Source organism: Haliscomenobacter sp. (genome assembly GCF_033763495.1).
Taxonomy (GTDB): domain Bacteria; phylum Bacteroidota; class Bacteroidia; order Chitinophagales; family Saprospiraceae; genus Haliscomenobacter.
In genome coordinates, this window is record NZ_JANRKL010000097.1 from 1 (window position 1) to 57,671 (window position 57,671).

General features: G+C 47.2%; 51 protein-coding genes (1 of these 51 running past the window's edge). 19 read left to right on the plus strand and 32 right to left on the minus strand.

Annotation, left to right across the window (positions count from 1 at the left end; all coding sequences use genetic code 11):
• Positions 1–82: 82 nt before the first annotated feature.
• Positions 83–2,344 (minus strand): TonB-dependent receptor, encoded by a 2,262-nt coding sequence (locus tag SFV55_RS10260; RefSeq protein ID WP_320029405.1) that lies wholly within the window; start codon positions 2,342–2,344, stop codon positions 83–85.
• Positions 2,345–2,354: 10 nt separating this feature from the next.
• Positions 2,355–5,108, minus strand: coding sequence for an alkaline phosphatase family protein (locus tag SFV55_RS10265; protein ID WP_320029406.1), 2,754 nt, complete (start codon positions 5,106–5,108; stop codon positions 2,355–2,357).
• A 146-nt stretch (positions 5,109–5,254) separates the two neighbouring features.
• Between SFV55_RS10265 and SFV55_RS10270 the strand changes: the two genes are divergently transcribed.
• The gene (locus tag SFV55_RS10270; protein ID WP_320029407.1) at positions 5,255–6,094 is read left to right on the plus strand and encodes a metallophosphoesterase; all 840 of its coding nucleotides are present in this window, start codon (positions 5,255–5,257) and stop codon (positions 6,092–6,094) included.
• 76 nt (positions 6,095–6,170) lie between these two features.
• Here the strand turns inward: SFV55_RS10270 and SFV55_RS10275 are convergent, their stop codons facing one another.
• On the minus strand, positions 6,171–6,992 hold the full coding sequence (locus SFV55_RS10275; protein ID WP_320029408.1) for an SH3 domain-containing protein: 822 nt from the start codon (positions 6,990–6,992) through the stop codon (positions 6,171–6,173).
• Positions 6,993–7,058: 66 nt separating this feature from the next.
• On the opposite strand from SFV55_RS10275, the gene SFV55_RS10280 reads away from it, so the two are divergent.
• The 3 genes from SFV55_RS10280 (at position 7,059) to SFV55_RS10290 (ending at position 10,181) form a co-directional block, all read left to right on the plus strand.
• Positions 7,059–8,084, plus strand: a complete 1,026-nt coding sequence (locus tag SFV55_RS10280) for a cyanophycinase (protein ID WP_320029409.1) — start codon at positions 7,059–7,061, stop codon at positions 8,082–8,084.
• 30 nt (positions 8,085–8,114) lie between these two features.
• Positions 8,115–9,236, plus strand: coding sequence for a glycoside hydrolase family 26 protein (locus SFV55_RS10285; RefSeq protein ID WP_320029410.1), 1,122 nt, complete (start codon positions 8,115–8,117; stop codon positions 9,234–9,236).
• Between the two features lie 141 nt (positions 9,237–9,377).
• Entirely contained in the window at positions 9,378–10,181 is an 804-nt protein-coding gene (locus SFV55_RS10290) for a TerC family protein (protein ID WP_320029411.1), read from the plus strand.
• A gap of 132 nt (positions 10,182–10,313) precedes the next feature.
• Here the strand turns inward: SFV55_RS10290 and SFV55_RS10295 are convergent, their stop codons facing one another.
• Together SFV55_RS10295 and SFV55_RS10300 are read right to left on the minus strand one after the other, a co-directional pair.
• Positions 10,314–10,853, minus strand: a complete 540-nt coding sequence (locus SFV55_RS10295) for a hypothetical protein (protein ID WP_320029412.1) — start codon at positions 10,851–10,853, stop codon at positions 10,314–10,316.
• A gap of 19 nt (positions 10,854–10,872) precedes the next feature.
• Positions 10,873–13,203 carry a TonB-dependent receptor gene (locus SFV55_RS10300; protein ID WP_320029413.1) on the minus strand — a complete coding sequence of 777 codons (2,331 nt, stop codon included), beginning with the start codon at positions 13,201–13,203 and terminating at the stop codon, positions 10,873–10,875.
• A gap of 165 nt (positions 13,204–13,368) precedes the next feature.
• On the opposite strand from SFV55_RS10300, the gene SFV55_RS10305 reads away from it, so the two are divergent.
• Positions 13,369–14,139, plus strand: coding sequence for a Uma2 family endonuclease (locus SFV55_RS10305; RefSeq protein WP_320029414.1), 771 nt, complete (start codon positions 13,369–13,371; stop codon positions 14,137–14,139).
• Positions 14,140–14,258: 119 nt separating this feature from the next.
• Here the strand turns inward: SFV55_RS10305 and SFV55_RS10310 are convergent, their stop codons facing one another.
• A complete protein-coding gene (locus SFV55_RS10310) occupies positions 14,259–14,666 on the minus strand; it encodes a hypothetical protein (RefSeq protein WP_320029415.1) in 408 nt (135 codons plus the stop codon).
• Positions 14,667–14,839: 173 nt separating this feature from the next.
• Here SFV55_RS10310 and SFV55_RS10315 point away from each other — a divergent pair, with 173 nt between their 5' ends.
• Complete coding sequence (locus SFV55_RS10315; RefSeq protein WP_320029416.1) at positions 14,840–15,274, plus strand: Fur family transcriptional regulator; 435 nt, start codon at positions 14,840–14,842, stop codon at positions 15,272–15,274.
• Positions 15,275–15,364: 90 nt separating this feature from the next.
• Here the strand turns inward: SFV55_RS10315 and SFV55_RS10320 are convergent, their stop codons facing one another.
• Entirely contained in the window at positions 15,365–17,719 is a 2,355-nt protein-coding gene (locus SFV55_RS10320; protein WP_320029417.1) for a hypothetical protein, read from the minus strand.
• Positions 17,720–17,821: 102 nt separating this feature from the next.
• Entirely contained in the window at positions 17,822–18,964 is a 1,143-nt protein-coding gene (locus SFV55_RS10325; RefSeq protein ID WP_320029418.1) for a two-component regulator propeller domain-containing protein, read from the minus strand.
• A 168-nt stretch (positions 18,965–19,132) separates the two neighbouring features.
• Between SFV55_RS10325 and SFV55_RS10330 the strand changes: the two genes are divergently transcribed.
• Positions 19,133–20,023: a winged helix-turn-helix domain-containing protein gene (locus tag SFV55_RS10330; protein ID WP_320029419.1), complete on the plus strand. Its 891-nt coding sequence runs from the start codon at positions 19,133–19,135 to the stop codon at positions 20,021–20,023.
• Positions 20,024–20,083: 60 nt separating this feature from the next.
• Here the strand turns inward: SFV55_RS10330 and SFV55_RS10335 are convergent, their stop codons facing one another.
• From SFV55_RS10335 to SFV55_RS10350, 4 genes are all read right to left on the minus strand, one after another.
• Entirely contained in the window at positions 20,084–21,160 is a 1,077-nt protein-coding gene (locus SFV55_RS10335) for a hypothetical protein (RefSeq protein ID WP_320029420.1), read from the minus strand.
• Between the two features lie 25 nt (positions 21,161–21,185).
• Positions 21,186–22,292 (minus strand): hypothetical protein, encoded by a 1,107-nt coding sequence (locus SFV55_RS10340; protein WP_320029421.1) that lies wholly within the window; start codon positions 22,290–22,292, stop codon positions 21,186–21,188.
• A gap of 169 nt (positions 22,293–22,461) precedes the next feature.
• Positions 22,462–23,838, minus strand: a complete 1,377-nt coding sequence (locus SFV55_RS10345) for a glycoside hydrolase family 27 protein (protein ID WP_320029422.1) — start codon at positions 23,836–23,838, stop codon at positions 22,462–22,464.
• Positions 23,839–23,887: 49 nt separating this feature from the next.
• Positions 23,888–24,430, minus strand: a complete 543-nt coding sequence (locus tag SFV55_RS10350) for a DinB family protein (protein ID WP_320029423.1) — start codon at positions 24,428–24,430, stop codon at positions 23,888–23,890.
• A 290-nt stretch (positions 24,431–24,720) separates the two neighbouring features.
• Between SFV55_RS10350 and SFV55_RS10355 the strand changes: the two genes are divergently transcribed.
• Positions 24,721–25,251, plus strand: coding sequence for a DUF2975 domain-containing protein (locus tag SFV55_RS10355; protein WP_320029424.1), 531 nt, complete (start codon positions 24,721–24,723; stop codon positions 25,249–25,251).
• Between the two features lie 3 nt (positions 25,252–25,254).
• Entirely contained in the window at positions 25,255–25,485 is a 231-nt protein-coding gene (locus SFV55_RS10360; protein ID WP_320029425.1) for a helix-turn-helix transcriptional regulator, read from the plus strand.
• Positions 25,486–25,694: 209 nt separating this feature from the next.
• Here the strand turns inward: SFV55_RS10360 and SFV55_RS10365 are convergent, their stop codons facing one another.
• From SFV55_RS10365 to SFV55_RS10415, 11 genes are all read right to left on the minus strand, one after another.
• Positions 25,695–27,350: a serine hydrolase gene (locus SFV55_RS10365; protein ID WP_320029426.1), complete on the minus strand. Its 1,656-nt coding sequence runs from the start codon at positions 27,348–27,350 to the stop codon at positions 25,695–25,697.
• 70 nt (positions 27,351–27,420) lie between these two features.
• Positions 27,421–28,230, minus strand: a complete 810-nt coding sequence (locus tag SFV55_RS10370) for an AraC family transcriptional regulator (protein ID WP_320029427.1) — start codon at positions 28,228–28,230, stop codon at positions 27,421–27,423.
• Positions 28,231–28,259: 29 nt separating this feature from the next.
• Complete coding sequence (locus SFV55_RS10375; RefSeq protein ID WP_320029428.1) at positions 28,260–28,661, minus strand: DUF4345 domain-containing protein; 402 nt, start codon at positions 28,659–28,661, stop codon at positions 28,260–28,262.
• Positions 28,662–28,664: 3 nt separating this feature from the next.
• Positions 28,665–29,075 carry a DUF1801 domain-containing protein gene (locus SFV55_RS10380; protein WP_320029429.1) on the minus strand — a complete coding sequence of 137 codons (411 nt, stop codon included), beginning with the start codon at positions 29,073–29,075 and terminating at the stop codon, positions 28,665–28,667.
• A 387-nt stretch (positions 29,076–29,462) separates the two neighbouring features.
• Positions 29,463–31,895, minus strand: a complete 2,433-nt coding sequence (locus tag SFV55_RS10385) for an ABC transporter permease (RefSeq protein ID WP_320029430.1) — start codon at positions 31,893–31,895, stop codon at positions 29,463–29,465.
• Positions 31,896–32,035: 140 nt separating this feature from the next.
• Positions 32,036–32,755: a hypothetical protein gene (locus SFV55_RS10390; RefSeq protein WP_320029431.1), complete on the minus strand. Its 720-nt coding sequence runs from the start codon at positions 32,753–32,755 to the stop codon at positions 32,036–32,038.
• 11 nt (positions 32,756–32,766) lie between these two features.
• Positions 32,767–33,567, minus strand: a complete 801-nt coding sequence (locus SFV55_RS10395) for an Asp/Glu racemase (protein ID WP_320029432.1) — start codon at positions 33,565–33,567, stop codon at positions 32,767–32,769.
• Between the two features lie 97 nt (positions 33,568–33,664).
• A complete protein-coding gene (locus SFV55_RS10400) occupies positions 33,665–34,939 on the minus strand; it encodes an Hsp70 family protein (protein ID WP_320029433.1) in 1,275 nt (424 codons plus the stop codon).
• A gap of 36 nt (positions 34,940–34,975) precedes the next feature.
• Entirely contained in the window at positions 34,976–35,368 is a 393-nt protein-coding gene (locus tag SFV55_RS10405; protein WP_320029434.1) for a DoxX family protein, read from the minus strand.
• Positions 35,369–35,382: 14 nt separating this feature from the next.
• Positions 35,383–35,868 carry an SRPBCC domain-containing protein gene (locus SFV55_RS10410; RefSeq protein ID WP_320029435.1) on the minus strand — a complete coding sequence of 162 codons (486 nt, stop codon included), beginning with the start codon at positions 35,866–35,868 and terminating at the stop codon, positions 35,383–35,385.
• Positions 35,869–35,995: 127 nt separating this feature from the next.
• On the minus strand, positions 35,996–36,589 hold the full coding sequence (locus tag SFV55_RS10415; protein ID WP_320029436.1) for a dihydrofolate reductase family protein: 594 nt from the start codon (positions 36,587–36,589) through the stop codon (positions 35,996–35,998).
• A gap of 233 nt (positions 36,590–36,822) precedes the next feature.
• Between SFV55_RS10415 and SFV55_RS10420 the strand changes: the two genes are divergently transcribed.
• Both SFV55_RS10420 and SFV55_RS10425 read left to right on the plus strand, forming a co-directional pair.
• A complete protein-coding gene (locus SFV55_RS10420; protein WP_320029437.1) occupies positions 36,823–39,597 on the plus strand; it encodes an endo-1,4-beta-xylanase in 2,775 nt (924 codons plus the stop codon).
• Positions 39,598–39,874: 277 nt separating this feature from the next.
• Positions 39,875–40,375: a DUF4440 domain-containing protein gene (locus tag SFV55_RS10425; RefSeq protein ID WP_320029438.1), complete on the plus strand. Its 501-nt coding sequence runs from the start codon at positions 39,875–39,877 to the stop codon at positions 40,373–40,375.
• 77 nt (positions 40,376–40,452) lie between these two features.
• Here the strand turns inward: SFV55_RS10425 and SFV55_RS10430 are convergent, their stop codons facing one another.
• The 4 genes from SFV55_RS10430 to SFV55_RS10445 form a co-directional block, all read right to left on the minus strand.
• On the minus strand, positions 40,453–40,878 hold the full coding sequence (locus SFV55_RS10430; RefSeq protein WP_320029439.1) for a DUF1801 domain-containing protein: 426 nt from the start codon (positions 40,876–40,878) through the stop codon (positions 40,453–40,455).
• A 58-nt stretch (positions 40,879–40,936) separates the two neighbouring features.
• Positions 40,937–41,662 (minus strand): hypothetical protein, encoded by a 726-nt coding sequence (locus tag SFV55_RS10435; RefSeq protein WP_320029440.1) that lies wholly within the window; start codon positions 41,660–41,662, stop codon positions 40,937–40,939.
• 131 nt (positions 41,663–41,793) lie between these two features.
• Complete coding sequence (locus SFV55_RS10440) at positions 41,794–44,088, minus strand: DUF4838 domain-containing protein (RefSeq protein WP_320029441.1); 2,295 nt, start codon at positions 44,086–44,088, stop codon at positions 41,794–41,796.
• A gap of 255 nt (positions 44,089–44,343) precedes the next feature.
• A complete protein-coding gene (locus SFV55_RS10445) occupies positions 44,344–46,197 on the minus strand; it encodes a serine hydrolase domain-containing protein (RefSeq protein ID WP_320029442.1) in 1,854 nt (617 codons plus the stop codon).
• A 349-nt stretch (positions 46,198–46,546) separates the two neighbouring features.
• Here SFV55_RS10445 and SFV55_RS10450 point away from each other — a divergent pair, with 349 nt between their 5' ends.
• Together SFV55_RS10450 and SFV55_RS10455 are read left to right on the plus strand one after the other, a co-directional pair.
• Positions 46,547–47,593 carry a T9SS type A sorting domain-containing protein gene (locus SFV55_RS10450; protein WP_320029443.1) on the plus strand — a complete coding sequence of 349 codons (1,047 nt, stop codon included), beginning with the start codon at positions 46,547–46,549 and terminating at the stop codon, positions 47,591–47,593.
• A 372-nt stretch (positions 47,594–47,965) separates the two neighbouring features.
• Positions 47,966–48,175, plus strand: a complete 210-nt coding sequence (locus SFV55_RS10455) for a DUF2442 domain-containing protein (protein WP_320029462.1) — start codon at positions 47,966–47,968, stop codon at positions 48,173–48,175.
• 128 nt (positions 48,176–48,303) lie between these two features.
• Here the strand turns inward: SFV55_RS10455 and SFV55_RS10460 are convergent, their stop codons facing one another.
• The 3 genes from SFV55_RS10460 to SFV55_RS10470 are packed head-to-tail and all read right to left on the minus strand — an operon-like array spanning position 48,304 to position 48,839.
• Positions 48,304–48,447: a hypothetical protein gene (locus tag SFV55_RS10460; RefSeq protein WP_320029444.1), complete on the minus strand. Its 144-nt coding sequence runs from the start codon at positions 48,445–48,447 to the stop codon at positions 48,304–48,306.
• A 24-nt stretch (positions 48,448–48,471) separates the two neighbouring features.
• Positions 48,472–48,600, minus strand: coding sequence for a PIN domain-containing protein (locus SFV55_RS10465; RefSeq protein ID WP_320029445.1), 129 nt, complete (start codon positions 48,598–48,600; stop codon positions 48,472–48,474).
• Positions 48,597–48,839 (minus strand): hypothetical protein, encoded by a 243-nt coding sequence (locus SFV55_RS10470; protein WP_320029446.1) that lies wholly within the window; start codon positions 48,837–48,839, stop codon positions 48,597–48,599. The genes SFV55_RS10465 and SFV55_RS10470 overlap by 4 nt, the downstream gene beginning before the upstream one ends.
• 106 nt (positions 48,840–48,945) lie before the next feature.
• Here SFV55_RS10470 and SFV55_RS10475 point away from each other — a divergent pair, with 106 nt between their 5' ends.
• From SFV55_RS10475 to SFV55_RS10485, 3 genes are read left to right on the plus strand one after another with little or no spacing between them, the layout of a single operon-like run.
• Entirely contained in the window at positions 48,946–49,293 is a 348-nt protein-coding gene (locus SFV55_RS10475) for a DUF2442 domain-containing protein (protein WP_320029447.1), read from the plus strand.
• Between the two features lie 15 nt (positions 49,294–49,308).
• Positions 49,309–49,542: a DUF4160 domain-containing protein gene (locus tag SFV55_RS10480; RefSeq protein WP_013766498.1), complete on the plus strand. Its 234-nt coding sequence runs from the start codon at positions 49,309–49,311 to the stop codon at positions 49,540–49,542.
• Positions 49,526–49,798: a DUF2442 domain-containing protein gene (locus SFV55_RS10485; RefSeq protein ID WP_320029448.1), complete on the plus strand. Its 273-nt coding sequence runs from the start codon at positions 49,526–49,528 to the stop codon at positions 49,796–49,798. Before SFV55_RS10480 ends, SFV55_RS10485 begins: the two co-directional genes overlap by 17 nt.
• Here the strand turns inward: SFV55_RS10485 and SFV55_RS10490 are convergent.
• Positions 49,790–50,755 (minus strand): hypothetical protein, encoded by a 966-nt coding sequence (locus SFV55_RS10490; protein WP_320029449.1) that lies wholly within the window; start codon positions 50,753–50,755, stop codon positions 49,790–49,792. The genes SFV55_RS10485 and SFV55_RS10490 overlap by 9 nt on opposite strands.
• A 74-nt stretch (positions 50,756–50,829) precedes the next feature.
• Positions 50,830–51,450, minus strand: a complete 621-nt coding sequence (locus SFV55_RS10495; protein WP_320029450.1) for a hypothetical protein — start codon at positions 51,448–51,450, stop codon at positions 50,830–50,832.
• Positions 51,451–51,792: 342 nt separating this feature from the next.
• On the opposite strand from SFV55_RS10495, the gene SFV55_RS10500 reads away from it, so the two are divergent.
• From SFV55_RS10500 to SFV55_RS10510, 3 genes are all read left to right on the plus strand, one after another.
• A complete protein-coding gene (locus SFV55_RS10500) occupies positions 51,793–54,906 on the plus strand; it encodes a VPS10 domain-containing protein (RefSeq protein WP_320029451.1) in 3,114 nt (1,037 codons plus the stop codon).
• 138 nt (positions 54,907–55,044) lie between these two features.
• Positions 55,045–56,940, plus strand: coding sequence for a serine hydrolase (locus tag SFV55_RS10505; protein ID WP_320029452.1), 1,896 nt, complete (start codon positions 55,045–55,047; stop codon positions 56,938–56,940).
• A 128-nt stretch (positions 56,941–57,068) separates the two neighbouring features.
• A protein-coding gene (locus SFV55_RS10510; protein WP_320029453.1) for a DUF1343 domain-containing protein crosses the window boundary here: on the plus strand, positions 57,069–57,671 show its 5' portion. It continues 573 nt past the right edge of the window; 603 of the gene's 1,176 nt are visible here — the first part of the coding sequence; it begins with the start codon at positions 57,069–57,071; its stop codon lies off the right edge, out of view.

Consider the following 57,671-nt stretch of genomic DNA (forward strand, 5'->3'; position numbering starts at 1 on the left):
CACTTCTAAACTCAAAACTCATGTACTCTTAATTCTTAACTAAAAAAATAATTAATTGCTTAATAATCAAAACTTAAGAAGGTCAAAATTTCCAATCCAATCCTACCCACACACTTCTACCCACGCCATCAATCCCCGAGCCATGCGTGCGGTAAGCCTCATTGAGCAAGTTGTTGAGTCCAGCCTGGAGTTCCACCTGTTTGAACTGATAAGCACTGCGCAAATTCAGCACATTCCAACCCGGTGTTCCACCCTTAGGGATGCGCGGATCGGACTTGTCTCCACCGGCCAAACGATCTTGCTTGCTGGCGTATAGCCACTCGATGCTGTTGAACCACTGTTTGTGTGGCTGAAATTTTAAACCAAGCCGACCATTGAGCGGTGGAATGCGGCGCATCGGTTCATTGGCGGTGGTATTTTGGCCGAAGGCATAAGTTAAACTGCCCTGAAGGTTAAAAACCTTACTCAGTGCCCAGGCAAAATCTACTTCAGTGCCGCGAATGAATGACGCTGCTGCGTTTTCTTTTTTGTACACATCGCTACCTTCATAGGTGGGCGACCCTTCAAAAGTGCTGCGCACCCGCGTCACCAGGTCCGTCAGGGCTGTATAAAATCCAGCCACGTTCGCCTGAAACTTGTTGGAACTGTACTTGTAATTCAACTCGTAGGTAGTGGTTTTTTCCGGGGAAAGGTCATAACTCGGCACCTCGATCCCAAAATCAAAACGTCCAAAACTGGTCATGTCGTTGATGTTGGGTGCGCGGAAACCAGAATAAACCCCGCCGGAAATGGCGTGATTTTGACCGGCTTGATACCGCAAAAGAGCATGCGCCACCAAGGCGTCAGGAGTGATCTCGGTGTCGCCGAAGGTAGCGTCTTTAATGGCTAGCCTTACCTGATTGTAGCGCAGCCCCAGATTCAATGTCCAGGCATTCCAGTTCAATTGATGGGCAGTGAAAGCTGCTGTATTGGTGGCATTGGTACCGGCTGGGTAAAGGCCTCGACGTGGGGTGATAGCCCCCGTTTCAGTATTGGTATTGGTGCCGCCACTGGTCACTTTGTCATCGTACAACTCCAACCCCGAGGTAATTTTCCAAAAAGACAAGGGTTGTGCATGCCATTCCAGCACATAACCAAGGGTGCGGATTTCATCCAGTTCATTGCTGCGGGTAACGGTGTTGTTGCGCTGGAAAATGCGGCCTTCTTCAGCAAATTGCCAGGAAGCGGTCAAAGTCAGGTTTTGCAGCCAGGGGGATTGTCCTTCCCAGGCCAGGCGCCCATAAGCCATTTGGCGGGTTTGAGGCTCAAATTGGGCCAGCTTGGCACCTGTGACGTACTGGTCGTAACGTTCTACTTCGGATTGGAAAAGGCCATTGTAGGCCAGGGTAAATTTGGCGCGATTACTTAGTTTAAAAACCGCTTTGGCATCAGCGGCGCGCTCCCGGTAACTGGAGGGACCTTCTTTACCAAGACCTTGTCCAGCATAATGGTCGCCAAAATTGCGTAGACTAGTTCCTGCTCGAAAAGCTACTTTTTTGTTCGCAGCTTTTATTTCAGCATGTACGGTTTGTTCCATGTCCCGATCCAGGTAACGCCCCAGCAGACGGCCACCAAACTGCCATCCTTCGGCAGAAAACTGAGGTGTGGCCGTCAAGACCTGGATGGCACCACCCATGGCGTCGCTGCCATACAACACCGAACCTGCACCACGCACCACCTCAATTTGTTCCACACTGAAGACGTCAATGGTGTTGAAATACTGGTTGGGACCAAAGCGGTAAATGGAGTTGTTGAGCCGTAGGCCGTCCATGAGCAGTAGGGTTTGGTTGCCCGTGAGCCCACGTACAAATGGGGAGCCACCGCCGTGGTTGGTTTTTTGCACAAAAACGCCTGTCAAACCCATCAGGGCTTCGGGGGTACTGCGCGAGCCATTGTGGATGATGTCACTAGCCTTGAGTACACTAATGGCCTCCGAAGCAGCAAAAGCCTGATTCAGGCTGCGCTGGGCTGTAATTACGATATTGCTTTGGATCAGGGTTGCTTCAGCCTGGAGGAATAAAGTATCCAAGTTGAGATCAGTGCCCTGGAGGGACAATTCCCGTTCTTGTTCAGCGTATCCTAGCATGGAAACCAAAAGAGTGTAAGTGCCCTCTTGTGCTGGCGCGTATAGGCTAAAGTGACCCTGGGCATTGCTGGCAGTGCCTCGTTGGGTGCCCTTGAGCCAGAGGTTGGTACCAGAGAGTGGCGCTTTGGTTTTTGCGTCAAGCACTACACCCTGAATGTTTTGGGCCCAAAGTGGAGCTTGTAACAAAAGGAATAGGATGGTGAAAAACTGCTTGTTCATGCTGTTGATGTTATTCTTGTTTTTTCAAAAAATCTTCCACATTGTCCAATTTGGGCGACTCGATGACCGCCTTCCAATCGAATTTGGCGTCCATTGGCGTCAAGGCTTTTTGTGGATCAAAAATTTTGGGGTTAACCGGGAAGGCCTTGTAGGGTGTGAAATCAGGCTGATTGCTGAATAAATCCGCCAAATCACTTGCTGCTGCATCGTATTGATTCAGGTACGGAATCCCCAGGATGTTCCAGAAGGTTTTAAAAATACTGCCAAAACTGTAATGCTGGTGCCCCACGTGGTTTTTTTGTGCATAAGGAGAAATCACCATCAGGATGCTGCGGTGTGCGTCAACGTGATCCTGACCATCTTGGGCATCATCCTCAGTGACCACGATGGCCATGTTTTTCCAATAAGGGGTGCTGGACAAAAACTCGACCACCCGGCCCAGGGCCAAATCGTTGTCGGCCATGTAGCTGGCTCGGTAGGGATATCCGGCATTGGCGCGTTCACCAGCTCCGTGGTCGTTGGGCAGGATGATGGTGAGCACCTGGGGCATGGTTTTTCCAGCTCCAGTGTATTTTTCATTGAACTCTTCCATGAATGTTTTCGCCCGAAACTGGTCGGGGATGGCCATATTGTAGGTAGCGTACTTGCGGGAGGAACGATCGTACAATGGCCCGGGGATGGGGTAGTTGACCAGGTATTTCAAGCCCAAGTACTTCATGGTAGAATCGTCGATACCTGCCGCCAGTTCTACGCCGAAGCCAAAGTTGAAAAAATCCTTTTTGTTGCGTTCCAGGTGATCCCACATGGAGCCTGCTTCGTTGTAATCTTCAGGATAAATGGCGCCGGATGCACCGTAAAGCAAGAGGTTGCCTGGGGCTTTGCTGTTGGCCCGCATGCTGCGTTTTCCGCCATAAGCAGCGGTGGTTCCGGTTTCGACCCATTCGTTGGGATAGGTGTTGACCAGCCAGCGATGGCCATCGGCAGAGTGGTCTGAATCGACGTAAAAATTATCGCTGATGGCAAAGCGTTCGGCCAAGGCCAGGTGATTTACCATGATGGTGGCGTTCAACACGCTATCGGTTTTCCTGCGATTGACTACCTTTTGGTTCGCACCATAACGCGCCATGCTTGCATCTCCTTTTGCTCCTTTGATTTGGCCAAAAACTTCGTCGAAGGTTCGATTTTCTTTGGAGATGAAGACGATGTACTTGATCGGGCTTTCTTTTTGGCCAGGAAAAAGGGGCACTGGGTTGTTTTTGCGCCAGCTAAATTGTGGATCGCTGGCGGAAGTAAAACTGTAATTTTGGCGAACTACTTCCGCAGTGTGGGCTTTGAGTTGTTCGGCATTGGGCATGTCAATGACGCTGAACAAGCCTTTCATCAAACCACCTACATAGTGGCCTTCGGGGCCATCCTTCCAGTTTTTGCCTCCATTGGGGCCGCTGCCGTATCCTTTGGCAGAAGTGACCAGGAGTTTTTTACCATCAGGGGTAACCGCTACCTTGGATGGGAACCAACCCGTGGGGATGTGTCCCAGAACTTCCAGTTTTTCTGCATCAATCACGCCAACTGCATTGACGCCAGACTCAGCTACAAAGAGTTGCTTGCGATCGGGTGAAAGTGCTAATCCAAAAGGGATGACCCCCCGGAAACCACCCAAACGTGCATCGGGTTTCAGGAAGATGTTTTTGACCACGGTATCTTTGACGAAGTCGATGACTGAGATACAGTCGTTGTTGCCATTAGAGACAAAGACGTAGCGATCGGAAGCCACCAGGGAGTTGGGGCTGGCCCCACCAACAGCAGGCACACCATCCACCAAATCGCCAACCAGAAATCCGGTCTTGATTTTTTTGCTGACGCTGGGGCGTTCGTCTAAATTGTATTTCCATACCGAAAACCCTTCGGGAGTATTGGGGTCACCCAATCCAGGCACGTCCAGTTTGCCTTTTTTGTAGCCGTCCCGCATCTCAGGGGTGTTGAACCCAGAGGTGGGAAATTCAGCAGCGGTGCCTTTGAGGTCTTTAGGATCGAGGTTTTTCAGCGGTTTGTATTCAAAAATACCCACATTGGCTACGTAGAGGCTACGGCCATCGGGGGACAAGGTAATGCCAAAAGGATAGCGGCCCGTAGGGATGTTGTGCAGAAGTTTCAAATTTTGAGGATCGATGACCAGGAGGCGGAAGCCGATTTGGTCCACTGCATACAAGCGGGTGCCATCTTTGGACAAAATCATGTCGCCGATGTAACCATGGGTATAGTCGCGCTCCCCATCAATAACTCCACATTTGAGGGAGTCAATTTTTTTTCCGGTTTGTAGGTCGAATTTGAAAATTTTGTTGGACTGGCCACCGGCTACAAAAACGTGACGGTTGTCGGGCGTAATGGCAAGGCCCATAAATACGGATTCCAGGATACCTTCCTGGTTGTTGGCTCCTTCAGGGATTTGGCGGACCGTGGGTTGGCCACTGCCGTCAAAATTGCGGATGACGCTGATGGAGAAAGGGGCATTGCCAGAGTTGGCAGTTACGGCTACCTTTCCATCGGGTGAGAGTACCAGGCCGTAAGGGTGAGGAGCAGTGAGTACACTTTTACCGGCAGGCCTGATGATGCGGCCATTGGGGATGATGCTTTCGCCTGCTGCATTGATTTGGCAGTATTGGTCTCCGGCGGGTGCCTGGGCAATCCAGGGCGTTTTAGGGGCACAGGCAGTAATGACGAGCACAAGAAACAGGTAGCTCAGGGTAGATGAGTATTTGAACATGACGCTGAATGGTTTTATTCAGCGTGAAGTTAAGGGGTTTTGGGGTAGGGGAGGTGAGGTGAGGAAAAAATTGATGTTGGGGTGATGTTGGGTTAACAAGAATGTTGGAATATGTTCGTTTTCTAAAAAAACATTCCCAGCACCCGATGAAAAGAAGAACCTTCCTCAAAGGATTAGCCCGATTAACTGGCCTCGGTGCCCTTACTGGCTTGTATACCTGGCAAATTGAACCGTTTTGGTTGGAATTTGTAAAAAGGGATTTACCCATCCAACATTTACCTGCTGAGTTGGAAGGGTTGACCCTGATGCAAATCAGCGACATGCACGTTGGCAATCGATTCGACTGGCATTTCATCATCAATTCCTTTGAAAAAGCGCGGCGTTTTGAGCCTGATTTTGTGGTGTACACGGGGGATTACATCAGCTACAAAGACGAGCAGCAGTTCGAACAACTGGAGGAGGTACTTCGCCACGCGGTCAAAGGTAAACTGGGCACCATCGGTATTTTGGGCAACCACGATTACGGTATAGATTGGGCACAAAATGAGGTGGCCGCAAGAGTAGTACAATTGCTGGGACAAGCGGGGATTCAAGTGCTGCGAAATGCTCAAGCCACTATCGAAGGACTCAATTTTATTGGTTTTGACGATTATTGGGCCACCAATTTTCATCCTAACAAAGTGATGAGGCATTACCAATCTAAGCAAGCCAATGTACTGTTGTGCCACAACCCCGATGTGTGCGACTTAGAAGTTTGGAATGGCTACCAGGGCTGGATTTTATCGGGCCATACCCATGGTGGGCAATGTAAGGCTCCATTCCTGACTCCTCCCATGTTGCCTGTAAAGAACAAGCGATACACTTCCGGCGAAATCGACCTGGAAGATGGACGGCGGCTGTATATCAATCGGGCACTGGGACATTTGTGGCAGGTACGGTTTATGGTGAGGCCGGAGATCACGGTGTTTACGTTGAAGAGAGGGTAGTTGTCCGCTTCGAAAGGGCTGTACCCTTTCTTGATGTTATGCCGCCCTCTCAGGGCTAGTCTACAAAAAGAGAGGCTCATTCATCTTTTTTATGCACCAATTGTTTGCCATCCCAAGCCCAGACCGTTTTAGTAATGGTTTCTACACTATTGCCAATATAATCCCCTTTACCGGAAAGTACTCTTTTGAAAATTAGCCCATCACTCCCGCTCCCACCTTTATCCTCAGGGAAAATGAATTCAATTTCATCCCAGCTTTCGCCAACATTCATTGTACCTCCTTCAAACCCCATATAAGCAAGGGTTTTGCCATCCCATAAAAAAACGCTAAACCCCGTCCAGTGTAAACAAGCTGGCATATAATTGTACACCCGGATAACGTTGGTTATGTTTGGAACCCCTTTGTTTCCAAGCACCTCAAAACCGAATTCATGGCCATCTTCAGCATTACTTTTGTACTCTTTTGTGGCCAACAGTGTTCCTTGTTTGACAATGCGAACTTCCTGGTAGTATACCCCATTTTCTATCCGGGTCAGACCCAATAAAAACTCAAAACCGTCCCTTGTTACCCGATCCAGAGCCAATAAACCCGACCAAATGTAGCCCTGCTGGCTTTTTCCATTTTGTAAAAACTGCACCTTCACCCAGGGCACTTCGACGCCTTTGAGCGCCAGTTTATCCCCGGCTACATCCAGAATTTTCAAGATTGTACCTGCCTTGATTTGAGTCACCACTTTACCCGTAGTGTTGGGTGCATCCCGGACGTTGATGTTGTCGCCAAAAGCGTAGGCCGTTTTGTTGGTTTCGATTTGGAAATACTCGTGGGTTTCGATATCCTGGGCGGATAGGGTAGTGCCCAAACTGAAGATCAAGCACAAAAGAGTAAGCGTTCTGTACATGGATAAAGTTTTATCTCCAAGAAACGTATAGACTATCCAATAAGGTGTATAAATTGTTGACCTTAAATGAAAACGATGCTAAAAATAAAAAACCTACTGCACTCCATTGGATTGATTTTAATAACGATGCAACTGGCATTTGCCCAACAAGATTCACTGAGCCTAAGCCAAACAGTAAAGTGTTACCTTACAGGCAGTGCCGAAGATGTGCAGTCGAAAACCACTCCTGGCCTTTTGCTTATGGGTGGCAGCACCGATGTCAAAGAAGCCATTGCCTGGTTTTTGACCCGCAGCGGCGGAGGTGATGTGGTGGTTATTCGCTCCTCTGGCGCAGATGGTTACAACCAATATATGTTTGATATGGTGCCTGTTAATTCAGTGGAAAGCATCATCATTGATAGTCGGGCGAAGGCAGAAAATGATAGCATAGTTGCAAAAATCCGTGCTGCTGAGGCACTTTTCATCGCTGGCGGCGACCAGTGGAATTACGTGAATTATTGGAAAAATTCCCCTACGGAGGATGCGATCAATTATTTGTTGAACACCAAAGGGGCTCCGGTTGGAGGCACCAGTGCTGGTCTGGCAGTTTTAGGCTCCGCCTATTTTAGCGCACAATTGGGTGGTGTGACCAGCAAGGAAGCGCTGGGAAATCCCTATCATGAAAAAGTCGCTTTGGGGCATGATGATTTCCTGAATATCCCTTTGCTTGAAAATGTCATTACGGATTCTCATTATACCCAGCGTGAGCGCCAAGGGCGTCACATTGCCTTTATGGCAAGGCTTATGCAAGATTTTAAACATAAAAAGATCTTAGGGATAGGTATAGATGAAAAAACGGCACTGTGCATCGACCAAGATGGGAGGGGCAAGGTATACGGCACCAACCATGTCTATTTTTTGAAAAACGACAAACGAGGGCCTAAAACCTGCGTAAATGGTAGCCCATTGACTTGGAATCACCATGGTCAGGCGGTAAAAGTGTACAAAATTCAAGGGAATGCAACTGGGAATGGTTATTTTAATGCCACGAACTGGACCTTTAGTGGTGGAAATTCCTATTTTTATTACGTGAATAACGGGGTACTGTATTAATTCAAGGTCATGGCTATCCAATTACATTTCATGAAAGCAAAAAATACCTTCTTCCTACTCTTGTGCTTGATTCCTTGCGGGATAATGGCGCAAATTGATAAAAAAGCGACGCCATTAACCAAACAACTATACACGAGTTTACAACAATTGCAAGGCCGTGGCATCCTGTTTGGCCATCAGGATGGGCTAGCTTACGGCCTCAATCCTGATGGAAGCCGCTGGACGGGTGAACCTGGCCGTTCAGACATCAAAACAATCACTGGCGAGCATCCGGCGGTGGCAGGTTGGGACTTAGGCCACCTTGAATTGGATAGTACCAACAATCTTGACGGAGTTCCTTTTGAGTTAATGCGCCAGCGCATCATTGAACAACACCAGCGAGGAGGTATTTCTACCCTCAGTTGGCACCTCAATAACCCGATCGACCCCAATAAAACAACCTGGGATAAAGTAGAATTCACGATTCCTCGTATCCTGTCCGATAAAACTGCGCTCAAAAATTACCAAGTTTGGCTAGGTAAAGTTGCTCGCTTTGTCCAATCATTACGCGACCCACAATCGGGCGAATTGGTTCCTCTGATCTTTCGCCCTTACCATGAGCATACCGGCTCCTGGTTTTGGTGGGGTGCCGATCATTGCAGCCCCGAGGAATACCAGCAGTTCTGGCGTATGACCGTAAAGTATTTGCGCAAAAAAGAAAAGGTGCACAACCTGATTTATGCCTACTCCACTGATCGATTCAACTCTCCGGAACATTACCTCGAACGTTACCCGGGCGACCGCTATGCTGACCTGATTGGCTTCGACATCTATCATCGCAATGCCCCATCTAGCAATGAACAGTTTGTAAAGGATACCCGCCAAATGGTCACTTGGTTAAAAGAAATGGGTAAAGAGCACAAAAAAATCACTGCCATTACAGAAACCGGCCTGGAACAGGTGACCATCCCCAACTGGTGGACGAATATAGTGGCCCCAATTGTTCAAGGTTCGGATTTGGCCTATGTACTGGTTTGGCGCAATGGACGCCCCGATCACTATTATGCCCCTTACCCAAGCCAGCCCTCAGCCCAGGATTTTTTGGATTTTGTGAACTCTTTTAACATCTTATTAGAGCGCAAAACCGCTGCGTTGAATTTTTTTAAAAAGTAGCCTAATGTGGCAGTGTAAAATCCCACTGTTCCCTTTCTGCTGGTGCCAACCCCCCTTATACCAAATTCCTGATCTTTTGGCGAACTGCGTTCCCATAAAAACGTTGAACGGATATTTCACCCCTTCAACCAAAAAATGACTATGGACCTTTTCGCCAGTATGGCCCAGCCTGAATTCTGGATTAGCCTGCTTACTTTAACCGCATTGGAAATTGTACTGGGCATCGACAATGTGATCTTCATCTCGATCATTTCCAACAAACTCCCGGTAGCTGAACGGCCAAAGGCACGCAATTGGGGCTTAATTCTGGCACTCCTCTTTCGCCTGGGGCTCTTGTTTACCATTACCTGGATCATTACTTTGACCAAGCCAATCTTTCACATTGGCTTTTTGCAAGATAAGACCGGTCATGCGCTGGGCATCAGTGTAAAAGACCTGATTCTAATGCTGGGGGGAGCGTTTTTGATTGCCAAAAGTACCAATGAAATGTTCCACAAACTCGAGGTCGATACCAAGGAGCATGATATCAAAGGTCGGGCCAATTTGAGCGGGGTGATTGTTCAAATCATTTTGGTCGATATGGTTTTTTCCTTTGATTCTATCCTGACAGCGGTGGGTTTGGTCAAGGAAGTTTCCGTGATGGTTATGGCGGTGATCATTTCTATGGCAGTGATGCTGGCCTTTGCTGGGCGTATCAGTAATTTTGTCAACAAACACCCTTCCTTACAGGTACTGGCACTTGGGTTTTTGATCATGATCGGGACGCTCCTGGTTGCCGAAGGCTTTCATCAAAAATTCGACAAAGGGTACCTGTATTTTGCCATGGCCTTCTCTTTAGTCATTGAATTGATCAATATGCGGATGCGCAAAAAACGGGAAAAACCCATCCAGTTACATGGATTAGGTGAAGAGGCGGTAGAGGATGGTTTGATGAATAAGCTGTGAAAATTAAAAGGGGGTAGCCCAAAACGCTACCCCCAGCTAATATTACCTGAGTAAGTATGAAAAAACAGAGCACTCTAAAGGCTCTGATTCTTAGCATTGGGGCAAAATGAGCACTTATTTTTTTATCGCCTCTTATTGCACTTTTACATTAAAAATAGCCTCGGCATCGGTTTCCCCGGTACCACACGCATTGGCGTTGCTTTTATCCGCTTCGTGTTTGAGGGTAACCTTGAGGGTACCTGTTCCTGCTGCGCCCGTTTTGAAAGCGCTTTCAAGGCCAAGGGTTTTGCCTGCGGTATCTTTATCGCTGGTTTGTGGTGACACCATGGAACCCGTTACCGCAAAACACACCAGGTGGTCGTTGCTTTCTGCCTTGACCTCGGTGGTGATGTCTTCACTGGGTGTTTTGGATTCATCAAGGAAAGAAACGGAAAGGGTGTAATCGGTATTTGGTTTCAACACTACGTCTTGAATAACGGGGGCAGAACCTCCATCTCCATCTTTATCCACGGCAGAGAAGGTCACAGTTTGGCCTCCGCCAGTGAATTTCAAAGCAATGGTGGTGATCAATTCTTGTTCATTGTCGGGACCATTGTCATCGTCTTTTTCACAGCTCAGGAATGGGAGTACCAGCATTGCCAGGAGTGGCAATTTTAAAGCATTGATTTTCATGGTTTTTAAGATTTTATTGTCAAGTGAAATTGAAAGGCACTTTTATCCGCAAACTCAGGTTGCGACCTGGTTCCGCAGTAAAGTAACGGAAGCGGTTCAAATACTCCCGATACTCGGTATTGAGTAAATTGGATACTGAAATTCCGAACTCCAACCTTTGTCTGCCCCACATCAAAGTATGGAACAATTCTGCATCCAAGCGAACAAACCCTGCCGGGGGTGGCGCATAATCAGTAGCAGGAGCCTGTTTTTGTTGCAGCACCCATAGGGCAGCGATGCGCACAAATGAAGGATGATCAGCCTGTTTTTTTTCATTAAAACCCCATTTCAAACCCTGTTCAAACCGCAGTGGGGGCATATAAATGAGGAAGTCCTCCAGTTCCCGGTTCCAGCCACTCAACAGGGAAGCTTTGGATTCCAGGTGTAAAGTTTTGTAAAGGCTGAAATCCCCCGTCCAATCGATGCCCATGATCCGCGCATCAGCCTGATTGTAGTCGAAAGCCGGGAATGCGCCCCGGATGGTCAGTTGGGCTTCGCTCCGGGGTTGCAGGTAGATGAAATTGTTGATCAGGTTGTAATAGCCGGTCAGGGCCATCATCCAACGATTATTGCGACTGCCCTCCAGGGTCAGGCTGTTGTTGAACCCTCTTTCGGCCCGCAAGTCGGGATTCCCTGCTTCATAACTGGCCGAGCCGTGGTGTACGCCGTTGCTGTACAGTTCATTCACTAGCGGTGAACGCCAGGCCGAACCCGTATTGAAGCGCAACTTCCAATCTTCATTCAAGGCATAAACCAGTCCCAGCGACGCCGACCAGTTTTGAAAATTGCGGTCTTCATCTAGGTTGTTGGTACCTTGTTCAGCTACATGTAAGTGGCGCAAATCGTAGCGCAGGCCAAACTCATATTCCCAGGGGCTGCCATATTTGAAGCGGCGCTCGGTCCAGTACAAACCCCAATCAAAGTTGTCAAAATTGGGGATCAAGGCGCCGCGGTCTACCGTATTGACTTGCGATTGGGCATTGGTACCCAAGGCACCTCGCCAATTGCGGCCCAAGCGGTGGTCCCAGTTCAGTTCTGCCGCCCAGGTGGTGATTTCGAATTCAATGCTGGGGTCATCCAAGGTTTCGGGCAAGGGGTTGAAGCGGCGGTGCGCGTCGTACTCCTGGCGGCGATTGAACTGACGACTCACTTGCAAAGAAAGTTTGTCGGTTTCCGAGAGTGCGTGCGCCAGTTTGACCCGAAAAGTTTCGTGCATGACCTTTTGCAGCGGGCGACCCAGGTCATAACTGAAGGCTCCGTCTTGCAGGGGTCTGCCACGTTCAATGGCATTGTTTAAGTCGGTTAAGTTGCCGATATGTGAGTCCCGTAAGATGCCCAATTGGGTAAAAAAGCGGGAATAGAAAGTTTCTACTACCCAATGTTCTGGCTGGAATTTGCCACTCCAGGAAAAATTGGATTCACTTACCCCGGTGTTGTTGAGGTAATAATTGGGGGTTTGTAAGTTGCCAGCCCGTTTGAGCGTACCCTGAATGCGGCCACTCAAGGGGAGCTTGGCGAGCCTGCCTTCGAGCATACCCGAAGCAATGCCTCCATGGCCATTGCTGTAACCTTGCAGGTGGGCCTCACCGCCAATTCCTGGCGTTTGCCGTACGGGTTTGGGTTCGAGCAGGATGATGCCGCCCAGAGCATCCGCTCCGTAGCGTACACTGGCCGCGCCCTTTACTACGGTGATGCGCTCGGCAGTGAAGGGGTCAACTTCGGGGGCGTGTTCGTTACCCCATTGTTGGCCTTCCAGGCGGACGCCGTTGTTGAAAATCAGGATGCGGTTGCTGTGCAAGCCCTGAATGACAGGTTTGCTGATGGTTGCGCCTGTGTTGAGAGTGCTGACCCCGCTGAGGCGTTTGAGGCTTTCGCCCAGACCCATGCCGCGCCCGGCGTCTAGCTCCACCCCACTGAGTTCGGAACTGGTTTGGGTGCCCGCTTTTTTGTTGCTGCTGCCCGTCACGACCAGGTTTTCCAGGGTGACTGCGTTTTCTTTCATGGCAATGTCGAGTACGGCATTGCGCTGGAGTGCGAGTTTTTGCTCGGCGTGGTCGCAGCCAAGATGGCTACATACGATGGTGTATTCTCCTGGGCAAATCCGTTCGATTTGGTAATGGCCATGCTCATCACTTTGGACCCCCTGCTGGGTTTCCTTGATGATGATGCCCGCATAAGGCATGGGTAAGCCGGTGTCGGCATTCAGCACCTGACCGCGTAGACTCAAATTACAATCTTGACCCAGTAACTGGGTGGATAAACCCAGACCTAGCCATAGTACTGCCCAAAAGGATGTCCATCTTTTTTCCATACGTTTACTCAAAGCCAGAACAAAGATAAAATCTTTTTGCAACAATGTTTCATTTTGGGGTGTTTATTTTTTGAGTTGATTTTTTGAAACTTTAGTTGTAGTTTTCATTTTAATTTCAATTATTTTTTGTGTTTTGTTTGTATTTTTAACACAAATTCGTTGTTTATGCAACCGATACTAGAAAAGCAGCAGATTGAAGCAGAAAAACTTCAGGAAGCTGAAGTTTTTTACCCTGATAACGACGGGAAACCTATGTCGGAAAATACACTTCAGTTTGAATGGATTACATTGATTAAATTAGGTTTAGAGCTTGAATTTATCAATGACCCAAATGTTTTTGTAGCAGGAGACCTATTGTGGTACCCCAAAGAAGGAGACAATAAAATTAGGCAAGCACCAGATGTAATGGTTGCAATGGGTAGACCTAAGGGGTACAGAGGTTCATATAAGCAGTTTGAGGAAGAGAATATTGCTCCTCAAGTGGTATTTGAAATTGTTTCACCAGGAAATCGATTGGCTGAAATGATTCGAAAGTTTGAATTTTATGAACATTACGGCGTTTTGGAATACTACGTTTATGATCCGCATAAAAATACACTTGAAGCTTATTCTCGTAGCACTCCTGATGAACACTGGATAGATATCATTGTACATGGCTTTACCAGTTGGAAAAGTGGACCGCTAGGTATTTCCATGGCATGGGACGGTTTCAATTTTCGACTTTTTCACCGTGATGGAACAGCATTTTTATCTTACGATGAATTGGGATTAAAATATCAAATTTCACAATTACAGGTAAAAGAAGCAGCATTGAAGATAAAGGAAATGGAACTCGACATAAGAGAAGCCAATGTAAAAAAAGAAGAAGCTCAGCTCAAAGCCGAAAAACTTGCCGAAAAACTCCGCAGTTTAGGCATTGATCCTGATAACCTTTAAAACTACCACTTGGAAAGAAACGCTCTGCTGCAATGTAGAGACGCACGGCCGTGCGTCTCTTGGTTTGGTACCAGCATGAGGGTCCACATATACAAAGACGCACGGCCGTGCGTCTTTACCTAAACATGCATCCTGGCAAAAATCAAACCAGCGATAGTTCCCTGCAAAAAGCCATACAGCAACCAGGTGCCAATTACCGTCAGCGATACATCAATGGCGCTGAACAACAACACCATGATGGGCAGGGTAGCAATGATGAGGTACACAAACCCAAATTCCAGGCCTCGGGCCAGCAGGTTGCCCACAAAAATGTCCTTAAAGCGGTTCCAAAACCAGGCTAGGGCAAAAGCCAGTACGATTGGGTGCAAAAAATAAAATGCATTGCGGAAAGGATCGTTGACAAATACCGGATTGAAATATTCAAAAGTGACCGAGAGCAGCAAAACTGGCATCAGTCGCAGGCATAAAAAAGCAAATGCCAACAATACCAAACTGGCTACCAGGCCCGAGGTGAGGACTTTTTTCATGTAATATTGATTTAGGTGAGCTAATGAAATGTAACTTGAAAGTAGTAGGCTTCTGCGGATCGAGCCATGATATTGATCAATGTTGCGGATCGTTTTAATCAGCCCGGAAGAAGAAGAATTTCTAACCAACAACAGCAACAAAATTCCCCAGCCATTCAAAAACAACCGTAACTTTGCATCCAAATACCAAAAAAGTGGCCAGCAACGCTCAACATTTGTTAAAATCTCATCGATTGCGCCTCACCGATATGCGCGTGAAGGTGCTGGATTTGTTTATGTCGCGGGCACAAGCACTATCCCAAAACGATCTGGAGCAGGAATTGGGCAAAGTCGACCGGATTACCCTGTACCGCACCTTGCGCACTTTTGAAGAACAGGGCCTGATCCACAAGGCGATGGACGGTACCGATAAACAAAAATACGCCTTGTGCCAACACGATTGCGGCCAGGGGACTCACCACGACCATCACGCTCATTTTCATTGTGACAATTGTGGGAAGACCATTTGTGTGGAGGAAATTGCTGCGCCAGTGATTACGCCGCCAGTTGGATTTGCGGTGTCGGAGACCCATTTGGTGATCCGGGGGCGCTGCGATGTGTGCCAATAGGCCTTTTTTTTAAGTGTTCCTAAAGCGTCTTTTTTCACCACCTAAGTAACTAAAGGCACTTAAGGAACACCTCAGTTGATTTTATTCCAATTATTGTGATAACAATGGCGCAGGCAAATTTTGCAGCGAAGCTGTTCCAATCACATGCTCGCCCCATTGCGTCAAAGCCACTGGATTTTTGCTTGACTCTATCACTTGGTATTTGATTTTTGCCACCCTGACCGGAAGATTAAGGATAAAACGGAGCTCTCCCTGCGGCCTTATTTCGGCAATCAACTGATCAGTACTCGCATCCACCACTTTTAAGATCATTTCCCTCCGTTTAAAACCCGTCAAATTTTGCCCGATGTTCCCAAGTGGGAGTAATAGAATTTTTCGTTTTTCGGCTTTACAAATACTGGGTAAGGCCATACTGTACAACTCAGATTCATCGTTTTTCGATAGTTCGGTGGTGCTGAAAAAAGCCCGGCTATTGTCTGGTGCAATGCTCAGCCAGTGCTTTTCATCACCCAGGGTATTGACTTCTTTGCCGAGGTTTTGAGGAACCGTCCAGCTGGTGTAATCTGATTTGGGCAGCTTGCTCAAGTCGGTAGATATTCCAGCTTTAGCCATCATTTCTGCATCGCTATTTCCATCCAAAGGTTTGCTAAAAAAGACATCTCCCTGGCCTAAACTTGGCCAACGATCGGCAATAAAATACAAATTGCTATCCGGTCCAAAGCAGGGAAAACGTTCTTCTCCTCCTTCCGCTGCCAAGGTCGATATGGCCTTAGGATTGCTCCAGCCGAAGCGGCTCTCACCTTTGAACATGCGGTAAAGGTGAATATGAGGAGGCTCTTGCTCATGTACCTGTTTTTTATTACCAGAACCTTCAAAGACCAAACAGCGTCCATCTGGCGACAAGGTAGCCCGCCCCACCCAGGGGAATTCATTGACAGTAAGCGGCAAGCCAAAAGGTTTTTGCCAATCTGCTGCACCAAAGGTACTCATCATCAATTTTCCACCCTGAGCCAGCAAAAACTCGCGCCCGTCGCGGGTGATGCTGTAAGGCAGATCGTCGCGCTCGGTGCTCAAGATTTCTACTTTCTGCGGTGCAGACCAGAGGCCATTTAGCGAATCGTAATGGCAAATGAACACATCAAGACCCGTGCTGCCATTGGCTAAGGCCAGGTAAAGACTCTGTCCATCGGGCGCAAAAACTGGGGCCAATTCCTCTCGCCCAGCCTGGCTCAAACTCGGCAGCAACTCAATACTAAACCCATCTGCTGGGCGCTGGAAAAGCTCCATAGCAGTTTTGAACCACGCATTTTTGGAAATGTAAAAAGCATATTGTTTGTCGCAGTCAGGTAGTGAGACATCAGGATAGAGGGGACGCGCCGTTTGTAAAAGCTGAATGGCTTTGTCCCACACGCCCCGGCGCTGATAGGAGTTCAGGGCCATGCGGAAAAGGTCGTAGCCCCGTTTGGAGGGAGCCGTTAGGTTCAGGTAGCGCAATAGATCGGCATCATAGGTAGGCAGGCGCTTTCCGGTACGCAGTTGTTTGGTTAGCTCCCAGCCCAGGCGCAATTCGGCCAACTGTGCCCATTCCGTAGGCGCGTAATCGATGCTGTCGAGCAGCATACCTCCGTTGCTGAGGCGCTCGATGTGCAGGTCTATCCAGTCATCGAGAATGAAATAAGGGTAGGTACGCAGGTAATTGAGCGCAAGTTGGATACTGTCTTGCCGCAAAACTTCAACAGCTTCCTTGGACCAGCAAGCTTCAGAAAACCAATGCCCGGGCTGCTCCTTGACAAAGGTGCCCAAATTGCGGTAGGTATGTTCTTTGACAAAAGCATCGAGAATCAAGGAATAGACGTGGTCGGGGTAGCGACTACCTCGCTGGGCCAAAAGGTCGTGATGATGGTTGTACAAGGCATCCAAAAGGGCGTAGTTGGCCGTCCGCAGGGAGCGAAGGTGCCAACTGACCATGCGTGCCCGTAAGTCTTCCCGTTGTTGAAAAATGGCTACGGAGGGGGTGTCTATAAATACGGCCAGGTGTTTTTCAAAGTTGAGGATGCCGCTGCTGTCGTGGTAGTGATTGAGGGCTTTGTGCTCCAATTCAATGCGCAAAGATTTGATATTCAAAGTGTCGAACTGGAATTTTTTGAGGAGTTTTTTGCGGCCCTTGGGGTTGAGTTGTTCCCAGCGTGCGGCATCCCGGTATAGGGCTTCTGCCATTTTGTAGATGCTGGCCAACTCGGGCTCTTTTTCCTGAAATTCGATTTTGATCAGGCCGTATTGGGCCAAAGGCGCATAAACGGGATGGGCTGCGTGTTTGGTAAAGGCCGTGCGTGCAGCAGCATAGTTGGATTTGGCCAAATACTTGAAACCTTTTTTGACCTGAGCGAAGCCAAATTGAGTGGAGCTCAGGAGGAACAGCATGCAATAGATGGTCGGGCGGAGCATGTTTTTTTTGTGGCAAGATAAGAAAAAAGTTGACTCAAGACGTTGTTTTTAGTTGTTTGACTTATAAATTAGTTAATAGGCAAATTCCCGACCATCTTGCAATTATGACTTAAAATATTTAAAAGTTTTTCCATCATAACGGCATACCCCAACTTCTGTACCGAACCAAATGTTTCCTTGCTGATCCTCCAAAATGCCAAAAATTTGCCCATCCCCCACGATGATTTTGTTAAAATAGGGATCGCCTAAACGGGGCCCGGACCTGCCCCCTGCCCTGAGCGAAGCCGAAGGGTCGTAGCGATACAGCACCATATTGCGAGGCTGCGGTGTACCTGCACTGAACCAGATGCTCCCCTTTTTATCTTCGTAAAGAAAACCAATAAAATCCTTGCTGAACTGGGTGAAATTTTTGCCATCGTAGCGGTATAGCCCATCCTGGCCACCAACCCAAATGTTCCCCGCTTTGTCTTCAATGATCGAACGAACATTGTTGAATGGCACACTCGCTTGCTTGTTTACAGCTGTAAAGGTTTTTCCTCCTGCCTTGAGCGACTTGTGCTGAGCGGAGTCGAAGTAAGCCGAAGGGTTGTAATAGCAAACTCCTCCCCGGGTACCAATCCAAATGTTCCCACTGCTATCTTCGATGATCGAATTGACATCATTGTCGATCAGGCCTTCCTTGGTGGTAAAATTGTGGAATTTTTTTCCATCAAAATAACTTACCCCAGCAGCTGTGCCAAACCAGATGTTTCCACGTTTATCCTCCGCAATGCAACCGACCAGGTCATCAGCTAGCCCATCCCTTGTCGTAAAAAGGGTAAACGATTTGCCATTGTAGCGGTACACACCAGCGCGAATGGTCCCAAACCAGAGGTTTCCCTGTCGGTCTTCAAAAGCCGAAAACACATGAAAACGCCGCAAATTATCCTTGTTGGTAAAATTGGTGAAGGTTTTCCCATCGTAGCGAATGATGCCCTCCCAGGAGGCGAGCCATAAGTTCCCTTTTTTATCCTGCACCATATTGCGGGTGATGCTTTGGGGGCCAAAGGGGGCATTGATTGTTTTGGTTTCGACAAAATACGGATCAACGGTGAGTGTGCTCTGGTTTTTTTGCCAGATTGAAACCGGGTTGGGTTCAGCACTTCCCTTCTTGGAAGGGCTACTTTTAGTTTGTCCATGGCAGGATGAGACCAACAGAGATAAAAACAGCAGGGTGATTTGTTGGCAAAAAAAAGATGGCTTCATGCGTCAGTGATTTTATTTTTTAAGCAGCGGTAAATGTATTCCCTTCTCTCAAGCTGGTTAAGAAATACGTGTAAAAGGATGTAACAAAATTGTAAAGCCATTGAAAATCAAAGAGTATGCCTACATTTTATTTGCACGAGGGTTTGAGAAAAGCATTATTTTTGAGGCATGTTTTCTATCCGTCATTTCAAAAATCTGTGGGTAGTGCCCGTATTGGCTTTGCCCCTGTTGGTTTGGCTGCTTTCGGCTGCATCGGTTGAGGCCCCCAAAGGTTTGTCGCCTGAAAAAGTCAATCTGGCCTTGCGCCGTACCGCCGACCGCCTGTTGCGCCAATCAGGCGACCAAACCAGCCGCATACCCGCCATTGAGCAGGTAGGTACCAATGTGTGGCGGGTGCGTTTGGAACAGCCCTTTCGGTACGAAGAACTTCCTGCTACGCTTCAGGCCTCGCTCGACCTCTATGGCATTCATCAAGCTTATGATGTAGCCTTGCGCCGCTGTGTGTCGGCCATCATCGATTTGGGTTATCACCAGAGTGATGTGCGCAAAGATACCGTGCCCTGTATGGGAAGGGAGATGCCCACAGGTTGCCATTTTATTGAAATCAGCTTTTTGGAAAACGAGGGCAAAGCATGGTGGCTGAATAAAGGTGCCCTGATTTTGCTGGCCTTGGGTGGATTGGCCAGCATTTGGTTTTTAGGGCGGCAAAAACCAGTACAAACTTCCCCAAATGCGGTCAATGAAAGTGAAGCACTGCTTTTTGGCAATTCCCGACTCGATGTGGCCGCTCAAATACTCAGTTGTGGGGAGGCCCGCCAGACTTTAACCTTCCGGGAAACAAAATTGCTCCGGCTTTTTGCCAGTAGCCCTAATCAGGTACTTGAACGGGATTTTATCCTTCAGGAGGTTTGGGCTGATGAGGGCGTTTTGGTGGGACGGAGTGTGGACATGTTTGTGTCGAGGTTGCGGAAAAAACTGGTGATTGATCCTTCGGTGGGGATTGTGGCGGTGCATGGATTGGGGTACCGCTTGGAAACGGGGAGGGGTGAACTGGGATAGGTTTTTTTCACCACCTAAGAAACTTAAGGCACAGAAGGAACACCGAAGTTATAAAGAGCACTAAGGCTTTACCTCAAATTCAAGCTCATAATAAGACTTGTTTCTATTTTTCGATTTAGTAATATCCCGGTCAAAAACGCGGTTGAGGTTGTTCCCGGATAGGTCTTCCAGGCGGGCATCAACTTGAAGGCGGTAAAGCTGGGCTTTCCAGGGCTGGGCGGGCACAAAAAGCACTTGCTGGTCTTTTTTATCCAGGCTTATTTTCCCTTTTATCAGGCTGTTGTTTTGATCGACGATACCGATGGACTCACTCAATAAATAATGATCCAGGGTTTCCCCGGTTTTGATCACCAGAGGGGTAGTCGTGCTGGCACGGGGGACTTGCAATTGCCATTGTTTGAGGTTCGGTGCCAGGTCGTCGCGCTTCCCAGCTACAAAGGTTTTGCGGTAGGTTTGGGCTAGCTTGAGTCCGTTTTGTCCTTTCCAGGTAGATGAAACTAACAGATGATAGGTTTCACCCATTTTTAGTGGATTGCCCAGGGCGCGATTTAGGGTTAGGCCCCGTTTGATCCGGCCGGGGTCGAGCCAGAGGGTGAGGACGCTGCTGCTGGTATCCCATAACTCAGGCTGTAGGTTCAAAAAAACATTGCGGAGCGTATCCCCTTTTTCGCCTAATAAATGAATGAATTGTAAAGACTCACCGCTGCGCATGGGTTTTGAAAAGTGGACGTAAAACTTGAGTAAATTTTCAGGTAAAGTATCGAGCTGGGGGTAAATCGCCAGCAATTCGGGTGCTTTTTCGTTTTTGTTGAAAGGGACAAGTACTTGCCCAATGAGCTGATCGTTTTGCAGGATGTGGTAAGTAAGTCCTGGCGTAAATGGGATCAAGGGTTCAAACAAAAGTGCGGAATGATCAGCAGAGAACTTGCCCAAAATGGCCCGCTTGTTGCCATTTGCCAGGACTACTTTGATTGAAGGATCGGTGGTGGCAGCCGAAAAATTGTGGATGAGTTGCCTGGGAATGGAAATGCCAGTTGCCCGCTGGTCGTTCCACACCAGTTCTATGCTCTCTTCTTGCTTTTGGCAAGCACTTAGGGCAAGCAGGGAAAAAAAGGCCAGGCTGCAGATCAGCTGCAACCCGGCTTTTTTTATGGTAGTTCTCTTAGATGTTTTTGCCATCGGAAGTCCAAAGATCAATGTCGCCATTGGTTTTCTTTTGAATGACTACGGCTCTGCTTTCATCCAATTTAGCCAATTGCATCACTTTTTCATGTGGTAAACGGATGAAATTGGTGCCAGCGGTTCCTTCTACTTTTTCGGTCAAAGTGCCCTGGAATTTTGCAATTTCCTCGTGGCTTACCTTAACCGCTGGACGGTTGTCGTTGGCCATAACCAGGAAGCTTTGATTACCATCTTTCAGCCAAATCATATCGCTTGGGGTATTCCGGTTGCCCATTTCGGCAATGGTTCTGCCTTTGACGTGTGCGCCTGGCTTCAGCTCATCCATTGGGAAAAGCACCAGCGGTGTGCAGGTATAACTGGCCACTACGTATTTTTTGCCTTCAATGGTAGTGGTGGAAAAGGTGCGCACGGGGGAAGTGGTTTCAAAACGGCCGTGGTTGGCATGGTACAATTCCAGGGTCGCTTCTTCCTCGGCTTTGCCCGTAAATGGGAAATTGATGCTGCGGAGAGAAGAGCTGAATTCCTTGTTGCACAAGCCACTAATCAACAACTTACCTTCCTCAAAACCCATATCCGAAATGGACATCAGGCTCAATGGTCTGCCTTGACGGTCTTTTTTGGTTTCGTCGGGAGGGTTGTTGACGGCGGTGGATGAGAAGTTTACATTCGTGAGGGAAACGGCTTTGAGCTCGTTGTTGGCACCTAGGCTGAGCAACACCGGAGTGCCATCAGCGCTTTTTACAGCTATGTACAGTTTTTTGGAAACCGGGTTAATGGCCATATCAATGATGGAAACATTCTCTTTGGTGGTTCCCAGTGCTTCGGCAATTTTTACATCGATGTTCTTGACCTCGTACTGGGCGCTGGCTGCTTTTTTGGTGTCTTTGGTTTCTACCGCAAACACGGTTGAGCTCTGTGAATCACCAATGAACAAGACTCCATCGGGGCCAAAAGCCAAAGCGGCAATCGACTTTACTTCCGGTGTACCCGTGGTGAAATTGTATTTGTTTTCGTTTTTTTGGTAAGTACTGGAGATAAAGAGCATGCCCAGCACGCCTACGGCAACAAGAAGAGTGATTTTTTTCATTTCTGATGCGTTTAAAAAGTTAGGTATTGGAATGGATATTTGGTGTCAACGTACCTGTGCTTAAATAACTAAGATAGTATCAATGTTTTAACAAAAAATGGAGATTCTACAAGTAAGGGTGTTTGGGCTGTAGCTGGTGGGGAATAATCGATGCTTGGGGGTGGGTGAATTATTTCCCCAAACTCAATTTATACAAGCCACAGGCATGAGCCCCCAAGCTCTGCGCAAAAGTCCCCGCTTTCACCCCCAATTTTTCCCCACTCCACAAGTCGGTGACTTTGACCTTGCCCAACAAATCGAGATCCGCCAGTTCCACTTTGAGCTCCAGCCCCGGGGTTTCAGAGGTATTGAACAAAGCCAGGTACGTTTCGCCAGTTTTGCTGTTTTTGGAAGTAATCGCCGTTTTGCCAGCTTGCTGATACAACAGGCGCACCCCGCCGCTCTCACGGTGCATTTTCAGGACCTCTTTATTGGTCAACAAAGAGAGGGTAAAGGCATCGTTGCTGGGCAAATCCCCACCAAAAATCAAGGGTGAGCGGAAGATGCTGAAAAAAGTCATCAGGGTGTATTGCTCGTCCTTAGTCAGCCGTGTCATGCGGTCTTTGCCCACTTCACCCCGGATGGAGAGGCGACCCAGAGGGATCATGTCACAATCGGGCCAGGTCCCTGGTTTGATGTAGGGATACCATTGTTTGCTAAGCTCCATAAGGTGGGTAATGTGCCGCCAGGTGTCCCACACGTCGTTGACCATGCGCCACATGTTGGCGTGGTTGCTCACGTGATCAGCAGCATTGAATGGTGTTTCGCCGGGGGAGGTGCTGAGTACAATTTTGCGGCCACAAGCATCGATGGCATTGCGGATTAGCTCAATCTCGTCCTGGTGGTAGATGGGGGCAGAGAGGTCGTCAATTTTGATAAAATCGACGCCCCATTCGGCATAGAGTTTAAAAATGGAGTTGTAGTATTCCTGTGCACCGGGTTTCTTGGCGTCGACTGTGTAATTGTCGCTCAACCACTTGCAGAGATTTTCGGTAGAGTAAATCTGATCGGCGGTGATTCCGTTGGTGCCCGCGATGGGTAGTTTTTTGTTGACGGCCACTTTGGGGATACCCCGCATGATGTGGATGCCAAATTTTAGGCCTTTTTTGTGCACATAAGCCGCCAATTCTTTGAAGCCTTGCCCGTTTTTGGCGGATGGAAAACGATTGACTGCGGGCTGGTACCGGCCGTATTCGTCTAGCACGTAGCGAGGGTCTTTTTGGTTGTAGCCACCCGCTTTGTCGTTTTCTACAAACCAACGAATGTCCACCACAACGTATTCCCAACCGTATTTTTTCAGGTTTTTGGCCATGTAATCGGCATTGGCTTGTACTTCGTGTTCCTCTACGGTGGGGCCATAACAATCCCAGCTGTTCCAACCCAGGGGGGGAGTCAGAGCCCAAGTTTTGAATTCTCCAGGTTTAAAAGTCGTGTTTTGGGCATGAGCAGTAGATACAGCCAGGATGGCGATCAGGCATACAAAGGTGACGGATTTCAAGATGGTCATTTTATCCAGATTAAAGAATGCGCTAGTCGATTTTGATCAAAGATAGGGCTTAGTTCGGAAACTGCGGATTCGCTTTAATTCTTTTGATCTGGTTCAAATGTCTTTCGGTATGTGCAATCCAAAGTAGGGTGTACTGATGCAGGTCCCGGACATGCCAAACACCCCAATCTGGTGGCCTGAAGATGAAATGGAGCCTGAAGTCCGCTTTGGTTTCCTGAACCAGTTTGATGACTTCGTTGCGAAAACGGTTGAAAAAATCAAGGAGTTCGGCTTTGGTTTGAAACCGCCCCAAGGGTTGTGCAGCAAGGGGAGATTGGCCCTTATTGGGATCAGAAGCATAAGCGGTCATCACTGAATCTATCCCTTTTACCTTCGCAAGCAGGTCTGGTCGTTCGTCGGTATATTGGTTATTGAGGAGATCCCAATACAAAAGCTCATCATATACCCCAATGTGTTCAAGCACTTCCGCTACTGACCATTGGTCGCTTGCTGGTTTAAAATGTAGTTGTTTTTTATTTAAAGCCTCCACTTCTTTCTGAACTGCGGATTGGGTGTTTTTTAGCCCGTTCAACAACAGTTGGCGGTCTGCCATTGTCCAGATTGCCTGAGATTCCTGCGCCTTTGCGCTCAAAATCAAGCTCAGCATGAAGCATGAAAAAAGAAGTTTTTTGAGCATCACAACCCTACATTTAATTATCAAGGTAAGGTAAAACATAAAAAGTGCAAGTACAATTAAACCCGTTCAAATAATGGAGGTAGGTAGATTGGAAGTATTCGTCGAAGTGGAAAGGAGGTTTTATCTAAATTTTATCTCTTTAAGGTAAAAAATTATTGTTTATCAATAAATATTTGCCGATATTTGCTTTGTCAAAAACAGTAAAGATGAAAATACGGACAGAACAAATTCTCACTTTTTTGAAAATTGTAGCCTGGTTGGCCTTCGTTGGGTATGCCATAAAAGCTGGGGCTCAGACAGTTGCGCTGGTCGTTGGGTTTATCAATCCGGAGCTAGGAGACAAGCTCTACGAGGCCAACCCGCTGCTGTTTAAACTGCTGAAGTACAATAGCTCTTATTTTGCCAATGCCATGTCGGTGCTGGTGTTTTTATCCGCCTTTAAGGCTCATGTGTGGTATCTGGTCATTCAATTGTTGTCAAAATTGAGACTCCAAACACCCTTTTCAAGGGACATAGCCAAAAGATTGGAAAAAATTGCCTTTGAGCTACTCGGCATCTGGCTCGTCAACATCGTGGGAATGGGCTATTTGAAATGGTTGGAAAAAACCACTGGAGAGCAATTGGGTGACCTTGGTGTTGGCGACGAGTTTTTGTTGTTTGCTGCCATTGTGTACATTGTCGCTCAAATTTTCAAACGGGGCATTGAACTCAAAGAGGAAAACGAACTAACCGTATAAACCATGCCGATCATTGTGAACCTGGATGTGATGTTGGCGCGCCGCAAAATGCAACTTCAGGAGTTGGCCGAAAAGGTAGACATTACCATCGCCAATCTCTCTATTTTAAAAACGGGCAAGGCCAAAGCGGTGCGCTTCAGTACTTTGGAGGCTATTTGTAAGGCGTTAAATTGCCAGCCGGGGGATATTTTGGAGTTTGTGGATGAGGAGCAGGGCATCACAAATAATAAATGAGCACAAAGGGCACAAAGAAAAGCACAAAGGGCACAAAGGTGGGATGTTGACAAAGCGATGCGCTCAAATTTTGGTTTCATTGCCGCTCATTTTTTATGATAACCCTTGTCAACGTCTCATCTTTGTGCCCTTTGTGCTTTTCTTGGTGTTCTTTGTGCTGAAAAATTGTGTCGCTTTATGTTTTTCTTAAAAACTCGTGGTAATTCATGTCATTTTAGTACCGCCGGCAAAATATACTCTGACAACATTTTTGCCACCTGCGGATGCGCATAAGGCATGCCATAAGCCGTGGCCGTAACGACAATCACCAGCGGTAAATCCTTAAAAACCAGGATGTAATTCCCCCCATTGCCGGCGCAATAAAAAGCTTCGTAAGCCTTTCCATTCACCTTAAAGCTTTTATTCCAGAACAGATAGCCATAAAATTCCCTGTCTCTTTCGGGTATTTGTTTCTGCTTGCTGAAGGACTTGTCTACCCATGCTTTGGGGATGATCTGTTGCTTGTTCCAGACCCCCCCATTTTTATAAAGCAGCCCATACTTCGCAAAATCCAGGGCATTCATCTGAATCCCACCTGCAGTATTCGGCACCTGTTGAGGGGTATATTGCCATTGGTAATTGCTAATCCCGAGGGGTTTAAACAAACGTTCAGTGGCATAGGCTTCCAGCCCACCCTTGACTTGTTTGTTTAAAATATCGCCCAAAAGCACCACTCCAGCCGTAAAATAACTCCACTCGCCTTTGGGTTTGTTGAGGTCAAAAGGTAAATCCAGGGCAAATTTCACCCAATCCGAAGTTGGGTACATGTTTTCTTCATTTCCGGGTGATTGATCGTCGTTATCATTGCCAGCAAAGCCAGAGCTCATGGTGAGCAATTCCCGGATACTGGTGTTTTCTTTGGGCAAGCTGAAATTGGCAAATGATTTGAGTTGGTAAAAATCCTTCAAGGTTTGGTTTTCATCTTTAAGGTAGCCGTCGCGGATGGCGATTCCGCACATTGTGGAGGCAAAGGACTTCCCTACCGAGCGGGTATCGTGCAGGGAGTTGCGGTTTTTGCCATTGAAATACTCTTCGATCAACAATTTGCCATTTTTGATCACGACTACACTACTGATTTTTTTAAAAACACCTTGATCAATGTTCCCTTTGAGCTCCTTGATTTTGTTTTGGTCAAAAAGTTCTTTTGAAACAGGAAGGCCATTGTAAGGCATCACTTTAGTCAAGCTGACGGTAGACACGTCAATTTTTGGATGCCTCAGCACTTCCAGTGCCAAATCCCCCGCCGCGATGATTTCTCCAACTTTTAACTCAGCGGAGTTTACATAAGGCCGAATTTCCATTCTGAGCAAATGTTTCCCGTCGCTCAGGGTAGCCTCTCCTCCGTTGTACAAGAATCGGTTCCAGAAAGATTCACTCCATGAGCCACCACCATTTTCATTGTCGACCAATGGTCGGTTGAGGACCATGGCGGTGTCCTGCATCCTGGCCTGTGGTGCTCCGGGCCAGAGATTACTTTGGTAGATTTGTTTGCCGTCTATCAACAAGGTGAACTGGTAATTGCCAATTTTCACGAGGGAATCAGCAGTCAGATCAGGTTGTAAACGGTGGAGGTAATTGGTCAAAGAATTGCCCAAAAATGAGGTAAAAAAAAGGTTGCTTTTATTGGTAAGGGTATACGATTGTAGGAAATCGGCTTCCTTTAACGCTGAGATAGGAATGTATTTTGGGGTGAAAAAGACCCGACCCAGATTGTTTTGGTGCAAGGTGGTTTTTATACCTTCGGGCTTTACCAGATCGGCGACTTGCCCACATAACCCCAAAGGCAGCAGAATACTGGCCAAAAAGAACAAACAAACAGCCTTCATTTTTTTAAGTTTGGTGATTTGACACCAAAGGTATTGGGAAGCTGATCAGGAAAATAGAATGAAATTAACGTCAAAAAAACAGCATTTTGCGGTAGGCTAGGGGACTGATGCCCATTACCTCTTTAAAACAGCGGATGAAATGGCTCTGATCGGCAAAGCCGCAGGTAAAAGCAATGTCTGTTAGCGTTTGCTGTTGGTTGGAGATGAGGGGCAAAGATTTTTCAACCTTTATTTTTCGGAGGTATTCGCCTAAGCTGCAATGAAAATACCGCGAAAAATCCCTGGAAAGATGCCCCGGATGGATGCCTACTGCCTGGGACAATTGGGCAAGGGATATACTTTCAGCACTTTGATCGTGTAAAAACTCCCTTACTTTTTTTACCCAGGAAGGGTTGTTTTTTAAAGCTTCTTCCTGATTGCGTTGGATGCCGGACAGGGTCTCTAGCAACAATCCCTGAATGGACAAATCGCTGGCATTGTCCTGGAGCTTGGATTCTACAAAGATTTTGTACAGCAGCAGTTTGTGTTTGGGGTTGGATACGAGGATGTTCCCTTGTAAGGTTTGCAAATCAAAAGAAAAAGCATCTACCCATTTTTGCTCTAATTCGATGTGGAACCCTCTGGTGTAACCCTTTGGTTTAATGTTGTAATGCGGCTCCTGCCAGTTGTGAAACAAGATGGTGCCAGCCGGGCAATGATGTACTTCTTTTTTGTTGCCTTCAATCAGGTTTCCTTGCAGAATAAAGGTGAAATAAGGGTTTTCGTGATAATGCCAATCCACTTTGTCGTGGGTGTAGGCGGTGTCGGTCAGGGTGATGCCGTCCAGGTAGACTGTTTCGGTGGTCTGGCCGTAAAATTGTCCCTTGGGCAGATGGATCATGGATGGTAATCTTGGGTTGAAAATGGAATTTATTTTGGCATTGACCGGATTCTCAAGTTCTTGATTCCCCACAACATAAACAGGATTTCCATAACCGTACCAATTAAAAATACCACTGAAGGAATTCCATCGATGAGTATGCTTACCATTCGGCCAATTGCCAGCCCACCCATAAAAACAATGCTGCTTAGCGTGGCCCCACGCCAATGTTCTTCTTTAAAAATGCCGATGATCCAATAGACTGCAAAGCCCAAGTAAAGCCCCATCATTGCCCTGAAAACATGACTCAAATCAACACTTTCAACCTTAAAATCGAACAAAAAGGGTAAAACCTGGTTCGGGCAAAGGCCATAGCACAGCCCAACAAACCCAATAGTTAGAGATGCTATTCCCAGATGTAGATTTCTAAACTGAATGATTTGGTTAGACATTTTTTATTCCTTCTCCACCAGCTTCAACCAATCCTGAATGATCTTTTGCAGCGCTCCTTGTTTTGCTTGCACATCCCCAAGGTCTTTAAAAACTGTAATCCTTCGGCCATCTTTGTAATCCCCTTCAAGTAACCCGGATTGATCATTTACCTTGGCTCCACTTGGAAACACCAACATGATTCGGCCCTTGTGCAGGTTCATCACAATCAGTTCTCTTTTGTATTCTTTGGGGTCAAATTCCTTCATCTCGCCAGTATAGTAAAAACTGGGATTATTCCATTTTATCCTTTCACCAATTTCGGGATCGGTGCCCAAGATGATCTGGCGCAAAGTTTCAACCACCTGAGCCAGGGCTGGCTCCAGTTTTTGGATGTGTTCACTGACTTGTTCCTGGTCGTTGAGTTTGGCTTTCATGTTTGGCATTTTATTGAAAAAGTTGTTTGGGTAAAACTATTAAAAACTTTTCGTTTTGTAAATGTTGATTTTAAATCTTTACTGGCTTTAATTCTTCAGTTTAACCTATCCAAAGCAGGTTTTTATTTTTAGGGTCAGTTCCCTTAATTTTTCCTTATACTACTGGACATTTTACTCGGAGGACATGAATTGCCACGTGCTTTAGCGCGTGGTTAGCAGGATTTTTTAAAAATGGGCTTTAGCCCTCCCTGAAAAATTGATGCCAGGACTAAAGTCCATCAAAAAGGCAATCTCCATCCACGCGCTAAAGAACGTGGCAATTCATATCCTCCGCTTCTGAAATACAAAAATGTCCGGTAGTATGGTTTTCCTTTATCCTTTTGGCTTTCATTCGGCCCGTAAGCTCTCCACCGGATTGGCTATTGCGGCCTTCACCGATTGAAAACCAACCGTCAAAAATGCAACCAGCACTGCAGCAGCGCCCGCAAGGGCAAACATCCACCATTGCAGGTCAATCCGGTAGGCAAAACCAGTCAGCCATTGTTGCATGAAATAATAGGCAATGGGTGAGGCAATGATGATGGCAATGACAACCAATTTCAAAAAATCTTTGGTCAAAAGCGCCGTGATGCCTGCAACCGACGCGCCGAGGACTTTGCGGATGCCAATTTCTTTGGTGCGATTAATTGTCGAAAGGGCAGCCAAACCAAACAAACCCAAACAGGCCAAAAATACCGCAATACCACCTGCCCAACCAATGGTTTTGCTCATACGGGATTCGGCCACATAAACCTTCTGGAGGTTTTCATCCAGAAAGGTATAGCGGAAAGGCAAAACTGGCTCGGCCTTGCTCCAGGCTGCCTGAATCTGACTGAGCGCTTGCTGAGGGTCGCCAGGAGCGATGCGCACAAAAAACTGTTGGGGCAAACGGCCATGAGCCATAAACAACATCGGGTATAATTTCTCGTGGAGCGAACGGAAATGGTAATCTTGCACTACCCCAATCACCACGGGATTGCGGGTGGGGTCGGCCACATTGTAGCCAGTGAGTACCTGGCCGATGGCAGTTTCATTGGTCCAGCCGAAATTACGTACCGCAGCCTCGTTGAGGATAACCGAAGTCACCGTGTTCTGTATCCGCTTGGGGTCAAAATTTCGTCCGGATATCAAGGGGAGTTTCAGCACGCTGAGGTATTCTGCGTCGATAAAATGTTCAAAAATATCGGTGGTTTTTCCATGATATTCAAAGCGGGTATTGCCCGCGATGGCACCTGCTCCGAGCGAAAATTCCGCTCCGCTGATCCCTTCAATTTTCGGCTGATTGACCAGTGATTGACGTAATCGGGCCAGGGTTTTAGCAGGGTCGGTCGTACCGTTGGCACTGACCACCACAACGTTTTCTTGATCAAAACCCAGGTCTTTTGAGCGCAAGAAATTCATCTGCCACAGCATGATGAACGTACAGGCCATGAAGCCAACCGAAAGCACAAACTGAAAAGTGACCAGGGATTTGGTGAACCAGTTTTCGCCTCCAATTTTCAATTTGCTTTTTAAGGTTTCGAGTGGCGAAAAACCCGACAACACAAAGGCCGGATAAATGCCCGCCAAAACACCAACCAGCAAGGCCAGCCCGGGGATCAGCCCAAAAAGCTCGGGAAATTGTTGGAAATCAAAAGTCAATTGTTTGTCAGACAATTGATTGAAGACAGGTAAAAGCATCGCAGCTAAGGCTATGCCCAGGATGGTTGAAAAACAACTGAGCAAAATAGCCTCCACCAGGTACTGCCTGGAGAGTTGTCCCCGGCTCGCTCCCACGATTTTGCGCACCCCAATTTCACGCGCCCGGCCTGCGGAACGCCCAATGGAAAGCGTGGTAAAATTGATACAGGCAATGAGCAAAATGATGCCGCCGATGGCCAGCAAAATCATCGATAAGGAGGGATTTACACCTAAATTTGGGTCGTGGTGCAGTGATTGAATGGGCAAGAGCCCAAAGGTGACGGGTGGCTCGGGTTTGTTCCACAGACCAGCGCTGCGGAGCGACTTTTCTACATCGGGGTAATATTTTCCAAAAAACTGATCCATACGAGCCTGGTTATTGGCCAAACCAGAGCCAGGGCGCAATTCAACAAAGGTTTGCATCGACAATTGGGCCCAGTCCGTTGCGGCGGCCTTACCGCGTTCAGTGGTGGCGAATTTTTCAAAAGGCATTAAAATGCCAAACTGAAGGCTCGAATTGGAGGGTAAATCCTTTACAACGGAAGACACGGTAAATGGCTCAAATTGAGTGCCTCCCGCCGCGTTAATTTCCAGGGTTTTGCCCATTGGATTGGACTCACCAAATAGTTTTTGCGCCATTTTTTCGCTTAAAACCACGTTGTTGGCTGAACTGAGCGCGGAGTTTGCATTCCCGTATAAAAAAGGAAAGTCAAACATTTGGAAAAACGCCGGGTCGACAAAGCTGGCCGGTTCTTCTACCACTCCGTTCGGGGTACGCAGCAAAAAACTTTCCCCTGCACCTTGCAATCGCGCGAAGCGTGCTACATCAGGCAAATCGGCTTTCAAGGCTGGCCCAAGCGGCATCGGCAAATTGCTCATTTTTTGAGCGGGCTGGCCACTAATTTCACCGATGGCTTCATAAACCGCAAATAAGCGATCTGCCTTGGCATGAAAACGGTCGAAACTGTATTCGTTGATGACGTCCAGCAAAAACAGTGCGAAACAAGCCAAACCGACGGAAAGGCCTACAATGTTGATGACGGAGATGGCCTTATTTTTCCACAAGGAACGGAAGGCGATGGTGAGGTAATTTTGGATCATATCAATAGCCTACACAAGCAATGTGCCAAGTAATCAAGGCAATGATAATGAATATTTTAAAATAATTTTATACAAAAAAATGTCCGAAACTGAACTGGACGTGTTCAATTTCGGACGAAAGGATGTGACATAATCTTCAATTAGGCAAAAGATAAACTTTCAGCAAACAACCTTTCCGGTAAACGACGCATAATGGCTTCCTCGCCTGGGCCATGTCGCTCGATGGTTGCCTGATCGTCCTTAAAGTAAAAAATGGGATAGGAGCCATTCTCTCCTTGAGCTGCTTCACAACGAATCACCAGTGATAAGTGACGCTGCCGGGCAAAACGATAGGCGCGATCCCAATCGGTGATGGATCCCAGGCTGTCACCACTCAGATTGGCACTGGTGCAGAGGGGCGCGCTGAATGTATGCCCACAAAAGAGTGCAGGATCGGCCTGATGCGCAAAGCTTTGCTCAACAGCTTTAAATAAATCCCGATGGGGGCCGTCTACCAAAACGCCTTGGTGGGTTCCTGCCCGCACTGTAGCAGAATTAAAGCTGGAGCGCCCAATCGCAAAACGAATAAAAGCCCCTGTCAAGCGGTTTAAATCTTCCGCCTGCTGCAGTTCATGGGGCAATGATCCTGGACTGGCCAGCGCATGGAATTTTTGAATGTCGCCAATTGCGGTGCCGTAGTTTTTTTGTGGCAAGCGCAATTTGGTCTGGTTGAGGCTTTCTACGCCTTTTTGGGTGGCAGGTGCCAGCAGGACAAATACAGCGGGCATTTGCAGGAGCAGCACCCCTTCTTTGGAATGCAGGGCTTCCAGCGCTGCGGGAATGGCTTCTTGATCGAGGATTGATATTTCGCGCAATTTCATCTTATTGGGTTTTAGTTAGTGGAGGAAATGAGGAGTTCAGGGCGGGCAGTGCCATTCAGTAGTGCACCATATTGATGGATTCCGGGGTGGAGTCCCAATTTTTTTAAGGCCTGAAATACAGTAGCTGAAGCAGCCGTAATGACCCGAATGCCCGTGCGCCGTTCGGCTTCTGCCAAAACTGGAAGTGAAGGCATCTGCACACATGCCGAAAGCACAATGGTATCTATGCTATGGGGAATGTTGTCGAGCAATTGGAGCAAATGTTCGGGATTCAATCGACCAACTGCTGCATTGTCGGCTACACTCAAAGACTGAGCGGAAACGACGTCTAAGCCTTCCTGCTGTAGATAAGCACAAACTTTGTCTGTCAAGGCGGGCATATAAGGCGCGATTAAACCAATGCGACCAGCATTCAGCTCTTGTAAGGTGTCGACCAATGCGCCTGCGCTTGTCAGTACTGGCGCCGCAATACCTACTTCTAGCAGTGTTTTTTTGAGTCGGGCTTCCGAACGCCGATGGGCACCTGGCCCTTCAACCATGATGGCAACCAAACAGGCATAAAGGGCAATATCGATCGAGGCATCGGCCAACTCTAAGGCAGCGCGATCAGCCTGGGTATTCATGGCCAGGAGCTCTTGGGGATCCACTCGCTTCATGCGCACACGACTGGAATGGAAACTGAATCGTTCGGGCAGGGAGCTTTCTCTGGCCTTAAAAAGACAGGGAACTTCCTGTTCCATCGTTACATTGGAACTGGGTACAATCATCCCGATGCGGATCGGATCGGTGTGGGTTTGAGATGTAGGGTTCATGGTGAAAAATCTAGGTGGTTAAAAGGTGTACCCTGACATGTGTCGCAGGAATTTAATCCGTACCCAAGATTTTCCATTTTTTTTAAGATGGCTGAATTTACCTGGCCTGTGACACCACCGGATAACTATACGCAATCCCCATCGCCACACTATTAAAATTGTCCCCGGATTTGATTTTTTCTGGGCCAAATAACCTGCTGAAAATGTTGCTGAGTGGTCGGACGTAAGAAGTGCCACCCGTCATAAAGACCGTATCGATGGCTGCAAAATCAATGTTCTGGCTCTGCAAAAACGCTTGCAAGTAAGCCTCAATTCTAGCCACATTTTTGTGGATGATTACCGATTCAAAGTCTTCGATGGTAATGGATTCATCAATCTTGATGTCCATCTCATGAAAGGCAAAAGTGGAGAGGTCTTGATCGGTTAAGCCGAATTTTGACCTTTCAATTTGTTTGAAGAGGATATAACCCAGATTTTTTTCAATCAAGGTGAGCAGGTTTTTTACCCGATAATCCCGTCCTGAAGCAAAGTAGGATTTGTTGATGGTGTTGCGCCATTTGTAAGTGTCCAGGAAGTTCATTTTTTCCCAGGAACAAATGTTGGTAAAATAGGAAAGGGGCAGGTCAATCCATTTTCCTTCCCCTAGTTTTTCTTTCACCCCCCGGCCAAAATGGGGAGTGCCCCGGTGCCACATGATGTCGGAATCAAAACTGTCACCGCCGATGTAGATGCCGCCTTTGGCGATCATGTCGCCACTGCGGTCGGGATTGTGGATGGCCTCGGGCTTGAGTTTCATGATGGAAAAATCCGAGGTGCCCCCACCAAAGTCGGCTACGAGTACCAGTTCTTCTTTGCTGATCTGTCGCTCGTAAGTGAATGCGGCCCCTATGGGCTCCATTTGAAAATAAAAGGTCTCAAATCCGGCAATCCGCACGGCCTTGGCCAGGCGCTCCTGGGCAAGTTGGTCTTTTTCAGGGTTTTCATCAAATACCACAGGGCGGCCAATCACGGCTGTGGTGATGTTGCTGCCCAAAAAATTGTCGGCTTGTTTTTTTAAGTGGAGCAGAATCAAGGCAACCAGGTCCTCGGCTTTGTAGAGTTTGCTGAAAATCCGGGTACCCAGGAAACTTTTATTCGGCAGCACCCGCTTGATGGATTTCATAAACCGGCCTTGCATGCGACTTTCTACGTAGCCTTCCACGGCTGTTTCACCAACAGAATAAGTGAGTGGAGCATTGGGAATTTGAGCGTCTGGAAAAAACAACAGGGATGGGGTGGTGAAAATTTTCAGCACGCTGTTCGTTCGGGTGTCCAGGATGGCTAAAGCCGAGTTGGTGGTGCCAAAGTCGATGCCGTAGATAAAATGATTCATGGGGCAAAGGTATTAAGTAACGAGTAAAAAATATCCTCAGCTTTTTGGTTGCATTAATCCCTTTGGAAACATAATCGAAACCAATACCACAATTAGCAAAAAATTATACTCCCAGCCATTCCTGCCACCGCCAACTACATACCAACCTTCTTTAAAATGCAGCATTACAATACCCGCCAAGAGAACGGAAATGGTCACCAGCGCGGCAGGTTTGATGAATTTGTCCAGCAAAAGGCAAATGGCAGCAGCTACGTGAGACAGTTTGATGGCCCAGGCCAGTGGCACACCGATTGGCGCAAAACCAACGGTATTGAGGTACAAGTTGCCAAAATTATTCACATCACCCGTGTAAATGCTGGGCAGGCTGTGGGTCAATAAAATAATGGCCACTGCTACACGGAGTAGAAAGGTAGAGTTGCTGAAATTCATGCTGATATTGGATTTTAAGGATGATTTTCCTCGCCGATTTTACTGGCTACGTACTCACCGAGGTACACCTTGAGTTTTTCCACCGTTTGGTGTAGGCCTTCACTGGATTTATGCTGGATTTCCACCAGTTCAAATAGCTCTTTGGTTTCATACAACTTGTACCAATCGAGGAGGGTTTGATCCTCGCGGCCTTCAAACTCGATAACCGCGATAAAATTAGGCTCAAAATGCTCGTGCACCAATTTTTTGTGCTTCACCACTTCCCTGAAAATGGTTTTGTTGGGGTATTCCTTTCCATCCGGCCCGCGCATCACAAACAACCATTCCCCTTCGGGCTTTACCTCCATTTGGGTAATGGTATTGCTAAAGCCATGGGGCCCCCACCAATGCTGGATGTGTTCGGGTTTTGTCCATACCTCCCAAACCAGGGCTAAAGGGGCATTTAGTTGGATCGAATTTTTTTGTTCCCGGTCGGTGGTATTGCGTTTGTCGAGTTGCATTTTTTTGTTTGGAGGATTGCAGGAATACTTTTTGGTAAAAGTTATTTTAATACGGCGGTGATGTTTTAGTGGCTCGGCCACAATCTCCTCCAAAGTAGACATTTTTTTCCACTCTTTTTAATGTGGCCTAAGTACCAACAGTACCTGTCTTCACTTCCCCGGCCCGTTGGTAGGTGGCGATGATAACTCCAGTTGGGGTAACGATACTCTCAGTTAAGGTAAATGCAGCCGGGAAACTACCATTGGCGAACAACTTTTTCCCCTCTCCTAGAATCAAAGGGTGAATTTTGAGCCGGAGCTCGTCCACAAGGTCATACTTGAGCAAGAGCTGAACCAGCTCGCTGCTGCCCCAAACCTGGAGGTCTGCACCTGGTGAATTTTTTAACTCCTTGATGGCTGCCAGACTGTTGAGGAATACCGAGTTTTTCCAGTCCGACTTGGTTAAGGTGTTGGACATGATGTACTTGGTGCCTTCGTTGATACCTGGCCAAAATTCCCCATGTTCAGGCCAGTAGTCAGCCCAAATGTCAAATGTTTTTCGGCCCAAAAGATAATCGGCAGGCTCAAGTTCTTTTTGTACCACCGCATCATATACTTCATCGCCATAGGGCGCAACCCAACCGCCGTATTGGAAACCGCCAGAGGTGTCTTCTTCAGGCCCGCCCGGCCCCTGTATGACGCCGTCGAGGGTAATCATGGATAAAACAGTAATTTTTCGCATGGTAATTGGTGCTTGGTTAGGGTACAAGTTTCGGCAATAAATATGGGGTTTGGGGTGGGGGATTGCGACAATAGGGGTGGTGGGATGCGGCTTATTTCTCCTGTTGCACAAAATGCCAACTACCCCAAACGAAACATATACCCAAAATAAAATTACAATCGATTGAATAAAGTCAAAACATTGTTGTAACATTGCCTTGATCACAACATTTTTATGCCATTAAGGTAAAAAACATGAAACAATTGACCAAAATCTTTTGGTTAGCAAGCTTTCTATGCTTGTTAACGAGCTATACCCTTGTAGCTCAAAATCTCATTCCCAATCCTGGCTTTGAAGTCGGTACAGGAAAAACCTTCACCAACTGGAATATTTTTAACGAAATCAGCGGTACCTTTTCCGAAGGGGTTGCCAATGGTGAATTCAGAAATGGCCGCAGGGCCTTGAAAGGGCAAGTGACACAGGCCGGGCAAGCCTGGCATTTGCAGTTGGCCAGTGATTTGATCCCTACCCGGGCGGGCGAGGAATACACCTTTTCAGTTTGGGTGAAGGGAGCCAACGCAGGTACGCCGATTCGTTTTTCGACCCAGCCGAACGCTTTGTATTCGGCGGATTACACGGTAAGTACAGAATGGACCCAACTGAGCTGGACTTTTATTGCAAATGAAGAGATGACGCGAATTGTACTCGATATGGGTGCACAAGTGAACACGTATTTCCTGGACGATATGGTGTTGCGAGGCCCTGCAGGAGGTGCCGCCAATTGCCAATTGTTGGACAATGGCGATTTTGAAGTGTACAACCCAAGTGATAGTACCTTCACAGGCTGGACTTATTTTAACCAAAATGGAGGAAGCAGTTTTGGATTGGTGACGGGCGACGAAGCTTACGCAGGCAAAACGGCTTTGCAGGCCAGCAATGCAGGGGGAATTGCCCGCTGGGGTCTGCAAATCGGTACTCCCGCCTTTACAACGGTGAATGGACAAACCTATACCCTGAACCTGTGGATCAAAGCAAAGGTGCCCAATGCCAATTTTATTCAGTTTTCCACCAGAAATGGAACTGGAGGGAATGAAGGACAATACACCAATTCGGCCAGCAGAATCAGTGGGGATTGGACAATGCTGTCCTATACCTTTACAGCGATCAGTGACGCGACGATGATCACCCTAAACCTTGGCGACGAGACCGCCAACACCTATTACATCGACAACATTTGTGTAGTCTCCCCAAAACCAACAGACAACTGTCTACCACTTGCCAACAATGGTTTTGAAACCCACGATACCGGAAGCAATACCTTCAACGGATGGACCTATTACAACCGTGCAAACGGTAGTTCTTTTGGCGTAACGATGGATACCGCGAAGGTATACAGCGGGTCCAAGGCGCTGGTCGCAAGCAATCCGGCCAACACGCTAAGCTACCAACTGCAAATTGCCAGCCCCTCTTTTTATACCTTATCTGGAGGCACTTATCGATTCAAGATCTGGATCAAAGCAGACAGCGCGGATGTCAACACCATTCAATTTTCCCTGAGAAACGCGGCTAGTCCCTTCAATTCAGAAACGCAATACACCACCTCCGCCAGCAGAATTGGCAAGGAATGGATGCAGGTAACTTATGAATTCAAGGCATTTAGCCCTCGTTCATTGGTGACGCTTAACCTAGGCGGAGCTGTAGCCAATACGTACTACATCGATGAGGTCTGTCTGGAAGTGGTATGTGGCACCAGCTTAAGTGTGCCAGCCACTCAAGTGCCGATTGCGACAGGCAAATCGAAGTTTTTAGGAAACATTTATGCCGGTCATGCTTTGCCCGACTTTGCCAAATACTTCAATCAAGTAACGCCGGAAAACTCCGGGAAGTGGGCCTCGGTGGAAGTACAAAGAGATTCTTTCAACTGGGCGGCCCTGGATCAAGCCAGACAGTTTGCAAAAACCAATAATTTTCCCTTCCGCTTCCACGTGATGGTATGGGGAGCCCAACAACCCACCTGGTTGGAGAATTTGCCACAGGCTGAACAAGTGGAAGAAATCAAGGAATGGTTTGCTGCCGTGTCCACGCGTTACAGTGGTGAAAATGCTCCCGAATACCTGGAGGTGGTGAATGAAGCTTTGAATCAGCCGCCTTTTTACAAAGGGGCTTTAAGCTCCTTAAACACGGAATTGAACACGACAGCGGGTGAATACGACTGGATTGTGAATGCGTTTAAGCTAGGCAGACAATATTTCTCTGCCCGAACAAAACTGATGATCAACGAGTACGGGATTGAAAACACCCCGGGCCTCAATAACCGTTATGCCGATATCATCCGTTTGCTGAAAGCAGATGGTTTGGTGGATGTAGTGGGCATGCAAGGGCATACCTTCAGCACCAAAAAATACGGCGGCACCTACACTGGATTGAACAACAACCTGCGCGCCAATCTGGAGAACATAGCCCGCCTGGGGTTGCCCATTCAGATTACGGAAATGGATATCGAGGGCGATTTGTATTTTGACTCCAATGGTGAACCACAGGACGGAGGCACCACCGCCCAAAAAGACAGCTTCCAACTCGCCGAGTACAAACGCATTTTTGACATCTACTGGAATCATCCATCCGTCATTGGCATTACCCTTTGGGGCTGGCGACCAGGTTTGTGGCAAAACGATGCTGCGGCTTACCTGATCGATCCTTGTACGGGGCAAGAGCGTCCGGCTTTGCAATGGCTGAACTCCACGATCAGGGCGTCCTCTCCACCCGTGAACATTCCCACCAGCTTGAAGGAGATCGAGTCAGTTATTCCCTTGAGGGTGTATCCTACGGTGGTTCAAAACGAGTTGACCATCGAGGGGCTGGCTCAAAATAGAGGGCTGGTTCAGGTTTTTGACCTCAATGGGCGTTTGGTCAAATCGTTTACGCATCCCTTGAATGATGACCGCATCAGTGTCAATGTGGGCGGGTTACCACGGGGGATGTACATCGTTCGGGCTGGTAGAGCTGCGCAAAAAATTATTAAGCAATAGGGTAGAGCAGTTTTAAATCTGCTTTCAGCATGAGTCATCCCAAATTTTCGGGATGACCCATGTTTAGCCATAAAATTTATGCCTATTTAGATCCCCCCTTTCCACAATCGAAACTGGTACATTGCTTAGGCGATTTTCCTGCTTATCAAATCCACGCCCATCCACAGCATATTTTTCAAAATACGCAAATCTACGTAGCCTATTTACGCAAACCTGCGCATGACTGCCGCACGGCAGCCCCTTAGCTTTGTACCATCAATTCACAACCAATCAAACTATGAAAAACATTCTTTTAACCCTCATCGCTTGCTGCGCTTTTGCGTTTTTTTCCCAAACCCTGCAAGCCCAAAGCATCTCCGACGCCGATCAAAAAGGCATCATGGCCAACTACAATGGTTTTTCAGCGGCCTTTGGAAAAATGGATATGTCAGGTATTGAAGCCCTGCTCACCGAAAATGTAGATCAAATCACCCCTGACGGGAGCATTACCCGGGGCCGCTCCAGTGTGGTTGCCAACATGAAGGGGTATATGGAATTCCTGAAAGGTTTGCCTAAGCCGGACAAGGTTGAAGTCAAACTCGTTGGCATGCAAAGCCGCTATCTAGGACCTGGTTTGATATTGACTACCTACACCGAGGAAAAGAGCATCAGTTTTGGCAGCCAAACGAAAGTAGAAAAAACAACTACGGCAGTGATACTCAAAAAAATGAACGACAAATGGCTGCTTGATCTCATCGCACTCACCCCCGTGGTAAGCGGGCCTGAAATGGGAAAATAAGCGATTAGCTTAGCTCTAAGAAATGAAAGGGAAGCTGCCTCAGTGGTGGCTTCCTTTTTGTGCATAGTAGAGTCGGCTCAAGATTGCCCCTCAAACCCATCCCGTATGGCCGCTTCAAGTACATCCAGCTTGATGTCTTTTAGCGCTTTAAACTTAATGCAATACCCGGTCACGCTGGCTTTGCCAATGCTTTCTCCGTAGGTGCTGGCCAGATAGGTCTTGTCTTTGAGGCCCATGATGTAGACCGAGATGCCAGTGGTGTTGGCACTCAAACCAATTTGATAAAACTCCCTGCTGCTTCCATCGGCATATTTGATGGTATAAAATCCATAGCCGATATTGGGGTTGGCAATGGTTTTGCCTTCGCTGTTTTTACCATCGTTGTACCATACTCTACATCCTGGCGATACTTGCAGGCAAAGCTGGTGCAAGGTTTGCAGGTCACTGCGTTTTGGTTCAGGCTGGCTGGCGATGTAGGTGTCGATTTGTTCTGGTATGTTCATATTAAATTATTGGTTGCGTACTGTCAGTGTGGCACTTGTTTTTTTGCTTTGAGGATTCTTATTCGGAGTAAATGGTTATAACATCGTCACCGATAATAAAAGAGCCTTGGTAGGTTTGTCTTCGCACGATTTCCTCGCCGATAAAATTCAGCACTTCCAATCGTTTTTCGCGGGGCATACCCGTTTTGAGTTCCCATTCGTTTAATGAGGGTACCGCGACCATGGCCAAGGCCCCATATCCCATTTCCCACCACATATCGAAACTACCGACGCTGCTTTCAAAATAGATGACGCCACTGCGGCCCTCATCCACAAAGCGAAGCCTTGGGTTGCCTTCCAGTTTGGGTGCTGGGCTGTCTTTGCTATGGAATTTATCTACTCGGTTCACCACTTCTTTGATTCGTTCTACGAAGTTGCGCTCCACATTGAGCCATTTCATAATATCGGAAGTCGTTTTACCACCTTCAAGGTGCAAGCGGGTGAGGTCACGGAGCAGAGCCGTTCGGATTGCTTCCTCGTACTCCCGGCGATGCTTTTCAAAGGATTCCGTGGCCATTTTTTCCCCTTCTCGCTCAGCCTTAGCCCGGAGCTCCTTGGCAGCATCCAGCTCAACTTCGAGCCGTTTGCGCTCTTCTTCGAGTGCGGCGGCTCTTTGATCAATTCCTCCCAGGGCGTTTTTGATGGCTTGCTCCATCATCGTTGCAAAGGTTTCTTGTTGTTGGGCAAGGGCCACAGAGAGGCGTTTTTGTACTTCTGCTTCTATTTGTGATGATTCATCTTCCATAGGGTACTCATTGATAGCATGAAGGTAAAAATAGTGCTTTTCATCTATCCTAATTTGTAGGTAGGTGTTCAGGTAGATTGTGGGAAAATTTGAACGTTCGGGGTAAAGACCATTTGAAATCCCCAATTCGCTCATCGCACCACAATTTCATCAACAAAAACCCAGGAGCCTCCCCCTGCTGAAGGATGCCAACTAAACAGTTTTTGGGTTCCTTTGACGCCAAATTTGATGTAACGGCAAGAGCCTACGTTTTTATCAAAACTGAAACTATGCGTTACATTTTCCTTGCGTTGCTCGCCTTCAATGGTCTGCGTTTCGAGTATACGATAATTGATGCCATCTTCGGAAACCCAACACGTGACCGATTTGGGGTGTAAAATCCAGCTTTTGGGGTCATACAATGTCGAAATTTGGATGCTTTGAGGTTGTTTTAAACTTTCAAGGTCGACAACCAGCTCAAAATCCTGGGCTTCCCAACCCAGCCAATGGGCTTTGTAGTCGTTTGCCCCTTGTACACCGTTGGTCAAAATTGTCAAATCCGCCTGACTGTATGTAGGAGAAGGGCTTGGATTAGCCATCGCTTTTTTACGAAAAGCCATATTCCCGTCCACCTGCACATTGATGAATCGTTTCGTAGACTGGTAATATTCTTCGGGGCTTAAACCCGCTTCGTTGATGTTTTTTACCTCATTTTGTTTGCAAACAGTGTAAAAATCCTCGATTAGCTGTTGCATTTGGGGTTTCAAGGTGAATTTTTCACCAGATTCGGTATAAAACCCTCTTTTGCCAAACATATCACTTTTACCAATTTCCATCATCGCATATTGAATGGGCAAACGGCATACTTTTACCCGCTGCAGCAGGGTAGGCGTGTTTTTAACCGCAGCTTCGGCAGCCTCAAAATAGCGGTTGTATTCTGCCATGTTTTCAGCCGACAAGAAGGTCTTGGCGTGTGCGGTAGGGTGCCCGTAAATATCCAGCCATTCGCCCGTTTTGTTGATTTCAAGGCTTAAATGATGGATGTATTTTTGAATAAAAACCCCAGCGGCACCATAATAGCCGTTCAAAAAATCGGTCATGACCGAGTCAGCATTGATGCCTGGGTTCCACAACAAACGGGCGATTAAATAGGCTTTTAGCTCCGAAAACTCATGCCCAATACTCGCATTGGTTTGTTGAAAGTGGGCATTGACCTTGTTTTTGGTAAAAAACTGGATATTCTTTTGCAACGTGTGCAAATTGGGAAAAGGTGAGATATGGTGCGAAAAATTGACCGTATAATCCCATAAATAGATGTTTTTGCTGATTTTTCCCCAATCGTTTAGGTCTTTCAGGAACGAAACACTCCGGGGATCGTTTTCAATGTCCTTACTGCGATTGAGCTCAATGGTGCAGAGCATAATTTGCACATTGTCAGCAGGCTTAATGTGCTTTGGGGCGCGGCGTGAATATTGATAGGCCAAGGTTGAAATCATTTTATCGGGGAAAACAGCCGCTACTTTATTCACAAAATGAACAATTGGCCCCGCTGCTGAACCTTCATCAGCGGTAATTTTGGCGCATTGATCACATTGACAATACGAGAAATTATCGCCTTGACTGACCGACCACAGCGTTTTTTCGGGCTGTTTTGCCATTTCTTCCTTCAATTTTTTGATGGTCAGATCAAAAACATCGGGATTGGTCAAACACAATTGGTCGATCAAACGCTTGCCCTGCATCAAGGCAAAATATTCAGGATGCGCTTCAAAATAGGTTTCCCAAGGGACGAGGCGATTGAAGGTATGCACATAATAGCCCTTGGCAAACTCTTCGTTGTGGTCATTCAATCGTTGCCAATTGCGGTAGGCTTCATTTTGCTGCGTCATGGTTCCATTGACGATGCGAATGGTATTCATCGGATTGTCCGCTTCGCACGAAACGGGTAGTGCAATGGTCTTTCTGGGAGGCATTGTCTCCGCATTGGGCGCATACATGCGGCAGCCTAAGTGTTTTTCCAACAAATGAACGACACCATAATACGCCCCTTTTTTGCCACCATTTACCAATACAATATTGCCTTTTTGGATAGACAAAATAAATCCATCACTGATGAGTTGTTGTTTTTTTGCCTCAAAATCAGGGGTTAAATGGTTTTTAAAAGCCCCGGGTATTGTGGACACTGATGGCGCAATCAAGAAGGTGTTTTTATGGCCTGGGTTGTCTGTTCTGATAATTTTTAATTCACAACCTGCTATTTTTTTGATAGCAGCTTGTAATAAAATGGCCACTTTTTCATCGGCATCAGCGGGATTTGCCGATAGGGTGATGGAAAATTGAGGCTGCCCGTTTTTGACTAAAATGGCTTGTTTTTGGCCAAAAATGCTGGTGATATGGAGCGGGATGATAAAAACCCAGATTTTCAGGTACTTGGTCATGTTTTTCATGGGTAAACAGGTTAGATGGAGTAGGGCTAAAAAATGAAGGACTCAGGGGGTACCAAACAAAACCAGCCCATATCAAAGGTAGCGAAAGCAGTTCAGGGAAGCAACAAGTGGAAGTAAAAATACCAGGTAGAAAACTGGGCACTCCATATGTTGGGTACTGGCGGCTCGTTGAAGCTACCCCAGAACAATTGAACAACTGGTACTTGATTGCTGGAGGCTGAGATTGCTTGGGATAATTTGGATGAATTTCTCTTGTCACATAGCCCAAGTACGTATGCCTATAATGCCGTACTTGAAAAACACAATGGCCAAGACAGCCATCGAAACATAGGTCAATCTCCAAAACCATTTGCCCCAAATAGGATTGGCCAAGTTGGTCATGTTGAATGCAAAATAACCACAAATCACTCCCGCAAGGCCAAAAAACGTGGTTGCAAAAAAAATCAATAGCGTTTCGGCATTGAGATCGTTGAATTGATAAAGTAAATAACTAAACTGCTGTTTTTCAAATAATTTTGTAAAGGCGTATCCAAAAAAAGCAGTACTGACAATGGGCATAAACCTGACAAAAACCACCCTCCAGGTCAATTTTCGGCGCACTGCACCAAGCAAGGACCCCATCGCCGCAATCCCCGAAACCAGCACCAAAATCAGCATCAGGCCCAGCAAGCTGCGCCAAAACAGCCCCCAAGCATAGGAGCTTTGCTCAAAATACACCCCGGACATAGATAGCACGTTTTTGGCATCGGCATTTTTTGTAAAAGCAATGGTAGCGGCATTCATACCTTCCCGCCTGAATACCATCGGTGCTGTTTGCAACAGCTTGGTTTTCTGGCCTTCCAAGTTTTTAAAGACCAGGGTGTCGTTTTCCACATAAATTTTGAGGCCATTCCTAAATAGGTCCATCAGCCGGGCTATCTCGTTGCGGGGACTGTCGAACTGATAAAAGCCCAAGTATGGTTCAATGGCTTTGCAGTCGAGGGGCTGGTTTGGTAGTTTTTGAGGGGGGGCATTTTGCGCTACAAAATTAGCTACGAGTTCTTCTATTTTGATATTGGGATTGTTGCTATTGGACGCAATGACAAAGCCAAGGCCTAATTCGTGGTTGTACATACATTTAGAATAACAGGTGCCCAAAAGGCCATCGTGGCCCCTAAAACCATATTTGTTGTAAAAATGGGAATAGTAGTTGCCAAGGGCATAACCACTTCTTAAACCTTCTTTTACCCCCAACCAACTGTGCGGCGTTTCCATTTCGGCGATGGTTTTTTCGTCGAAAATGGGCTGGCCATTGCGTAGATACATCCGCAAGAGTTTGAGCATGTCGTCGGTATTTGACCACATTGCTCCTGTCGCTCCGCTCCCCACCGTAACCGAGGGCACCAACTCGGTTTTGCCCTTGCGAAACACATACTCTTTCACATCGTTGGGCATGCGACTAAAGGTATTGAAATTGGTCTGCTTCATCCCCAAAGGTTGTAAAATGGCTTCAGTAAGGTACTGATTGTAAGGCTTTTTGGTTATTTTTTCGATGATGTACCCTAAAATGGCGTAATTGGGGTTACTGTAAGCGTGGCGTTGGCCAGGTGGCCAGCGGCAGATCATCGAAGGCTGGTGGTATAGCATGGCAGCTTTGCCCGTGATTTCGCGTTTTTTGAGGGAGTACATTCGGTTCAGTTTGATGTCGTCAAAGCCCGAGGTGTGTTCGAGCAGATGCACCAATCGGAGCGGATGTTTGTCTTCCCAGTCGTTTTTGAACTTCAACTCGGGCAACACCTGGCTCAACTTATTGTAAATGTGTATTTTATTTTCGGTTTGGAGCTTTAAAATGCCGAGCGCCACCAACATTTTGGTGTTCGATCCCATTCTGAAAAGCGTTTGAGGATCAACCTTTCGCCGATTTTCGAGGTCGGCGTAGCCAAAATTGGCCGCAAACAGTACCGAGTCGCGTGTCGTAATGCCCACCATCAGGCCCACTATGTGTTCGGCCTGCCTTATTTTTTCGATGGTATCTCGCAGCGCAGCAAGGGTCATAGGAGGTTTGGACGGCTGGGCATAGCCCCACCATGCACTAAACAAGGCCCAGAATAGCCAGGGGAGTTTTTTCATAGCTGTTTTTTTTGAAGTATGCTGTGCGCCATAAATTTGTAAGCTTCGGAAAGTTTTTTTTAAATGCCCCAGGCTTTTACAAATACCAAACATTGAGGCACGTTCCCGTTGAACAAGGACACTACCTGCGGGCACTTCAATTAGTGCCATTGTAACCCCTTTTTATTACAAACACTCAAGTTGTTGAATTTTTGGGCCATAGTTGGGGCTTTGGAATGATTTTTTATCTTTATCCAGAACATATTTGCGGGGATAGCTCCCGAGGCAAAACGGGCTTTGGTTCCTTTGCAATATCGCTGGCTTGTTCTACTTTCGCTTTCATATAGAAACCAAAAATTATTCAAACAACATGAAAAAATTGATCCTTGTCTTCGCCTGTCTATGTGCTCTGCATGTCACGGCCTTTTCTCAGAAGGTATTTGCCGAAGATTTCCTCTTTGGGCCGATAGGCAATCTTGAGAACAATAATGGTTGGTTGAAAACTGGCATTGATTTTCCTTACAATATAAAAGTGGTCGCTCCCGGGCTTACTTACAAGGACTATGTCGGATCGGCCAGGGGCAACGCCTGCCAAATAGCCAATGCAGGCAATGGAGATGTGGTTATAAAAGATCTGGATACCGCAATTACTGCAGGGGCCGTTTATATGTCTTTGATGATTCAAGTAGACAGTTTGCCGTCGACTGTGACCGAAGGATATTGTATTTCATTCAACCCCAATACAGGTGGAACGAACCTCAACACCAGCCTGTATATTAAGCGATTGTCGGATTCAAATTTCAACCTGGGGGTACAAAAGGAAATCGGAAATACCATTGCATACGCGAGCAATACGTTTGAGCGCGGGAAAACCTATCTCGTCGTCCTGAAATATTCGATTGTCAATGGCGCCGGTAATGACGCCAGCAGCTTGTATGTGTTTACGCAAGGCGTGCCTGCGACTGAACCTGCGACGCCCGCTGCGGGTACGAATGCCGGAGGCGATTATACAGGGCAGTCTTCGGTGGTGTTGAACAACAATTATGCCCAAACAAGCATGACCGGATGCAATATTAAACTCGATGGTATCCGGGTAGGCACTTCTTGGGCTACTAGCGTTTTGGCCGTTTTGTCGTCGGTATCAGGCAAACAAACCAGGGAGTCGGTCGCCCATTCCAACTCTCCTAACCCTTTCTCTCAAAAAACGGCCATCCACTACCAAATTCCCACAAAGGGCTTGGTTCAAATCGACGTGCTGGATGCCAGCGGCCGGCTGGTTGCAGGATTATTACACGAAAAACAGGAGACTGGAGCTCATACCCTGCATTGGGATGCCTCCTCCTTGCCGCCGGGATTGTATGTCTACCGAATTTATTTCAATGGCGCAGTGTTCAGCGGGCAAATGTTTCGGCAGTGAGTGGGGAGTGGCTTCTTGGATGTTGTCATCTTGTTGATTTGTAGGGGTTTATTCCATGAATTAACTCGCATTACGCATTTTATTTGCCGCAGAGTTTCACAGAGTACACGCAGAGTTTCACGGAGTTTTTTTAGGGGCACCTGCGGTGCGGAGAGTCTACGGAGGGTCGCCTTTGCTGAAGCTAGAGCCCTCACCTTTTATCAAGTCCTATTATCCTTGGCTTGATCTTAAGCAAGATTTTCCTAACGCACAAACTCCAACCACCGCAGGTGGCAAACTCCTTAAAACTAAAAAACTCTGTGAAACTCTGCGTGTACTCTGTGAAACTCTGCGGTGAAAAACTATGGTTGAATTGAAATCAAATTATAGCGCATTGCCGCAGAACGCTTTTATGTCCTGCTGGAAGATGGCCACGAACTGGGCATTCCATATGATTGGTACTGGAGGCTCGCTGAGGCTAGGCTGGAGGAATTGAACAACTGGCCCTTGATTGCTGGCAGGCAGGGGATTTTTTGGAAGGATTTGGATGAGGATTTATCGGTGTTGGGGCTGTTGGAGGGAAGGAGGAGTGGGAAGGCTTAGAGATTGGAATTCTTCCGGTGCTAAGCAATTAAGGCCTGAAAAGCTGTTGCGCTTAACAAGTTGATATTCAAATAAGGGTATTGGTTGATAACCCTAAAATGGCCATCATTTGAAACCAGCAACTCTGCTTAGGCGACTATTGCACAATCAATAAACTTGTTATCATCAGGATCAGCCTCAATCAATTGCCAATGGTAATATTTTTGAATAAAATGCACATTGGGAAGCTCTGTAAGCAAGTCCAACACCGCTTCTGCTACTCTAATGCCCATTTCTCTTTCAATGATTTCTGCATACTAATCCAGAATATCGGAAGTTACGTACATCTGGAATTTCCCGCTCAGCAAAGCCTGCCAAATTCCATTGAAGGTGGATCGGAGAGAAATGATCACCAAAAGCACATTGGTATCAATAACAACTTTCATTGATTGTGCTTATCCTGGCTTAGGTAGGGTGTGCGCATGTGTGTGTCCAAAAATTGTTGCATGGTGTCATTGGTCCAGCCTTTTTCCTCCCACACTTGATCAACAAGTAGAGCAAGACGCCGCGCCTTAAAAGCAATGATGAGCTGCTTGAGTTCCTCTAATTCCTTTTCTTGCAAATCTTCGGTGAGCCGAAGCAATGCAAGCTGTACATCATTCAATGGAAATTGGATCGAAGTCATTGGTTTTTGCGTTGATGTACAAATTTAAGTAGATTTGAGGTAAGATGCTACTAAAATGCAAGGGTTACTTGGAGGCTGGCTGGGATAGAAAAGTTTTAAAAGTGGTATGAGTTCTTCAGCTGAATACAAACCCATCAAAGCAACCCAAGTCCGCATTGCCGCAGAGCGCTTTTATGTCCTGCTGGAAGATGGCCGCGAACTGGGCATTCCATATGACTGGTACTGGCGGCTGGCCGGGGCTAGGCTGGAAGAATTGAACAACTGGCGTCTGATCGCCGGAGGGCAGGGGATTTCCTGGGAGGATTTGGATGAGGATTTGTCGGTGCTGGGGTTGTTGGAGGGAAGGAGCAGTGGGAAGACTAAAAAGGGTTGCTTTTATCAGCAGGAATCCTTATTTTGCAAATCAAAACAGAGCAGTTTAGAAACGTTGCATAGGATAAGCCTGAATGCTTAACTAAACACACTCTGTATGCCAACAATATTCCGTAAACTAGGCTTTCGCTTTTTCTTTTACAGCAACGAAAACACCGAACCACCCCATGTTCATGTCGAAAAAGGAGATGGCTACGGTAAGTATTGGATTGACCCCGTAAAGAAAGACTACATGCACAACTTCAGCAAAAAAGAAGAAAAGCAGGCAGAGGAAATCGTAGGGGAAGAGCAGGATAACTTCAAAAAAAAGTGGTATGAGTTCTTTAGCTGAATACAAACCCATCAAAGCAACCCAAGTGCGCATTGCCGCAGAACGCTTTTATGTCCTGCTGGAAGATGGCCGGGAGTTGGGCATTCCGTATGATTGGTACTGGCGGCTCGCTGAGGCTACGCCGGAAGAATTGAACAACTGGCGCTTGATCGCTGGAGGACAGGGGATTTCTTGGGAGGATTTGGATGAGGATTTGTCGGTGCTGGGGTTGTTGGAGGGAAGGAGGAGTGTGAAACCGAGCACTCTTTTACTCTAATTCGAAGTATTCAGAACTACCTTTTTCCAAACTATAAAAATATACTTTTTCAAAAGGCAGTCCTTTGTATTTGAATCTGCAAAAGATATGTGGACAGATATAATGTTCATCACCATTAATATCATAATCCAATATATCTGAAAAATTTATTTGTCCTACTCTTGCGACCTTTACTTCTCGGAAATCTTTCCCTTCTTTTCTCTCGCCAAAATCCCACGTATTATCATCGTACACTTTAATTTCTTCAATACCAAAAATAAATTCCATTCCCTGGTAATATAAGCCTTTTATTTCTGCTCCAAACCAAGAATATTCACCATATTCATCAGCTTCATTTGCATGAGGATATTGTGTTCCATCAAATGCTCGGAGAATCATTCGTGACCTTCTTTTTCTATCTTCTGGAAAGTAATTTAACCAATCTCCAAATTCTCTCTCGATTTTCTTTTTAAGGTCTAAATTCTTCAAAAAAGATGCTTCCTTTGAATCTTGCTTTACAACAAAATGTCCAAAGTACTTTTCTATCAATTCCTTCTTATCAATTATTTTTTCTTCAATTGTATCCCAGCCCCAGTAAATAACATCAAACTCCAATTTTTTATCTTCCTTAATTAACTCACAAAATTCGTCAATATCAGGATGATCTTTATAGGTAGAGGTGAAGTACAATTTTGAAAATTTTATATTCAATCCTTTCGATATTATCTTATTTATATCTCCTTCAATATCATTCATCAATTCTCTCCTAATTTGGATTTCTCTTCTTGATAAGTCTTTCTTTTTACACTGAATCACTACATCTTTCTCAGATGAAAAAACATCAATGCCTTTTTGTTCGTGTCCTTTTCGACCAAATCTCTTGTACGTATTAGTAGAATCTATGGCATTAAACAAATCACAAACAAGTGATTCGAATCTGTCCTCATTACTTATTTGTGGTAATTGATGTGTTGCCATTGATTTTTCTTTTTTTATTAACGCCTTAACGGTTGACTTGCTGCTTTTTTCATTTCATCACTTTTACTAAGAAGTTATTTGCCTAACATTCTGTTCATCAAATTCATTATATCACTTGGAGACATATTTTGTCTAATTTGCTGCATTTTTGCCATTAAATCAGCCTGGTTTAGTGACATTGATTCAATGTTTTCCTCCTCATCTTCTTTGCCTAAAACTTTCTTTAATTCGTTGATATTTCTATCAAAATTCTCAACATCCTTCTCTTTAAAAAGGTGTCCAAAATAACTTCTAAATATCCTAACCTCCAGCAATCTTGACTCTGCCATTATGAATGTGATTTTTTTTAGCTCCTCGATTGCATTTTCTCCTTCTTTTGCTAATTCTGATAATTGCTCTCCAACACTCATTGATGCTTCTTCTATTGCCGTTTGTTTTACCTGTCTTAATAGATACATAATATTAGCATCAATTGCATTAAATTCGGATCTGTGTTCTTCACTAATTATTCCCTGAATTTTTTCTCTTTTGAACCGATGATATCTTGAAGAAAGTGACACTATTTGATTTTCCAATTCGTCATCACTAAGCAATGAAATAAATTTTTCCAATTTTTCCAGAGCTGAATCCGTCTTTCCTTGCATCAAGGCATCCTTGATATCAGAATACAATTTACTTATTTCAGAATGCTTCATTTATCTTTTTTCTTTTTGATTGCACCGAACATCAAGCCCTGACGCGACAAACGTCAAAATGAAAGATGCAATGCGGGTCTTACTTTGGCGTCTATTACACGTAAGGTCACTTTGTCTTCACCCCATTTTACTTCGTTTGTAGTCAAATAGAAAGGCTCAAATCAAAGATAACCCTATAGCCTAAAGTTTGCAAAAAAGGCACATTATATTTTCAAATCATCAATCAGATTTTTGATCCAATTCCAGCCTTTATGGATGATAGCAGTATAAATTTTCATTGATTTTGCCGTACCCATTTCCCAAAATTCCCTATTTTCCCCCCTCCAAAAAACCAAAAAAAACATGCACCACCACCTCACCTTGTTCCTTCTAATTCTGGTCACCACTCTCTCCGCCCAAACCTTCTCCAACCTCCCCTTCCGCTACCTCGGCGTCGACGGCAACCGCGCCTCCGCCGTCATCGGCGAGCCCGGCAACCCCATGGTCGCCTACGTCGGTGCAGCCTCCGGAGGCATCTTCAAAACCGAAGACGGCGGCCTCAACTGGCGGCCTATCTTTGACGATCAGGACGTAGCCGCCATTGGTTCCCTGGCCCTGGCCCCCAGCAATCCCAATCAGGTCTGGTGTGGCACGGGGGAAACTTTCGTTATCCGCCCCGCGCACCCTTTGGGCAATGGCGTGTACAAATCCTCCGATGCAGGTAAAACCTGGAAGCATTTGGGCCTGGAAAAAACCGGGCGCATTGGGCGCATTGTGGTACACCCTATGGATACCAACACCATCTACGTCGCCGCTCTGGGCAATACCCATGCGCCCCAGCAGGAGCGCGGCGTGTACAAAACCAGCGATGGCGGCAAAAACTGGGCTCGGGTCTTTTTCCTGAACGAGTCCACGGGTTGCAACGAGATCGAGATTGATCCCAACAACCCCAATATCCTTTTCGCCGCCATGTGGCAGGTCGACATCAAAACCTGGGGCCTCAACTCCGGCGGTGCCTCCAGCGGCATTTACCGCTCCACCGATGCGGGCAAAACCTGGGAATCCATGAGTACTCGCGGCATAGCTTCTGGTGCCGAAAACCCCGTGGGCAAAACCTCGGTGTGCATTGCACCCAGCAATTCCAATGTGGTGTACGCCCTGGTTGAAGACAAAGAACCCATCCTCTACCGCTCCGACAATGGGGGCAATGGCTGGACACGGGTAAGAAGAGACCATTCCATGGCCCAGCGCGCGCCCTACTACACCCGGGTGCGGGTTTCCACGGGCAATGCCGACGAGGTGTACACCATCTGCGTCAACATCTCCAAGTCCAAAGACGGCGGCAAATCCTGGGTCACCGGCGAAGGTAGTCCCTGGGCGATGGGCGGCGATTGCCACGACATGTGGTTTGACCCCAAAAATCCCAATCGCCAGATGGTGGCCCACGATGGCTGCATGAACATGACCCTGAATGGCGGCAAAACCTGGAGAAACATCAACCTGCCCATCGCCCAGCTTTACCACGTGGCGGTCGACAGCATGATCCCATACCACGTGCTCGGCAATCGCCAGGACGGCTATTCCTATTACGGGCCCAGCAACAGCCGCAGCGGGGGCATCCCCACCAGCGCCTGGCAATTCGTGGGTGGTTGCGAGTCGGGTTTTGCCCAGGTGGATCCCTTCAATCCCAATATCGTCTGGTCGGGTTGCTACGATGGCGGCCTGGATGTGACCGACCTGCGCACGGGCATCGCGCGCGACGTACGCCCCTGGCCTGAAACCCAATACGGTTGGAACCCCCAAAACGTAAAATACCGCTGGCATTGGAACTTCCCCATGGTGCTCTCGCGCCACCGCCCGAACACAGTGTGGGTGGGCAGTCAGTACATCCACCAGACGACCAATGGCGGCCAGTCCTGGCAAGTCATCAGCCCGGATCTGATCACGGCTGACCCCAAAAAAATGGACAACTCCGGCGGCATCGCCTACGACAACCTCTACACCTGGGATGGCTGCACTACGCTGAACATGGCCGAATCGCCGGTCAAAGAAGGCATCCTTTGGGTGGGCACCAACGACGGCCTCCTGCACCTCACCCGCGATGGCGGTAAAAGCTGGGAAAACCTGACTAAAAACATCCCCGGCTTGCCCGCTGGCGGTACCGTTTCCTGCATCGAACCCTCCAATTTTGAGGCCGGAACCTGCTACGTCTCCTACCGCTTTTTGTACGTGGGCAATACCCAGTCCTACATCTTCAAAACCAGCGATTACGGTAAAACCTGGACCAAGATCATCGGTGATTTGCCCCAAAATCAATCCAGTACCGTCTTCCAAATCCGCGAAGACCCGGCCATGAAAGGCCTCTTGTACTGCGGCACCGACAACGCGCTCTACTTTTCGCCCAACGATGGCAAGACCTGGCAACGCCTGCGCAACAACCTGCCTCCGGTGGCGATATACGGCATCGCCATCCAAAAACACTTTGGCGATTTGGTACTGGGCACCTACGGTCGGGGCTTCTACATCCTGGATGACCTGACGCCCATCCGCGAATTCAGCGCTGAGGTGCAAAAGGCTGAAAGCCACCTGTTTTCCCTACGGCCTGCGTATCGTTTCCAGCGCGTGTTGGGCACCCATGCGGACGGCGACTCTTTTTCGGGACAAAACCCCACTTATGGCGCCTTGGTCAATTATTACCAAAAAGACACGCTGCAAAAAGCTCCGGAGTTGCTGGTGCTGAGCATGCAGGGCGACACCTTGCGCAAGTTGCGTACCGTTAACAAAGCGGGTATCCAACGCACCAGCTGGGACTTGCGCCCGGAACCCGCTCGTTTGCCCAAGTTGCGCACCAAACCCCGCGACAAGGATTGGGTGGAATTGGACAAAAACGGCGAACGCAGCATCTATCCCTGGGACTTGGACATGCAGCCGGGTATGAACGCTCCACTGGTGCCAGCGGGCAAATACCGCGTGGTGTACATTGCCAATGGTAAAAAACAGGAGCAAATCCTGGAGCTGCGCAACGACCCGAACGTAAAGGGCAATGACGCCGACATCCAAAAACAATTCAGCTTTGGCCTGCAATTGAACCGCGACCTCAAAGCCACGGTGAAATTGATTGAAGACATCGAAAAACAACGCGCTGACCTACAGAAAGCCAGCGCCCGGGAAAAATCGGCAGATGCCAAAAAAGACTTGATCGACCTGGAGGAGCAATTGTACCAAATTGAAAGTGGCTTGCTCGACTTGAAACAAACGGGTGCCCGGCAGGACAATTTCCGCAATCCGGTGGGGGTGCTGGAGCGTTTCCTGGCCATCGGCAAGGAGCTATTGGTTTCCAGTGGTGATCACCCGCCAACGGATCAGCAGGTGGAGGTGCACCAATTGACCAAGGGGAAATTGGAAGCTGCGCAGGCGGCTTATCAGGGGGTGTTGAACTCGGCGGCGTGGAAAAAGGCGGTGTGGAAGAAGCCGTAATGTTGAACGGAATCCTACGCTGGCAATTTAACCGCTATACAGATAAATTAACCTTGGGAATTTTTTTATTTAAGCGTAGCCAGCTAAATTTGGAAACATGGTAAGAAACAATACCTGCACCTACCAAAACCGATCAACATGAAATTTTTTCCTATTTTCCTAAGTCTCTCATTGCTAGGCAACTGCCTTGTGCTTGCTCAAACCGGCATCCCGGTTCCGCAGTTGTCCAATTGTGACCAGTTGGTCAATAATTTTCTTACAAAATACAGTATTCCTGGCGCCAGCCTGGCCATTTCCCGCAACGGAAAGATGGTTTACGCCCGGGGATTTGGATTTACCAGCGAAAGCAAAACGGAGATGGTACAACCCGGTAGCCTCTTTCGGATTGCCAGTGTGTCCAAACCCATTACAGCTATTGCCATTATGAAATTAGTGCAAGATGGTAAGCTGAAATTGGACGATAAAGTTTTTGGCACCAATGGCATCCTAGGCAAGGACACGTATTTGTCAAAAGCCAATGTAAGTGATGCCCGGATCAACAGCATCAACATCCAACAATTGTTGGAACACAGTGCGGGCTGGGATCGGGATATCGATTGCACGCCTAACCCGGTTACTCCTTATCCGTACAACCTCAATTCTTGTGACCCCATTTCTTTTCCCCTTCATGTCACTAAAACCTTGGGGGAAAACAATCCTGTTAACGAGCGAATGTTGATCCGTTTTGTGCTGGAAAAAGGGCTAAACTTTGCCCCGGGCACCAAATACGCCTACTCAAATATGGGCTACCTGGTTCTTGGCTTGGTGATTGAACAAATTACAGGAAAAACGTATGAAGCTTATTTAAAACAAGACATTTTAGAACCCCTGGGAATTTTTGACTTACACCTTGGAAAAAACCTGCTGAAGGACAAACTCGAACGAGAAGTTGAATACAGTTCTCCTTATACTACCCTTTCCCTTTATGGCAATGGAACCAATGTTCCCTGGCAATACGGAGGCTGGAACCTGGAAGCCATGGATGCTCACGGAGGCTGGGTAGCAACTGCGCGTGATTTAGTCAGGCTATTGGTGGCAGTGGATGGTTTCGCCAGTAAACCAGATATCCTTAACTCCAGCAGCATAAGCAATATGGTCAAACCTGCGACTACTTCCAGCTTTTATGCCAAGGGTTGGCAAGTGAACAACAACAACAACAACTGGTGGCATACGGGAAGCCTTGATGGTACAGCTAGCATCATTGTGCGCAGCAGCGGGGGATTTACCTGGGCATTGTTGATGAACAAACGAGTGGACGGCAACAATCAATTCTGGACCGATCTGGATAACCTACCCTGGAATTGTATTACCGGTATTGGTTCTTTCCCAAGTTTCGATTTGTTGGCAGCACCCATTCAAGCTGCTAAAGACCTTCGCCTGACCCAAAATGCTGGCTCAAAAGTTACCCTGGAATGGGAGAAGGGCTCAGGCACTCGACGTTTGTTGGTGTTGCGCAAAGGGAACACCTTAGGCAATTTTCCTGTGGACGGAACAAGTTACCTTGCTGATTCAGCATTCCAAAAAGGGAGTAAGTTGAGCACGGACGCATTTGTGGTGTACAATGCAAATGGGAACAAAATTAACGTCAGCGGCCTGGAGCTCAATACGACCTATACTGCCCGTCTGTTTGAATATACCCAAAATGCGGAGTCGGGAGATGCCCCGCTCTACCTGTTGGGCAAAAGCCCGATTTTGACCTTTACCACCTCGGCCATTGTAAGTAGCACCTATGATTTGGGTGGAAAGAGCCTCAAGCTGTACCCCAATCCAAGCCAAGGTGAAATGTGGCTAGAGATGCTGGAAGAAAAGAACTTGCTGTTGGAAATATTTTTATCGAATGGCCAAAAAGCCTGGACTCAACAGATCAAAACTATGCCACAAGGGCAATACCCAATACCCATTAATCAGCTTCCCAAGGGGATGCTGTTGCTTAAAGTAACGGATTTGGAACAGGTGGGGCGGCCTAGCATTGGGCATCGGATTATTCATCGGTAATGAGCCCTACCTCAGAAAAACCTTCCACACCTTTTTCGCCAATTCTCCTGCTCTACCTGGAGGAGCAATTGTAGCAAATGGAAAGGGAGGCATCGGGTTTTAAAATAGTACATAATTATTCAGGATAAATGGCTCGGATTACCTTCGGTATTGATCATTTTTTACAAACACCACCAGCCAAAAACCAACGCTGGGGGCTCGTCACCAATGACGCCGTTTTTACCCGCGATTTTATCCCCGTCCGCCAAGCTTTATTGAACCATGGCTTCCAACTCGTCCGTCTCTTTTCCCCCGAGCATGGCCTGCAAGTTGTTGGTGCGGATGGCGCCTTGATGGCCCACCAAACCGACGCATTAACCGGTTTACCCGTATTCAGTCTTTACAGCGATAACCTGCGCCCACCTGCCGAAGTTTTGCAAGACCTGGATGGCATTTTATTTGATTTACCTGACATTGGGGTACGCTTTTACACCTACATCTGGACCCTTTCCTACGTGATGGAGGCTTGCCATGCAGCCCGGGTGCCATTGGTTGTTTTGGATCGCCCCAATCCCCTTAGCGGCAATCTCGCCCTTGCCGAAGGCCCGATGCTGGATGAAACCCAGGCTGCCTCTTTTATTGGTCGTTGGGGTATCCTCATTCGCCATAGCCTGAGCATTGGCGAATTGGCTTTGTTTTGGCAAAAAGAGCGTTTTGGTGAGGGGCTAGATTTGAAAGTATTTACTGCCCAA

What these genes read in the sequence shown, in the direction of transcription:
- SFV55_RS10260 (WP_320029405.1), bottom strand. Translation starts at nt 2,344, where the DNA reads ATGAACAAGCAGTTTTTCACCATCCTATTCCTTTTGTTACAAGCTCCA.
- SFV55_RS10265 (WP_320029406.1), bottom strand. Translation starts at nt 5,108, where the DNA reads ATGTTCAAATACTCATCTACCCTGAGCTACCTGTTTCTTGTGCTCGTC.
- SFV55_RS10270 (WP_320029407.1), top strand. Translation starts at nt 5,255, where the DNA reads ATGAAAAGAAGAACCTTCCTCAAAGGATTAGCCCGATTAACTGGCCTC.
- SFV55_RS10275 (WP_320029408.1), bottom strand. Translation starts at nt 6,992, where the DNA reads ATGTACAGAACGCTTACTCTTTTGTGCTTGATCTTCAGTTTGGGCACT.
- SFV55_RS10280 (WP_320029409.1), top strand. Translation starts at nt 7,059, where the DNA reads ATGAAAACGATGCTAAAAATAAAAAACCTACTGCACTCCATTGGATTG.
- SFV55_RS10285 (WP_320029410.1), top strand. Translation starts at nt 8,115, where the DNA reads ATGAAAGCAAAAAATACCTTCTTCCTACTCTTGTGCTTGATTCCTTGC.
- SFV55_RS10290 (WP_320029411.1), top strand. Translation starts at nt 9,378, where the DNA reads ATGGACCTTTTCGCCAGTATGGCCCAGCCTGAATTCTGGATTAGCCTG.
- SFV55_RS10295 (WP_320029412.1), bottom strand. Translation starts at nt 10,853, where the DNA reads ATGAAAATCAATGCTTTAAAATTGCCACTCCTGGCAATGCTGGTACTC.
- SFV55_RS10300 (WP_320029413.1), bottom strand. Translation starts at nt 13,203, where the DNA reads ATGGAAAAAAGATGGACATCCTTTTGGGCAGTACTATGGCTAGGTCTG.
- SFV55_RS10305 (WP_320029414.1), top strand. Translation starts at nt 13,369, where the DNA reads ATGCAACCGATACTAGAAAAGCAGCAGATTGAAGCAGAAAAACTTCAG.
- SFV55_RS10310 (WP_320029415.1), bottom strand. Translation starts at nt 14,666, where the DNA reads ATGAAAAAAGTCCTCACCTCGGGCCTGGTAGCCAGTTTGGTATTGTTG.
- SFV55_RS10320 (WP_320029417.1), bottom strand. Translation starts at nt 17,719, where the DNA reads ATGCTCCGCCCGACCATCTATTGCATGCTGTTCCTCCTGAGCTCCACT.
- SFV55_RS10325 (WP_320029418.1), bottom strand. Translation starts at nt 18,964, where the DNA reads ATGAAGCCATCTTTTTTTTGCCAACAAATCACCCTGCTGTTTTTATCT.
- SFV55_RS10330 (WP_320029419.1), top strand. Translation starts at nt 19,133, where the DNA reads ATGTTTTCTATCCGTCATTTCAAAAATCTGTGGGTAGTGCCCGTATTG.
- SFV55_RS10340 (WP_320029421.1), bottom strand. Translation starts at nt 22,292, where the DNA reads ATGAAAAAAATCACTCTTCTTGTTGCCGTAGGCGTGCTGGGCATGCTC.
- SFV55_RS10345 (WP_320029422.1), bottom strand. Translation starts at nt 23,838, where the DNA reads ATGACCATCTTGAAATCCGTCACCTTTGTATGCCTGATCGCCATCCTG.
- SFV55_RS10350 (WP_320029423.1), bottom strand. Translation starts at nt 24,430, where the DNA reads ATGGCAGACCGCCAACTGTTGTTGAACGGGCTAAAAAACACCCAATCC.
- SFV55_RS10355 (WP_320029424.1), top strand. Translation starts at nt 24,721, where the DNA reads ATGAAAATACGGACAGAACAAATTCTCACTTTTTTGAAAATTGTAGCC.
- SFV55_RS10360 (WP_320029425.1), top strand. Translation starts at nt 25,255, where the DNA reads ATGCCGATCATTGTGAACCTGGATGTGATGTTGGCGCGCCGCAAAATG.
- SFV55_RS10365 (WP_320029426.1), bottom strand. Translation starts at nt 27,350, where the DNA reads ATGAAGGCTGTTTGTTTGTTCTTTTTGGCCAGTATTCTGCTGCCTTTG.
- SFV55_RS10370 (WP_320029427.1), bottom strand. Translation starts at nt 28,230, where the DNA reads ATGATCCATCTGCCCAAGGGACAATTTTACGGCCAGACCACCGAAACA.
- SFV55_RS10375 (WP_320029428.1), bottom strand. Translation starts at nt 28,661, where the DNA reads ATGTCTAACCAAATCATTCAGTTTAGAAATCTACATCTGGGAATAGCA.
- SFV55_RS10380 (WP_320029429.1), bottom strand. Translation starts at nt 29,075, where the DNA reads ATGAAAGCCAAACTCAACGACCAGGAACAAGTCAGTGAACACATCCAA.
- SFV55_RS10385 (WP_320029430.1), bottom strand. Translation starts at nt 31,895, where the DNA reads ATGATCCAAAATTACCTCACCATCGCCTTCCGTTCCTTGTGGAAAAAT.
- SFV55_RS10390 (WP_320029431.1), bottom strand. Translation starts at nt 32,755, where the DNA reads ATGAAATTGCGCGAAATATCAATCCTCGATCAAGAAGCCATTCCCGCA.
- SFV55_RS10395 (WP_320029432.1), bottom strand. Translation starts at nt 33,567, where the DNA reads ATGAACCCTACATCTCAAACCCACACCGATCCGATCCGCATCGGGATG.
- SFV55_RS10400 (WP_320029433.1), bottom strand. Translation starts at nt 34,939, where the DNA reads ATGAATCATTTTATCTACGGCATCGACTTTGGCACCACCAACTCGGCT.
- SFV55_RS10405 (WP_320029434.1), bottom strand. Translation starts at nt 35,368, where the DNA reads ATGAATTTCAGCAACTCTACCTTTCTACTCCGTGTAGCAGTGGCCATT.
- SFV55_RS10410 (WP_320029435.1), bottom strand. Translation starts at nt 35,868, where the DNA reads ATGCAACTCGACAAACGCAATACCACCGACCGGGAACAAAAAAATTCG.
- SFV55_RS10415 (WP_320029436.1), bottom strand. Translation starts at nt 36,589, where the DNA reads ATGCGAAAAATTACTGTTTTATCCATGATTACCCTCGACGGCGTCATA.
- SFV55_RS10420 (WP_320029437.1), top strand. Translation starts at nt 36,823, where the DNA reads ATGAAACAATTGACCAAAATCTTTTGGTTAGCAAGCTTTCTATGCTTG.
- SFV55_RS10425 (WP_320029438.1), top strand. Translation starts at nt 39,875, where the DNA reads ATGAAAAACATTCTTTTAACCCTCATCGCTTGCTGCGCTTTTGCGTTT.
- SFV55_RS10430 (WP_320029439.1), bottom strand. Translation starts at nt 40,878, where the DNA reads ATGAACATACCAGAACAAATCGACACCTACATCGCCAGCCAGCCTGAA.
- SFV55_RS10435 (WP_320029440.1), bottom strand. Translation starts at nt 41,662, where the DNA reads ATGGAAGATGAATCATCACAAATAGAAGCAGAAGTACAAAAACGCCTC.
- SFV55_RS10440 (WP_320029441.1), bottom strand. Translation starts at nt 44,088, where the DNA reads ATGAAAAACATGACCAAGTACCTGAAAATCTGGGTTTTTATCATCCCG.
- SFV55_RS10445 (WP_320029442.1), bottom strand. Translation starts at nt 46,197, where the DNA reads ATGAAAAAACTCCCCTGGCTATTCTGGGCCTTGTTTAGTGCATGGTGG.
- SFV55_RS10450 (WP_320029443.1), top strand. Translation starts at nt 46,547, where the DNA reads ATGAAAAAATTGATCCTTGTCTTCGCCTGTCTATGTGCTCTGCATGTC.
- SFV55_RS10460 (WP_320029444.1), bottom strand. Translation starts at nt 48,447, where the DNA reads ATGGGCATTAGAGTAGCAGAAGCGGTGTTGGACTTGCTTACAGAGCTT.
- SFV55_RS10465 (WP_320029445.1), bottom strand. Translation starts at nt 48,600, where the DNA reads ATGAAAGTTGTTATTGATACCAATGTGCTTTTGGTGATCATTTCTCTC.
- SFV55_RS10470 (WP_320029446.1), bottom strand. Translation starts at nt 48,839, where the DNA reads ATGACTTCGATCCAATTTCCATTGAATGATGTACAGCTTGCATTGCTT.
- SFV55_RS10475 (WP_320029447.1), top strand. Translation starts at nt 48,946, where the DNA reads ATGAGTTCTTCAGCTGAATACAAACCCATCAAAGCAACCCAAGTCCGC.
- SFV55_RS10480 (WP_013766498.1), top strand. Translation starts at nt 49,309, where the DNA reads ATGCCAACAATATTCCGTAAACTAGGCTTTCGCTTTTTCTTTTACAGC.
- SFV55_RS10485 (WP_320029448.1), top strand. Translation starts at nt 49,526, where the DNA reads ATGAGTTCTTTAGCTGAATACAAACCCATCAAAGCAACCCAAGTGCGC.
- SFV55_RS10490 (WP_320029449.1), bottom strand. Translation starts at nt 50,755, where the DNA reads ATGGCAACACATCAATTACCACAAATAAGTAATGAGGACAGATTCGAA.
- SFV55_RS10495 (WP_320029450.1), bottom strand. Translation starts at nt 51,450, where the DNA reads ATGAAGCATTCTGAAATAAGTAAATTGTATTCTGATATCAAGGATGCC.
- SFV55_RS10500 (WP_320029451.1), top strand. Translation starts at nt 51,793, where the DNA reads ATGCACCACCACCTCACCTTGTTCCTTCTAATTCTGGTCACCACTCTC.
- SFV55_RS10505 (WP_320029452.1), top strand. Translation starts at nt 55,045, where the DNA reads ATGAAATTTTTTCCTATTTTCCTAAGTCTCTCATTGCTAGGCAACTGC.